At 61.3% G+C, this 57,671-nt stretch carries 51 protein-coding genes (2 of these 51 cut by a window edge); 24 read left to right on the top strand and 27 right to left on the bottom strand.

Translation table 11 applies throughout. From position 1 onward, the window contains the following. A protein-coding gene (hrpA, locus tag F0M18_RS05305; RefSeq protein ID WP_149610365.1) for an ATP-dependent RNA helicase HrpA crosses the window boundary here: on the bottom strand, positions 1–1,475 show its start. It extends 2,260 nt beyond the left edge of the window; only the first 1,475 of its 3,735 coding nucleotides appear in the window; it begins with the start codon at positions 1,473–1,475; its stop codon lies beyond the left edge, outside the window. Between the two features lie 66 nt (positions 1,476–1,541). On the opposite strand from hrpA, the gene F0M18_RS05310 reads away from it, so the two are divergent. Beyond that, positions 1,542–2,009 carry a MaoC family dehydratase gene (locus tag F0M18_RS05310; RefSeq protein WP_149610366.1) on the top strand — a complete coding sequence of 156 codons (468 nt, stop codon included), beginning with the start codon at positions 1,542–1,544 and terminating at the stop codon, positions 2,007–2,009. Between the two features lie 6 nt (positions 2,010–2,015). On the opposite strand, the gene F0M18_RS05315 is transcribed toward F0M18_RS05310, so the two are convergent. Then, positions 2,016–2,519, bottom strand: a complete 504-nt coding sequence (locus F0M18_RS05315; RefSeq protein WP_149610367.1) for a hypothetical protein — start codon at positions 2,517–2,519, stop codon at positions 2,016–2,018. A gap of 300 nt (positions 2,520–2,819) precedes the next feature. Here F0M18_RS05315 and F0M18_RS05320 point away from each other — a divergent pair, with 300 nt between their 5' ends. Genes F0M18_RS05320 through F0M18_RS05335 form a run of 4 tightly spaced genes read left to right on the top strand, consistent with a single transcriptional unit; the run spans position 2,820 to position 9,279 of the window. Then, a complete protein-coding gene (locus F0M18_RS05320; protein ID WP_149610368.1) occupies positions 2,820–3,506 on the top strand; it encodes a hypothetical protein in 687 nt (228 codons plus the stop codon). Continuing rightward, the gene (gene mnmC, locus F0M18_RS05325) at positions 3,503–5,512 is read left to right on the top strand and encodes a bifunctional tRNA (5-methylaminomethyl-2-thiouridine)(34)-methyltransferase MnmD/FAD-dependent 5-carboxymethylaminomethyl-2-thiouridine(34) oxidoreductase MnmC (protein WP_149610369.1); all 2,010 of its coding nucleotides are present in this window, start codon (positions 3,503–3,505) and stop codon (positions 5,510–5,512) included. The genes F0M18_RS05320 and mnmC overlap by 4 nt, the downstream gene beginning before the upstream one ends. Beyond that, positions 5,512–6,291, top strand: coding sequence for a glutaminyl-peptide cyclotransferase (locus tag F0M18_RS05330; RefSeq protein WP_149610370.1), 780 nt, complete (start codon positions 5,512–5,514; stop codon positions 6,289–6,291). The genes mnmC and F0M18_RS05330 overlap by 1 nt, the downstream gene beginning before the upstream one ends. 36 nt (positions 6,292–6,327) lie before the next feature. Next, complete coding sequence (locus F0M18_RS05335; protein WP_149610371.1) at positions 6,328–9,279, top strand: insulinase family protein; 2,952 nt, start codon at positions 6,328–6,330, stop codon at positions 9,277–9,279. Here the strand turns inward: F0M18_RS05335 and F0M18_RS05340 are convergent. Further along, complete coding sequence (locus F0M18_RS05340) at positions 9,276–9,719, bottom strand: Spy/CpxP family protein refolding chaperone (RefSeq protein ID WP_149610372.1); 444 nt, start codon at positions 9,717–9,719, stop codon at positions 9,276–9,278. The two genes, F0M18_RS05335 and F0M18_RS05340, sit on opposite strands and share 4 nt — an antisense overlap. A gap of 156 nt (positions 9,720–9,875) precedes the next feature. Here F0M18_RS05340 and F0M18_RS05345 point away from each other — a divergent pair, with 156 nt between their 5' ends. From F0M18_RS05345 to F0M18_RS05370, 6 genes are all read left to right on the top strand, one after another. Beyond that, positions 9,876–10,577, top strand: coding sequence for a response regulator (locus F0M18_RS05345; protein WP_149610373.1), 702 nt, complete (start codon positions 9,876–9,878; stop codon positions 10,575–10,577). Further along, positions 10,577–11,929, top strand: coding sequence for an ATP-binding protein (locus F0M18_RS05350; RefSeq protein WP_149610374.1), 1,353 nt, complete (start codon positions 10,577–10,579; stop codon positions 11,927–11,929). Before F0M18_RS05345 ends, F0M18_RS05350 begins: the two co-directional genes overlap by 1 nt. A 62-nt stretch (positions 11,930–11,991) precedes the next feature. Next, positions 11,992–12,816, top strand: a complete 825-nt coding sequence (gene tauD, locus F0M18_RS05355; RefSeq protein WP_149610375.1) for a taurine dioxygenase — start codon at positions 11,992–11,994, stop codon at positions 12,814–12,816. 13 nt (positions 12,817–12,829) lie between these two features. Beyond that, complete coding sequence (locus F0M18_RS05360) at positions 12,830–13,858, top strand: amidoligase family protein (protein ID WP_149610376.1); 1,029 nt, start codon at positions 12,830–12,832, stop codon at positions 13,856–13,858. Beyond that, on the top strand, positions 13,855–14,631 hold the full coding sequence (locus F0M18_RS05365) for a gamma-glutamyl-gamma-aminobutyrate hydrolase family protein (RefSeq protein ID WP_149610377.1): 777 nt from the start codon (positions 13,855–13,857) through the stop codon (positions 14,629–14,631). The genes F0M18_RS05360 and F0M18_RS05365 overlap by 4 nt, the downstream gene beginning before the upstream one ends. A 2-nt stretch (positions 14,632–14,633) precedes the next feature. After that, positions 14,634–15,065 (top strand): YqaA family protein, encoded by a 432-nt coding sequence (locus F0M18_RS05370; RefSeq protein WP_149610378.1) that lies wholly within the window; start codon positions 14,634–14,636, stop codon positions 15,063–15,065. Between the two features lie 10 nt (positions 15,066–15,075). Here the strand turns inward: F0M18_RS05370 and F0M18_RS05375 are convergent, their stop codons facing one another. Genes F0M18_RS05375 through F0M18_RS05390 form a run of 4 tightly spaced genes read right to left on the bottom strand, consistent with a single transcriptional unit; the run spans position 15,076 to position 18,451 of the window. After that, positions 15,076–16,248: a lipid-transfer protein gene (locus F0M18_RS05375; RefSeq protein WP_149610379.1), complete on the bottom strand. Its 1,173-nt coding sequence runs from the start codon at positions 16,246–16,248 to the stop codon at positions 15,076–15,078. Next, positions 16,245–16,661 carry a Zn-ribbon domain-containing OB-fold protein gene (locus F0M18_RS05380; protein WP_149610380.1) on the bottom strand — a complete coding sequence of 139 codons (417 nt, stop codon included), beginning with the start codon at positions 16,659–16,661 and terminating at the stop codon, positions 16,245–16,247. The genes F0M18_RS05375 and F0M18_RS05380 overlap by 4 nt, the downstream gene beginning before the upstream one ends. A 3-nt stretch (positions 16,662–16,664) precedes the next feature. After that, positions 16,665–17,813 carry an acyl-CoA dehydrogenase family protein gene (locus tag F0M18_RS05385; protein ID WP_149610381.1) on the bottom strand — a complete coding sequence of 383 codons (1,149 nt, stop codon included), beginning with the start codon at positions 17,811–17,813 and terminating at the stop codon, positions 16,665–16,667. A gap of 11 nt (positions 17,814–17,824) precedes the next feature. After that, the gene (locus F0M18_RS05390; RefSeq protein WP_188109602.1) at positions 17,825–18,451 is read right to left on the bottom strand and encodes a TetR/AcrR family transcriptional regulator; all 627 of its coding nucleotides are present in this window, start codon (positions 18,449–18,451) and stop codon (positions 17,825–17,827) included. Positions 18,452–18,599: 148 nt separating this feature from the next. Here F0M18_RS05390 and F0M18_RS05395 point away from each other — a divergent pair, with 148 nt between their 5' ends. The 5 genes from F0M18_RS05395 (at position 18,600) to F0M18_RS05415 (ending at position 23,781) form a co-directional block, all read left to right on the top strand. Further along, positions 18,600–19,772: an acyl-CoA dehydrogenase family protein gene (locus F0M18_RS05395; RefSeq protein WP_149610383.1), complete on the top strand. Its 1,173-nt coding sequence runs from the start codon at positions 18,600–18,602 to the stop codon at positions 19,770–19,772. Positions 19,773–19,897: 125 nt separating this feature from the next. Further along, on the top strand, positions 19,898–20,869 hold the full coding sequence (locus F0M18_RS05400) for a bifunctional MaoC family dehydratase N-terminal/OB-fold nucleic acid binding domain-containing protein (RefSeq protein ID WP_149610384.1): 972 nt from the start codon (positions 19,898–19,900) through the stop codon (positions 20,867–20,869). A 2-nt stretch (positions 20,870–20,871) separates the two neighbouring features. After that, complete coding sequence (locus F0M18_RS05405; RefSeq protein WP_149610385.1) at positions 20,872–21,321, top strand: MaoC/PaaZ C-terminal domain-containing protein; 450 nt, start codon at positions 20,872–20,874, stop codon at positions 21,319–21,321. Next, on the top strand, positions 21,318–22,493 hold the full coding sequence (locus F0M18_RS05410; protein ID WP_149610386.1) for a thiolase C-terminal domain-containing protein: 1,176 nt from the start codon (positions 21,318–21,320) through the stop codon (positions 22,491–22,493). Before F0M18_RS05405 ends, F0M18_RS05410 begins: the two co-directional genes overlap by 4 nt. Positions 22,494–22,572: 79 nt before the next feature. Beyond that, positions 22,573–23,781 carry an MFS transporter gene (locus F0M18_RS05415; RefSeq protein WP_149610387.1) on the top strand — a complete coding sequence of 403 codons (1,209 nt, stop codon included), beginning with the start codon at positions 22,573–22,575 and terminating at the stop codon, positions 23,779–23,781. 3 nt (positions 23,782–23,784) lie between these two features. Here the strand turns inward: F0M18_RS05415 and F0M18_RS05420 are convergent, their stop codons facing one another. Both F0M18_RS05420 and F0M18_RS05425 read right to left on the bottom strand, forming a co-directional pair. Then, positions 23,785–24,969 carry a DUF1214 domain-containing protein gene (locus tag F0M18_RS05420; RefSeq protein ID WP_149610388.1) on the bottom strand — a complete coding sequence of 395 codons (1,185 nt, stop codon included), beginning with the start codon at positions 24,967–24,969 and terminating at the stop codon, positions 23,785–23,787. 33 nt (positions 24,970–25,002) lie between these two features. Next, entirely contained in the window at positions 25,003–25,470 is a 468-nt protein-coding gene (locus F0M18_RS05425) for a MaoC family dehydratase (RefSeq protein ID WP_149610389.1), read from the bottom strand. A 270-nt stretch (positions 25,471–25,740) separates the two neighbouring features. Between F0M18_RS05425 and F0M18_RS05430 the strand changes: the two genes are divergently transcribed. The 6 genes from F0M18_RS05430 to F0M18_RS05455 all read left to right on the top strand — a co-directional run bounded on the left by F0M18_RS05430 (position 25,741) and on the right by F0M18_RS05455 (position 32,983). Then, complete coding sequence (locus tag F0M18_RS05430; protein WP_149610390.1) at positions 25,741–26,931, top strand: steroid 3-ketoacyl-CoA thiolase; 1,191 nt, start codon at positions 25,741–25,743, stop codon at positions 26,929–26,931. Positions 26,932–26,941: 10 nt separating this feature from the next. Continuing rightward, positions 26,942–27,856 (top strand): SDR family NAD(P)-dependent oxidoreductase, encoded by a 915-nt coding sequence (locus F0M18_RS05435; protein ID WP_149610391.1) that lies wholly within the window; start codon positions 26,942–26,944, stop codon positions 27,854–27,856. 285 nt (positions 27,857–28,141) lie between these two features. Further along, on the top strand, positions 28,142–29,158 hold the full coding sequence (locus tag F0M18_RS05440) for an FAS1-like dehydratase domain-containing protein (protein WP_149610392.1): 1,017 nt from the start codon (positions 28,142–28,144) through the stop codon (positions 29,156–29,158). A 60-nt stretch (positions 29,159–29,218) separates the two neighbouring features. Further along, a complete protein-coding gene (locus F0M18_RS05445) occupies positions 29,219–30,028 on the top strand; it encodes an SDR family NAD(P)-dependent oxidoreductase (RefSeq protein ID WP_149610393.1) in 810 nt (269 codons plus the stop codon). Next, a complete protein-coding gene (locus F0M18_RS05450; protein WP_149610394.1) occupies positions 30,025–32,163 on the top strand; it encodes an outer membrane protein assembly factor BamB family protein in 2,139 nt (712 codons plus the stop codon). The genes F0M18_RS05445 and F0M18_RS05450 overlap by 4 nt, the downstream gene beginning before the upstream one ends. Positions 32,164–32,221: 58 nt before the next feature. Further along, on the top strand, positions 32,222–32,983 hold the full coding sequence (locus tag F0M18_RS05455) for an SDR family oxidoreductase (protein ID WP_149610395.1): 762 nt from the start codon (positions 32,222–32,224) through the stop codon (positions 32,981–32,983). Positions 32,984–33,162: 179 nt separating this feature from the next. Here F0M18_RS05455 and F0M18_RS05460 read toward each other — a convergent pair whose 3' ends face one another. Continuing rightward, positions 33,163–33,570, bottom strand: a complete 408-nt coding sequence (locus F0M18_RS05460) for a hypothetical protein (protein WP_149610396.1) — start codon at positions 33,568–33,570, stop codon at positions 33,163–33,165. Between the two features lie 265 nt (positions 33,571–33,835). After that, entirely contained in the window at positions 33,836–36,181 is a 2,346-nt protein-coding gene (locus F0M18_RS05465; protein WP_149610397.1) for a TonB-dependent receptor, read from the bottom strand. Positions 36,182–36,439: 258 nt separating this feature from the next. On the opposite strand from F0M18_RS05465, the gene F0M18_RS05470 reads away from it, so the two are divergent. After that, positions 36,440–38,581, top strand: coding sequence for an oxidoreductase (locus tag F0M18_RS05470; RefSeq protein WP_149610398.1), 2,142 nt, complete (start codon positions 36,440–36,442; stop codon positions 38,579–38,581). On the opposite strand, the gene F0M18_RS05475 is transcribed toward F0M18_RS05470, so the two are convergent. From F0M18_RS05475 to F0M18_RS05510, 8 genes are all read right to left on the bottom strand, one after another. Continuing rightward, positions 38,569–40,383, bottom strand: a complete 1,815-nt coding sequence (locus F0M18_RS05475) for a DUF885 domain-containing protein (RefSeq protein ID WP_262500834.1) — start codon at positions 40,381–40,383, stop codon at positions 38,569–38,571. The two genes, F0M18_RS05470 and F0M18_RS05475, sit on opposite strands and share 13 nt — an antisense overlap. Positions 40,384–40,458: 75 nt before the next feature. Next, the gene (locus F0M18_RS05480) at positions 40,459–42,213 is read right to left on the bottom strand and encodes a tetratricopeptide repeat protein (protein ID WP_188109603.1); all 1,755 of its coding nucleotides are present in this window, start codon (positions 42,211–42,213) and stop codon (positions 40,459–40,461) included. Beyond that, positions 42,203–42,898, bottom strand: coding sequence for an energy transducer TonB (locus tag F0M18_RS05485; RefSeq protein ID WP_149610400.1), 696 nt, complete (start codon positions 42,896–42,898; stop codon positions 42,203–42,205). The genes F0M18_RS05480 and F0M18_RS05485 overlap by 11 nt, the downstream gene beginning before the upstream one ends. Next, positions 42,895–43,305: an ExbD/TolR family protein gene (locus F0M18_RS05490; RefSeq protein ID WP_149610401.1), complete on the bottom strand. Its 411-nt coding sequence runs from the start codon at positions 43,303–43,305 to the stop codon at positions 42,895–42,897. Before F0M18_RS05490 ends, F0M18_RS05485 begins: the two co-directional genes overlap by 4 nt. Beyond that, positions 43,302–43,832, bottom strand: coding sequence for a MotA/TolQ/ExbB proton channel family protein (locus tag F0M18_RS05495; protein WP_149610402.1), 531 nt, complete (start codon positions 43,830–43,832; stop codon positions 43,302–43,304). The genes F0M18_RS05490 and F0M18_RS05495 overlap by 4 nt, the downstream gene beginning before the upstream one ends. Then, entirely contained in the window at positions 43,829–45,175 is a 1,347-nt protein-coding gene (locus F0M18_RS05500; RefSeq protein WP_149610403.1) for a MotA/TolQ/ExbB proton channel family protein, read from the bottom strand. Before F0M18_RS05500 ends, F0M18_RS05495 begins: the two co-directional genes overlap by 4 nt. Beyond that, positions 45,175–45,948 carry a DUF3450 domain-containing protein gene (locus F0M18_RS05505; protein WP_149610404.1) on the bottom strand — a complete coding sequence of 258 codons (774 nt, stop codon included), beginning with the start codon at positions 45,946–45,948 and terminating at the stop codon, positions 45,175–45,177. Before F0M18_RS05505 ends, F0M18_RS05500 begins: the two co-directional genes overlap by 1 nt. 50 nt (positions 45,949–45,998) lie before the next feature. After that, positions 45,999–46,988, bottom strand: coding sequence for a LysR family transcriptional regulator (locus F0M18_RS05510; protein ID WP_149610405.1), 990 nt, complete (start codon positions 46,986–46,988; stop codon positions 45,999–46,001). A 145-nt stretch (positions 46,989–47,133) separates the two neighbouring features. Here F0M18_RS05510 and F0M18_RS20085 point away from each other — a divergent pair, with 145 nt between their 5' ends. Beyond that, positions 47,134–47,265 (top strand): hypothetical protein, encoded by a 132-nt coding sequence (locus F0M18_RS20085; RefSeq protein ID WP_262500835.1) that lies wholly within the window; start codon positions 47,134–47,136, stop codon positions 47,263–47,265. Between the two features lie 3 nt (positions 47,266–47,268). Here F0M18_RS20085 and F0M18_RS05515 read toward each other — a convergent pair whose 3' ends face one another. The 8 genes from F0M18_RS05515 to F0M18_RS05550 form a co-directional block, all read right to left on the bottom strand. Next, positions 47,269–47,904 (bottom strand): DUF3313 family protein, encoded by a 636-nt coding sequence (locus tag F0M18_RS05515; protein ID WP_188109604.1) that lies wholly within the window; start codon positions 47,902–47,904, stop codon positions 47,269–47,271. 81 nt (positions 47,905–47,985) lie between these two features. Further along, the gene (locus tag F0M18_RS05520; RefSeq protein WP_149610407.1) at positions 47,986–50,394 is read right to left on the bottom strand and encodes an efflux RND transporter permease subunit; all 2,409 of its coding nucleotides are present in this window, start codon (positions 50,392–50,394) and stop codon (positions 47,986–47,988) included. A 23-nt stretch (positions 50,395–50,417) separates the two neighbouring features. Beyond that, entirely contained in the window at positions 50,418–51,500 is a 1,083-nt protein-coding gene (locus F0M18_RS05525; RefSeq protein WP_149610408.1) for a WD40/YVTN/BNR-like repeat-containing protein, read from the bottom strand. 81 nt (positions 51,501–51,581) lie between these two features. After that, positions 51,582–52,943 (bottom strand): DUF1329 domain-containing protein, encoded by a 1,362-nt coding sequence (locus tag F0M18_RS05530; protein ID WP_149610409.1) that lies wholly within the window; start codon positions 52,941–52,943, stop codon positions 51,582–51,584. 55 nt (positions 52,944–52,998) lie between these two features. Continuing rightward, entirely contained in the window at positions 52,999–54,894 is a 1,896-nt protein-coding gene (locus tag F0M18_RS05535) for a DUF1302 domain-containing protein (RefSeq protein WP_149610410.1), read from the bottom strand. A gap of 345 nt (positions 54,895–55,239) precedes the next feature. Further along, a complete protein-coding gene (locus tag F0M18_RS05540; protein ID WP_149610411.1) occupies positions 55,240–56,250 on the bottom strand; it encodes an SDR family NAD(P)-dependent oxidoreductase in 1,011 nt (336 codons plus the stop codon). 8 nt (positions 56,251–56,258) lie between these two features. Beyond that, positions 56,259–57,011: an SDR family NAD(P)-dependent oxidoreductase gene (locus F0M18_RS05545; protein WP_149610412.1), complete on the bottom strand. Its 753-nt coding sequence runs from the start codon at positions 57,009–57,011 to the stop codon at positions 56,259–56,261. A 97-nt stretch (positions 57,012–57,108) separates the two neighbouring features. Then, a protein-coding gene (locus F0M18_RS05550) for an AraC family transcriptional regulator (protein ID WP_149610413.1) crosses the window boundary here: on the bottom strand, positions 57,109–57,671 show its 3' portion. The gene runs 523 nt beyond the window's last position; 563 of the gene's 1,086 nt are visible here — the last part of the coding sequence; the start codon falls outside the window, past its right edge; it ends in the stop codon at positions 57,109–57,111.

Consider the following 57,671-nt stretch of genomic DNA (forward strand, 5'->3'; position numbering starts at 1 on the left):
GCCATGAAATCCGATTTTTCGTGTTTGAAGCGAGCATGCGACTGGTCGGATTGCGAGCGCTGGTCCGCCGGCCGCTCCCGCGGGTCCTGGATTGCCAGTGCACTGGCAATCACCAGCACCTCGGCCAGGCAGTGATGGGTGGCGGCGGCCAGTACCATGCGACCGAGGCGCGGATCGATAGGCAGGCGCGCCAGTTGCCGGCCAACTGCCGTCAGTTGACCCTCTGCGGTGACCGCGCCCAGCTCCTGTAGCAACTTGTAACCATCGCGCACCATGCGCGGGTCGGGAGGATCGATAAAGGGAAAGGCGTCCACTTTACCGAGACCCAGGGTGAGCATTTGCAGCACCACGGATGCCAGGTTGGTGCGCAGGATTTCCGGGTCGGTGAATTCAGGGCGCCCCTGGAAGTCCTGCTCACTGTAGAGGCGCAGGCAAACTCCTGATTCCACTCGGCCGCACCGACCCTGGCGCTGATTGGCACTGGCCTGGGAGATGGGCTCGATCGGCAGGCGCTGCACCTTGGTGCGATAACTGTAGCGACTGATGCGCGCCTCACCGGGGTCGATCACATAGCGGATACCCGGCACGGTGATCGAGGTTTCCGCCACATTGGTTGCCAGTACCACGCGCAGGCCGCGACGTTTTGACAGGTCAAATACCCGGTTCTGTTCGGCCTGGCTCAGCCGGGCATACAGCGGGAGGATATCCAGCTCCGTATCCTGGCGCAGTTGTTTGGCGACTTCGCGAATGTCGCGTTCCCCCGGAAGGAACACCAGTACATCACCGCGCTTACCGTAGTCGCCAGCGTCAATATCCGCGACCAGCCGCGAGATGCGCTCTGCGCTGCTTTCATCTTCCGGGGTGTTTTCCAGGTAGTGTGTCTCCACCGGGAAAGTACGCCCCGACACCTCGATGATCGGGGCATCATCAAAGTGACGGGAGAAGCTCTGCACATCAATGGTCGCGGAGGTGATAATGAGCTTCAGGTCGGGGCGCCTGGGCAGCAGGCGCTTGAGATACCCGAGCAGGAAGTCGATGTTCAGGCTGCGTTCGTGGGCCTCGTCGATGATGAGTGTGTCGTAGCGTTTGAGCAGGCGATCGCGCTGCATCTCCGCGAGCAGGATACCATCGGTCATCAGCTTGATCGCGGTATCCTCGGACACCCGGTCAGTAAAGCGCACCTGGTAACCCACCAGCCCACCCAGTTCGCCGCCGAGTTCCTGGGCGATACGTTGCGCCACGGTGCGCGCGGCCAGTCGTCGCGGCTGGGTGTGGCCGATGAGACCGGCACTGCCGCGACCGGCCTGCAGGCAAATCTTGGGCAGCTGCGTGGTTTTACCCGAGCCGGTCTCTCCGGCGACGATCACCACCTGGTGTTCGGCGATAGCGCGCGCGATTTCGTCCCGGCGGGCGGAGACCGGGAGCTCCTCCGGGTAGTGAATAGTAATGGGGGCGCCAGCCGGGCTGTTCGTCATGATGTCGTTCAAGTATGGGGGAAATCGGCTATGCTTCACGCACGTGAGAACCGGGACCTATCGCCTATGTCGCAACTGACCAACTTCACCTACGACGAAATCACCATAGGGCAAAGCGCTACGTATGCCAAGACCGTGCGCGAACTGGACATTCAGTTGTTCGCCGCCGCCTCCGGGGATATCAACCCATTGCACCTCGATGCAGACTTCGCCAGCCAGACCCGCTTCGGCGAGCGCATCGCCCACGGCATGCTGACAGCGTCCTTTATCTCCGCGGCACTGGCCATGAAACTGCCGGGGCCGGGCTGTATCTTCATGGAACAAACCGTGAAATTCAGGCTTCCGGTCTGTATCGGTGACACGGTGCGCGTGGAACTCAGCGTGATCGAGAAACAGGATCGCCGCAAAACGGTCACCCTGGACTGCAAAGCCTACAACGACAATGACAAGCTGGTGCTGACGGGCACTGCGGTGGTCATGGCGCCAACGGAGAAGCTCGCCCTGCCGATGCCCAAAGCACCGGACTTCGGTTGAAGCGACTCAGGCGTCCTCCTGCCGGGCCTGTTCCTGGTCGTGCAGAAACTGCTGGTAGTCCAGGTACATCAGGCGCAGCATCACCGCCGCATCCCGCCCGGCGGTGTTAGCCGACAACACCATCACCGAGGGTACTTCGCGCTCCACCGTAACGCCGGTGATACCGAAAATTATGTTATCCGGGTTCCCCTCGGCACCGTAGGTGTTGATGTTCTGCTGTTGCTGTACCGCGTTGGCCAGATTAGCGAGCAGTACGCTCAGGCTGGACTTGAAGGCGCCGAAATTCAGCGTGCCCTGGTATTCGCTGTGATCCAGGGACAGGTCAAAGCGCACGGTGGACTTGTCCTCCATTTGCACGTTGGTCAGGGCCACTCGCTTGCCCGAGGCTATGTCCTTGAACAGGTTCTTGGCCTTGGTCCGGTTTTCCTGCATGAAGGCGCGATGCAGCAGGTTTACGGATATGGTCAGGAACTGGTCCCTGGGCAGGGTCTGTGTTTCGATCTCGGCCATGTCTACCTCTGTGCTTGAAAGGTGGCAAGTCTACTGGCAGCGCCCGCCGCAGGCAATCGCCAGGCCCCGCACCGGTCTCCTGGCCGGGGGCGATCACCGCCGCCAACCGCCACAGCCACTCAGGCGGCCTGCCCCGGCGCCAACTATCTGTTGATATTGCCTGTTTACGGTGGCTGCCAGTTGACTGTTTTTGTTATTATTTCCGCCCGAATTCTGACTGGCAAACTGACCATGCGCAAGGGTCCTGCTACAGGACAATACCGCCTCCGCCAGCGCGCACCCAGCCGTGCGGGATGGTTCGTGGCGTTGTGCCTGGGTGCGGCCCATGGCAACGTCGGCGCCGAATCGCAACAGGGTTACGAGAGCAAACCCCTGCGCGAAACAGTGCCCGACTACAGCCAGGAACTGGAAGACGCCCATGTTTCGCGCCTACAGAACCTGCTGCGCTCCTACCACCGCGAACAGCAGGAAGCCGCCCATTCCCAGCCGACCGCCGAGGAACTCGATGCCCGGGTGCAGGCCAGCGAAGCGGCAGCCGGACTGGACCGCATCCCCTACAACGTCAGCAAGGTCTACCTGAGTGGTGTCGAAGGCAGCATGGCGCTGGCTGAAATCACGCGCCGCCTTGCCGATCCGGGCATTCCCGAGAGCCGCCGCGACAACAGCCCGGTATGCGCCATTCGCACCTACCTGTTCGGCAACCTGATAGCCGGCGAAAGCCGCAGCCTGCGCCCCGTGGGCAAGCATCACTACCTACTTAAGCACAACCTGCAGCCGGGCAAAACCACGCTCAGTATCGCCGGCCACAGCTGGGAAGTGCACATACCCGAGGACAGCCACAGCCAGGCCTACCTGATCACGCTGTACAAACCTCCCGGCACTGAACCTCAGTTCCACGTGTTCCCGGTGGCAGACCTGCTGGCGGCAGACGATGCCCACATCCCCGCCTGGCTGCCGAACGACCTGCAGATCAAGCGCCCTGGATGAAGCGTGACAACACCCCTTGGGGGCCAACGCCGGCAGCGGCGCTGGAGTGGCGTGCCAACGGTGAACCTTTTTCCACCCGTTTCGAAGACGTCTACTTCGCCCGGGACCATGGCCTGGAGGAAAGTCGCCACGTCTTCCTCCACGGCAATGACCTGCCTGCTCGCTGGCGGGGCTTCACGGGTGACAGCTTCTGCATCGCCGAAACCGGATTTGGCACCGGGCTGAATTTCCTGCTTACCTGGCAGGCCTGGGATGCGCTGGCGGAGCCGCGCCCGCGCCTGCACTATATTTCCATAGAGAAGTACCCACTGGATGCCCGGCAACTGGCGCGAGCACTGCGCCCCTGGACGGAACTGGCACCGCTGGCGGAGCAACTGTTCGCGGCCTGGCCAGGCCGTCTGCGCGGGCAACACCGGATCTGCCTGGCTGGGGGTGCGCTGACACTCGACCTGTGGTGGGAAGAAGCCAATGCCGCGCTGGCCGATCTCGCGTCCCATGGGCCGCTGGTGGACGCCTGGTATCTCGACGGCTTCGCACCATCACGCAACGGCCAGATGTGGCAACCTGAACTGTTCCTGGACATGTCGAGGCTGTCGCGGCCGCAAGCGACGGTAAGCACCTTTACCGCGGCCGGCGCGGTACGCAGGGGCCTGCAGGCTGCTGGCTTTGGCATGCGCAAGACACCTGGCTACGGCCGCAAGCGCGACTCTCTGACGGGTATTGCAGAAACTGTCGCGCGCCCTGCGGCGCACGTGGAAACACCCTGGGACCTGGCAGCCACCCCCGCATCAAGGCCAGAAACGGCACTGATTATTGGCGCAGGTCTCGCCGGCGCGACGCTTGCCCACGCCCTGGCGGCCCGCGGCGTAAAGGTCACCGTGGCGGACAGTGCCGGCATTGCCGGCGCAGCTTCAGGGAACGCGCAGGGAATCCTCTACACCCGCTTGTCACCGAAGCACTCCCAACTCACCGATTTCGCGCTGCAGAGCTTTCGTCATGCCAGCCACTTCTATCGCCAGTTGTTCGCCAGCGGGGTGCTTGCAGCAGACCGCGATGGCGAACTCTGCGGCAGTTTCCACCTGCATGAAAACCCGGCAGAGCTGGCGCAGATGCACGACCAGTTGCAGGGCCTTGAAGACCTCGCCAGCGTGGTGGACAGGAACCAGGCTACAGAGCTTCTGGGGGCGCAGCCGGCGGCAGCGGGCTACTGGTTCCCGGCGTCCGGCTGGCTGAATCCGCCGGCAGTTTGCCGGGGTCTGCTGCAGTCACCGGGCATCAATGTGCTGGAGCACTGCGGCAGCCTGCAGCTGGCGCGCGGCAGTGACGGCTGGAGAACGCAGGACGTCAACGGGCGTACCCTCGCGACAGCTGATGTCGCCATTGTCTGCACCGGGGTGGCAAGCCAGCTCTTCACCGGCCTGCACTGGCTGCCGATCCAGTCCATACGCGGTCAAACCACACTCATCCCGGCGGTACCGGGGAGCGAGGGCCTGCGCGCCGCAGTCTGTCACCGGGGTTACATCTCGCCACCGCGCCTCGGCACGCACTGCATCGGCGCCAGTTTCAAGCTGCGCGACCCGGACAGCGGCGAACGCGAGGCAGAGCACCGTGAAAACATCGACAAACTGATCGCCGCCCTGCCCCGGCTGGAGGCCGAACTGGGTGCACTGGACGTTCGGCAACTGTCTGGCCGGGTCGGTTTTCGCTGCGCCTCGCCGGACTACCTGCCCATTGCCGGTCCGGTACCGGACCGCACCGGGTTCTTGCAACAGTTCGCGTCTCTGCGTAAGAATGCGCGTCAGCTCGTCAATCAGCGAGGCAGTTACATGCCCGGTCTCTACGTCAGCACCGCCCACGGTTCCCGGGGGCTCACCTCCGCTCCCTTGTGCGCGCAGGTCCTCGCCTCTGCAATCTGCCATGAGGCGCCACCGCTGTCCCGGGAATTGTTACGTGCGCTCTCGCCCGCCCGTTTCCTGATACGCGACCTGTCGCGAAACCGTATCTGATGCGCCGCGCTCCCCTCATACTGCTGTGCCTGCTGTTGTCACTGCCGGCGGCTGCCGTTGAACAATATGGCTACCGTGTACTGGAGCGCAAACCCCACGACCGTGCCAACTTCGTCCAGGGCCTGGAAATCCAGGACGGCAAGCTGTACGTCAGCTCCGGGAACTACGGCCAGTCGCGGCTGATGCGCTACGACTTCGCCAGCGGCGAACTGGAAGTGAGCAAGCGGCTGCATCCCAGACTGTTCGCCGAGGGGCTGACCCTGTTCGGTAATTCTATCTACCAGCTGACCTGGCGCGAGCGCCTGCTGCTGGTGTTCGACCGCGACACCATGGAACCGCTCAGGACCCACCCCTTGCCCGGTGAAGGCTGGGGCCTGACCAACAACGGCGAGCACCTGATCTACAGCGACGGCAGTGACCGCCTGTTTTTCCTGGACCCGGCGACGCAACAGTTCGCGCGCACGGTGACCGTCACCGAGAACGGCCGGCCGCTGCGCCGAATCAATGAGCTGGAGTGGATCGACGGAAAAATCTGGGCCAACGTCTGGCAGACCGAGCGTGTAGTCGTGATTGACCCTGACACCGGCGTGGTTACCGCCAGCATCGATCTCCGTGACCTGCTGGCTACCAGCGACCGGCGGGGCGACACCGACGTACTCAACGGCATCGCCCGTGACCCTGTCGACGGCGCCATCTGGGTAACAGGCAAGCGCTGGCCCTGGCTCTACCGGATTGAACTGGTGAGTAAAAACCGGCCGCCGTCGGCTGAATCGCGCTAGAATAGCCCCCTTCGTTTTTTTCCACAGAGACCACTGATGAGTATGCCACTCCCCGAGGCACATGACGCCTTTGAACCCGTACGCCAACACCGTGTCGACGCACTGAACCTGACGGTACAGGAGTTCCGACACCGCGAAACCGGGGCGATGCACTATCATCTTGCCGCCAGCAGCAGTGAAAACGTGTTCCTGGTGGCGTTGCGCACGGTGCCGGAGGACTCCACCGGGGTCGCCCATATACTTGAGCACACGGCGCTGTGTGGCAGTGAGCGCTACCCGGTCCGCGACCCCTTTTTCATGATGCTGCGCCGCTCACTGAACACGTTTATGAACGCCTTCACCAGCTCGGACTGGACCGCCTACCCCTTTGCCAGCCAGAACCGCAAGGATTTCAGGAACCTGCTCGAGGTCTACCTGGACGCGGTGTTCTTCTCCCGGCTCGACCCGCTCGATTTTGCCCAGGAAGGCCACCGCGTGGAGTTCGCCAGCGCTGACGACCCGCAGAGTGAGCTGGTGTTCAAGGGCGTGGTATTCAATGAAATGAAAGGCGCCATGAGCTCCATACCCAGCGTGCTGTGGGGAAAACTGTGTGAGCACCTGTTTCCCAATACCACCTACCACTACAACAGCGGCGGTGAACCCGAACACATTCCCGACCTGAGTTATGAGCAATTGCTGGCTTTTTACCGCAGCCACTACCATCCCACCAATGCTATTTTCATGACCTTCGGTGACATCAGCGCCGCCGAGCACCAACAGGTATTCGAAGAGCGCGCGCTTCACCGTTTCACGCGACAGGACCTGCGCATCCAGGTTCCCGCGGAGCAACGCCTGCCCAGCCCACAGCGGGTGCACGATCGCTATGCCTTCGACGACGGCGACGACCTCAGCAACCGGACTCACCTGGTAATGGGATGGATGCTCGGGGAAAGCACGGACCTGGAGCAGATGCTGGAAGCACAGCTGCTGTCCAGCGTACTACTGGAGAATAGCGGCTCGCCATTACAGCAGGCGCTGGAAACCACGTCGCTTGGCCAGGCGCCCTCGCCGCTCTGCGGGCTGGAGGACTCCATGCGCGAAATGGTTTTCGTATGCGGGCTCGAAGGCAGCGAAGCCGAACACCGGGATGCTTTCGAAGAAATGGTGCTGGACGTATTGCAGGACCTGGTCGAGAACGGCGTCGGCCACGACAGGCTGCAGGCGATTCTGCATCAACTGGAGTTACACCAGCGCGAGGTCAGCGGCGACGGCTACCCCTATGGGCTGCAGCTTATCCTGCAGGCGCTGGGCTGCGCCACACATTACAGCGACCCGGTGCCGATGCTTGATATCGACCCGGTCATGGCAACGTTGCGCGAACGCATCGAAGACCCGGATTACATCAAGCGACTGGCACGGCAACTGCTGGTAGACAACACGCACCGGGTGACCCTGGTGATGGAACCGGACCAGACACTCTCCAGCGAACGCATGCGTCGCGAGCGCGAGCGTCTCGCCGCGCTGCGCGCCGGGATGAGTCCTGCCGACGAACAGGCCACCATCAAGCTGGCGAAGGACCTGGAAGCACGACAGCAACAGCAGGACGACGACAGCATCCTGCCGCGCGTCGAACTGGCGGACGTGCCGGCGAGCCTGCCCGAACTGGCGTACCGTGAACACGACCTCGGCGGCGTTAACCTGACCACCTACGCACAGGGCACCAATGGCCTGGTGTACCAGCAGGTGGTCAGCCCCCTGCCCGCCATTACCGAATCCCAGCGCAGGGTGCTGCCGCTTTACAGCAGCTTCCTCAGCGAACTGGGCCTGGGCGACAGTGGTTATGCAGAAACCCAGCATCGGCAATCGGCCGAGGTCGGTTCCATCCACGCCTTCACTTCGATGCGCGGCGCCGTGAGCGACGCCCAGTCGCTGCGGGCGAACTTTGTGCTGTCCTCCAAGGCGCTGCTGCGTAACCTCGAGCAGCAATCACAACTCATGTCAGACACCCTGCACAGCGTGCGTTTCGACGAGGTTGCGCGCATGCGCGAACTGGTCAGCCAGCAGCGTGCTCGCCGGGAGCAATCAGTGACCGGCAACGGACACGGCCTGGCCATGGCCGCCTGTTGCGCCGGCATGAGCCCGCTGGCAAAACTCAACCACGAACTCAGTGGACTGGCGGGAATTCGCCAGCTGCGCCAGCTGGACGAATCCCTGGATGCTGCGGATGCAGCGGAGGCGTTTGCGGCGGAACTGGCGTCGTTACACCGCCAGGTGACCGCGATGCCACGTCAGCTGCTGGCGGTGGCGGAAGCGGACGCGATCGATGATGTTGTCAGCACCGCAGCCAACACCTGGAACACGATAGATCCAGTGGACACCGCTACATTCAGCGCAGTGCCGGTGCAGGAATCGCGCGCCGAGTTCTGGGTCGCCAATACGCAGGTGAATTTCTGCGCGCGCGCTTACCCCACCGTGCCTGTAGGCCACCCGGACGCCGCGGCGCTGACGGTATTGGGTGGATTCCTGCGCAACGGCTTCCTGCACCGCGCAGTGCGTGAACAGGGCGGCGCCTATGGCGGCGGCGCCTCCCAGGACTCCAGCATCGCAGCGTTTCGCTTCTACTCCTATCGCGATCCACGGCTCGCAGACACGCTCGCTGACTTTGATGCATCAGTCGCCTGGCTGCTGCGGGAGAAGCATTCCGGCCAGGCGCTCGAAGAAAGCATACTGGGCGTCATCGGTAGTCTCGACAAACCCAGCTCTCCTGCCGGCGAAGCCAAACAGCATTTCCACAACAGGCTGTTCGGCCGCAGCCATGCGCAACGCGAAGCCTTCCGCCAGCAGATCCTTGCGGTGACGCTGGAGGACCTGCGACGCGTGGGCGAAACCTACCTGCGCCCGGAGCGGGCCAGCACTGCGGTGGTCAGCAACACCTCTACACTGGACAACAACGCCACACTGGTGGCTGAGCTGGGCCTGAAAGTAGAGATGTTGCAGCCCGGACGTTAGCGAAAGGGGCGTTTTTTAGCACGCTGTTCGCGGCTGGCCGACAGCCGCTCCATGTCAGCCTGCTGTTCCGGCGTCAGGATGGCATAGATCTCGGCAGTGGCTTCAGTCATGCTGTACGAAGTGCGTGCCGCGATCTGTCCAAGCTCGTCGCTGAGGCGGCGCGCTTCATCGGCGTCGAAGTCTGCGCGCATGTCCCGCAATGCAGTACGGATTTCACCCATACGCTGGTGGTCTGCGCTGGCATCCGCGCGACGCTGCTCCAGTATGGCCTCCACCTGCTGCTGCTGCGTAGCGTTCAGGTCGAGCTTTTCCGTCATGTGCTGCAACATGCGCTCGGGACTGTGTCCGCCGGGCTGGGCCATCGCCAGCGTGGCAGTGGACAGGGACAACACGCCAGTCAGCAACGCGCCGCCAAACAGTGTTTTCATTGATGTTTTCATCTGTGTCTCTCCTCATGGGGCTGTTAACAGGCGCCACCTGTTTGTGAACGCCGTGACGATTACTCTAGCGACGGACCCTGTTAAGCTCTGCACGGCCGCGGTAAAGAATTGTTAACGACGGGTGACATGGGTAAAGGCCGCGTTCACAATTGCGCTATGGAATCACGTGTACTGCTGGTCGATGACGACCAGGAACTCTGTGAACTGCTGGCGGACTATCTGCAACAGCAGGGCTTTCAGGTGCACGCCGTGCACGACGGCGACACAGCACTGCCAGAAATCGAAAGACAAGCTTACGACGCCGTGGTGCTCGACATCATGCTGCCGGGAACACAGGGGCTGGACATACTGCGCAAGCTGCGCGAGTCCAGCCACATCCCGGTAATCATGTTGACTGCGAGGGGCGAAGACACCGATCGCATAGTCGGCCTGGAACTGGGCGCCGATGATTACCTGCCCAAACCCTGCAATCCCCGCGAACTGGTAGCAAGGCTTCGTGCTGTACTCCGGCGCAGTGGCGGCGAAGACAACAGGGGCACATCCGCTGCCGTGGAGATAAGCGCCGGCGACACCCGGCTGAACAGCGCCACCCGCGAAGCCAGCCATGGTCAACACAACCTCGCCCTGACCAGTGCCGAATTCAACCTGCTGCGCCTGCTGGTGTCGCGGGCCGGCAGGGCCGTGGACAAGGAGACGCTCAGCCGCGAGGCCCTGGGCCGGCCGCTTTCGGCCTATGACCGCAGCGTGGACGTGCACATCAGCAAAATCCGCCGCAAGCTCGCTGCCGCTGGCGCCACAGACCTGATTGTCAGCGTTCGGGGCCAGGGCTACCAGTTCGCTGTGGACGCCTCCGCCTGATGCGCGCGTCCCTGTTCCTGAAAATCTTCCTCGGCTTCTGGCTGGTGATCATCGCCGTTCTGGGCAGCTGGCAACTGAGCAGCCAGTACTTCGAATCGCGCGTGTTCAGCGAAGCCCCCGGCGAGCGCGAAAAAGGGCCACCCCAGCGGCAGGTGCTGCGCCTCATATGGGCACTGGAGAACACGCCGTCGGCACAACTGGGGGCGCTGGTGCGACGCGCCAATGACCAGGACCGACGCGCCGAGGTCTGGTTGCTGGACGCACAGGGTCTGGACATCAACGCCCGACCGGTGCCGCAGGAGGTGCAGGCTGTGGCTGAGCGCCTGCTGCACGGCAGCCGCAGGGCATTTGAACCGGGCAAACGGCGGCACGTATTTGCCCATGTCATCAACAGGCCGGGTGCAGAGAACTGGCGCCTGGCCATAGCGCGGCCCGCTCCCCGCTCACGCTTTCTCGGCGCGCTGGGCACCAGCCCCGGGCTGCGCCTGCTACTGGCAGCACTGGTGAGCGGCCTCGCCTGCTGGTGGTTGTCGAGGCTGCTGACCAATCGCCTGCAGGCCCTGCGCGCAGCTTCGGGCCAACTGGCCAGTGGTGACCTCAGCGCGCGCATCAGCGTACGCGAACGCGGTGGCGATGAAACCGACCAACTGGCGCGGGATTTCAACAGCATGGCAGACCAGTTGTCACAGCGGATGCAGGCGCAGAAACAGATGCTCGCGGACGTGTCACACGAATTGCGCTCGCCACTGGCACGCCTGCGGGTAGCGCTGGCGCTGGCCCAGGACGCAGATGGCAAGCGGGATGATTACCTGCAACGCATGGACAAGGAAACGGCCCGGCTGGAGGAACTCATCAGCCAGCTGTTGAGCAGCCAGCAGCGCGACCTGTCGATGGACAGGCATGTGGACCTCGTCCGCCTGTTGCGTGACCTGTGCGCCGACGCCAGCTTTGAGGGGGCCAGCGAGAACAAGCGCGTTGTGCTTGCAACCCAGGCGCAGCAGGCGGTCATTGCCACCCACGAGGACCTGCTGCTGAAAAGCTTCGACAATATCATCCGCAACGCCCTGCAACACACCCCGGCTGGCTCCACGGTGACAGTGGCACTGACGGCGGACAAAAACAGTATCGAGGTCAGCGTCGAGGATCGGGGACCAGGACTGCAGGAGGCAGAACTTCAACGTATTTTTGAGGCCTTCTATCGCGTGGACAAAGCGCGCTCGCCCGGCCAGGGTGGTTACGGGCTGGGGCTGGCTATCGCCAAACGGGGAATTGAGCAGCACGGGGGCACGCTGCGCGCAGCCAATACCCCAGCGGGCCTGCGCGTGACTGCGACGCTGCCGCTGAAGTCCTGAAAACGGTGTCTGTCGCCCGCGCTAGTGCTAAACTTGCGCGTCTTACACGGAGTGAAACCGCAATGCTTGAGATACATCCTGTGGCCGGCGCCCTGGGCGCGGAAATCCATGGCCTGGACCTGTCTGGTGATATCGGACAGGAGGACTTTCTGCGTATTCGTAAACTGCTCAACGAATACCAGGTGATCTTTTTTCGCGACCAGCAGATCAGCCCGGAGAACATGCGCGCGCTGGCCCTGTCTTTTGGGCCGGTGCAGACGCACCCGGCCTATGACACGGTGGCCGGCTTCCCGGAGATCACCATTCTCGAGAGCACGCCGGAAAAGCCGACACGGATCGAGGCATGGCACACAGACATGACCTTTCGCCAGCATCCGCCCATGGCCACCATGCTCAAGGCCGATATCACGCCACCCAAGGGCGGCGACACGCTCTGGTCCAGCATGACCGCGGCCTATGACGCCCTCTCCTACCACATGCAGAAATTCCTCGAGGAGCTCAACGCGATTCACGATTTTTCCTGGGGCTTCAAGGAAAGCCTGGCCGAGCCCGGCGGCAGCGAACGCCTGGCCGACGCGGTAGCCGCCAATCCCCCGGTGCGTCACCCGGTGATTCGCACTCACCCGGAAACCGGCAAGAAGGGCATCTTCGTCAACGCACTGTTTACCACCCATATCGAGGGACTGCGGCCGCGGGAAAGCCAGGCACTGCTTGAATTCCTGTTCCAGCACGTCACCACCGACGAATTTACCTGTCGCTTCCAGTGGCGGCCTAACAGCCTGGCAATCTGGGATAACCGCTGTACGCAGCACAAGCCGGTCAACGACTACTTCCCTGCGCACCGGCGCATGGAACGCATCACCATTGACGGCGACAAGCCCTACTGAGACCAAAGCGCACATGAGCGAAACCTACCTGCTACCACCGCGACTCACCGATGACAGCGGCCAGCCACGACGGGCCGGCTTTGAATTCGAGTTCGGCAACCTGCCGATTACCGCCACCGCCCGCTCCCTGCAGCAAGCGCTGGGTGGCGAGCTGGAAGATATCTCGCCGTTTGAAGCCGTTATTCACGAGTCGCAACTGGGCAGGCTCAAGGTCGAGCGCGACGCCAACCTGCTCAAGTCAACACGCTACCGCAAACTGCTGGAAACCCTCGGTGTGGAGTTCACCCCGGGGTCACTCGCCCACGAAATCGAGACCAATATCGATAGCGCCAGCCGTATCCTGATTCCCTGCGAGGTGGTCACCCAGCCGGTCGCCTTTGCCGACATGGCAATGCTGGACACCCTCGTCGACACCCTCAACCAGCTTGGCGCCGAGGGCACGCAGCATTCCATCATTTACGCCTTTGGCCTGCATATCAACGCATCCATACCTTCCCGGGACAGCCTGGATATCCTGCGCCACCTGCAGGCCTTTCTGCTACTGCATGCCTGGCTGGTGGACATGGCGGGAACAGACCGCACCCGTCGCTACCTGACGCCGTACATTGACCCGTTCCCCCAGCACTACATGGAGCACGTGTTGCAGGTGGACTACCAGCCCGACACGGACCAGTTGATAGACGATTACCTGCACTTCAACCCGACCCGGAACCGGGCCCTGGACATGCTGCCGATCTTCTGCGATCTGGACCGTGAGCGCGTGCTTGCCGGGCTGCCTGCGGATGAGCGCAAGCTGGTGTCAGCACGGCCGGCATTCCACTACCGCCTGCCCGACTGCAAGGTCAACGTGCCGGGCTGGTCTGTGGCCACGCCCTGGAATCACTGGGTATTCATCGAGAAGCTGGCCCATGACAGCGCACTGCTGGAACGGTTGATAGCGCACTGGCAGGAGCACTACGCTGACTTCAAGCTGGCGCAGAATACGCGCTGGGTAAGGCACCTCACCTCACTGATTGCCGAGCAATACCTCACCGATAAATGACCCCGGACACGAAACCCCTTATCGGCGTGACCGGCCCCGTCAACGGCGGCCTCGCGGCCTGGCTGATGACCGCGCTGGCAATTCGTCGCGCTGGCGGCAGGGCCTGCCGCTTAACAGCCGAGCGACCCGGCGATGCCGACCAGCTCGACGGTATCGTCATCGGCGGCGGCACCGACGTCGATCCGTTTCACTACGGCGAGGAACCCCTGCAGGCGGATGCCGATCGCGGTCGCACCAGCATACTGGACTGGACCGTGGGGCTGCTGGTGTCGGCCATGCGTGCCGTATTTGCCCGCCACGATCGCGAAACCCAGAATTTTGACCCCGAGCGCGACAAGCTGGAACAGACACTGATTCGGCATGCCCTGTACGCGGGCAAGCCCCTGCTGGGCATCTGTCGCGGCGCGCAACTGATCAACGTCACCCTCGGTGGCACCCTGTACCAGAGCATCGAGCACTTCTACCAGGAGGGTACATCCAACCCGCGCAGTATCCTGCCGCGCAAGACCGTGGCCCTGGCCCCGGGCAGCCGCCTGCGCACATTGCTGGGCAGTGAACACGCCCGGGTAAATGCCTTGCACGAGCAATCGATCCGCGATCTGGGTGACGGCCTGGTAGTGAGTGCACGCGAGGAAAACGGTGTCATACAGGGTATCGAGCGACAAGGTTCCCAACTGGTCCTGGGCGTGCAGTGGCACCCCGAATACCTGCCGCAGTATCGGCCGCAACAGCGCCTGTTCCAGCAGCTGGTGCACGCGGCAAAGGCGCGTTAGGCGTGGAAGCTTATCTCGGCCTGTTTGCCAGCGCCTTTCTGGCTGCGACCCTGCTGCCCGCCTACTCCGAAATCCTGTTCGCCGGTCTGTTGCAGGCGGGTTATGACCCGCTGTTACTGCTGGCGTGGGCTTCCGCCGGCAACACGCTGGGGGCAGCGGTCAACTGGCTGCTCGGCAGGTACCTGCTTCACTTCCAGGATCGCAAATGGTTTCCGTTCAAGACCGACAGCCTGGGCGCCGCCCAGCGCTGGTTCAACAAGTGGGGAGTATGGTCGCTGCTGCTGGCCTGGATGCCGATCGGCGGTGACGCGCTGACCTTTATCGCCGGCATGATGCGTGTGCGCTTCTGGCTGTTTTTCCTGCTCACAGCGGTGGGCAAGACCGCCCGCTATGCGATATTGCTGGGCGCTTTCGACCTGCTTTACCCGGGCTGAGCGCTGTCGCTCAATCGCGCCCCAGTATCAGCGCGCCCGTCGGCACACCGACACCGCTACTCACCAGCACATGCTCGACAGCCTTGTCGGGCTGGCCGGTGGATTCCCCGCGCACCAGGCGCACGCCTTCGGCAATATTGTTCATACCGTGGATGTAGGCCTCGGAGATCAGGCCGCCGTGGGTGTTATTGGGCAGGCGGCCGTCCCTGTCGAGGGCGCCGTCACGGACCATGTCCTTGCCCTCGCCAGGCCCGCAGAAACCGAAACTCTCCAACTGCATGATGACCTCGGAGGTGAACGCATCGTACAGGCAGGCGGCGTCGATATCGTCGGGGCCCAGTCCCGCCATCGCATAGGCACGCTCTCCCGCCAGTTGCATTTCAGGCAGGGATGTCAGTTCCTCGCGATAGAAACTGGTCATCTCTTCCTGGCCACGGGTGGAAGCCTGGCTGACACCGCGAATGATGGCGGGCTTGCGTTGCAGGCTGCGGGCGCGATCAGCAGAAGTCACCAGGATAGCGCAGCCGCCGTCAGTCTCCTGGCAGAAATCGTACAGGCACAGGGGTGAGGCGATGGGGTCTGACGCCAGGTAAGTCTCCATATCCAGCGGCTTGCCATAGCCATAGGCACGCGGATTCTGCTGCGCGTAATTGCGTTGCGAAATAGCCACCCGCCCCAGGTCCTCCCGGGTTACGCCGTACTCATGCATATACTTGTTGGCGATCATGGCGATCCAGCTGCCTGGTACCAGCATGCCGTAGGCCATATACCAGGAGTAGTGGATGTAGGAAGAGGTAATGATCTGGCCGGAGACGCCCTGCCCCATGCGCTTGCCGGAACGCCCGTTCATGGCGCGGTAGCACACCACGTTTTCCGCCTGCCCGCTGGCAACCGCCATCACCGCCTGCAGGATCGTGCCCACGGCAGCGCCGCCGCCGTAGTGCACGCGGCTGAAAAACGTCAGGTCACGGGCGCCGACGGCACGCGCCACGTCCACCTCCTCGTTGTGATCGAGGGTATAGCTGACCAGGCCGTCTATATCGCCGGGGCTGATACCGGCGTCGTCACAGGCCGCCACCACACATTGCGCGGCCAGGCTGAGCTCGGATACGCCAGAGGATTTGGAGAACGGCGTCACGCCGATTCCGGCAATGGCCGCCTGGTCCTTGAGTGAAAACGTCATGCTGTCGCCCCCGTCAGGCGGAACACGGGCAGTTTGAAGCCATCCGGGTCGGTGTGAATCACCATTTCCACCGGCAGGCCGAAATCAACTTCCTGCGGGTCACACTGCACCAGTTGGGAGGTCACGCGGGTACCCTCTTCCAGATCAACCAGCACGATAACCAGCGGGTAGTCGTAGCCCGGAAACTGCGGGTGGGTCAGTACCGTGAAGCTGCAAATCGTGCCGCGCCCGCTGGCCTCAACCGCATCCCATTCAAGGGAGCGACACTCGCCGCACATGGGCTGCGGCGGGTGACGCAGGGTCTTGCAGCCGCGACAGCGCTGTATCCCCAGCTTGTCCTCGGCGGCCATCTCCCACCACCAGGCATTGTCCGGGCCCAGGGGCGGCTTGATGCGAGAGGGCTGCCCGGCCACGCCTTACACCTCCAGCGCGCGAAAGCCGAGGGAGTCGTCCTGCGCCAGCAGCTGACCGAGTTTTTCCAGCTGCTGCGAGGCGTTACCCAGTGAGTAACTGATCTGCTTGGCCAGCAGGTAAAAACGGTGAATCGGGTATTCCACATCCGCGCCCATGCCGCCGTGCAGATGCTGTGCTGTGCACACCACACGGTGGGCGGCGTCACAGGCCCACCACTTGGCGGCACGCACTTCCGCGCGCGCGTCCAGGCCCTCGCTGAGCCGCCACATCGCCAGCCAGTAGGTTGAGCGGATACCCTCCACGTCGATATAACTGTCGGCCATGCGCATGGCCAGGGCCTGGAAGCTACCCAGGGGCACACCGAACTGCTTGCGCTCGCTGACGTAGGCCGCGGTGCGCTTCATCGCTTCCTCGGTGACGCCGACCTGCATCGCGCAATGACATACGTTGGCGCGCTGCTCCAGCCAGTCGAGAATCTCATCGCCCTGGCCATCGGCGCCCAGCAGGGCATCGCTGGCTATACGCACGCCCGCCAGGGACAGCTGCGCTACGCGCTCGCCGGAAATACCGACGGTCTCCGGCGTCACCGTCACGCCGCTGGCACGGGTGTCGACCACAAACACGCTGTAACCGGACTCGGTCTCCGCCGGCACCAGGATAAAATCGGCCACGCCCCCATCGGGCACGGCCGCCTTGTCGCCGGCAAGCGTCCAGCCGTCTGCATCCCGGGTCGCTTTTACCGTCGTCGCCAGCGCACCGGGCATGCCGATGTCAGCCACCGCGGCGCTGAATTTTGCCTTCCCCGTGGCCATGGGCTCGAGCCACTGCGCCTGCTGCGCCTCGGAGCCAAATTCCGCTATCGGCAGCCCGCCCAGAACCAGTGTTGCGTAAAGCGGCACGGGCGCGACGCGGCGCCCCTGCTCTTCCAGAACCATGCACAACTCAACCAGCCCCAGGCCACTGCCACCAGCCGCTTCCGGAACGGCTATGCCCAGCAGCCCCTGATCCGCGAGGGTCTGCCACAGCTGATCATCGTAGGTCTGATCACCGCGGGAGAAAGCGAGCAGGAACTCGTCTGTCGCCCGGTCAGTAAATATCTGGTAGGCCAGTTCGCGGATCGCGGTCTGGTCTTCGGTGAAATTAAAGTCCATAAGCTTGTGCCTCAGTGTTGCCTGACCATCGTGGCCATATTGCGTGTGTATTCGAGTCTCGATGCATCGGGGTGTTCGAGGAACAGCCCCCGGTAAAACATGGTGGTCAACAGCTCCGCGAACTGCTCAACCGTCAGATCCGCCTTGCGCAGGGAGTCACTGCGGTTGATGAAATACTCCCGCAGCAGCCCTTCGCCGATGCCGGCCAGCGCATACACCACCATCAGCGCCTGTTGCGGCTGGAACTTCACCTCGGGAAACATCCTTGGCATCAGCTCCACCAGCCACATCAACTGGGCCCGGTAGGCATCGCGCAGCATGCGCCCGAACTCCAGGTCCTCGTCTGCCAGCTGCAGCAGGCAGCGCATCACGCCCGGGCGCTGGGCGTAACTGCGCACCACCAGCAGGTTGTGCGCATAGATCCTGCCGTACCAGTCCCCCGGCTCAACGCCTTTCTCGATAGCTTGCGCGTCTTCACTGGCGCGGGCGAAATCCGTGAGCACCTCAACCGTGAGCGACTTGAGGTCCTTGAAGTAATGGTAGAACAGCCCCTGGGCCACACCGGCCTCGCGGGTGACATCAGCAATGCGCATGCGGTGAAAACCGTCGCGCTCCAGCACCGTCAGGGCTGCACGCATCAGCTTGGCGCGCGCCTTCTCCCCGCGGGGACTGAGCGCCCGCTGGTTTGCGTCTGCACTGTGTGTTGCCTTGACCATGACAATAAATTAGTTGAATTTGAATTCAATTTCAATATTATTGTTGGAGATAGATACGAGGAGCAGACACATGTTTGTCGATTACACCGATGCCCAGAGAGAACTCCGCCGTGAGTTCCGGGCTTACTTCAGCAATCTGATCAAGCCTGAGTACCGCGAGGAGTTGCGCAACGCGGAAAGCGGCGACCTGTACAAGGAACTCATTCGCCAGCAGGGTAAAGACGGCATGCTCGCCGTGGGCTGGCCCGAAGAGTACGGCGGCCGTGGCCTGAGCGAGTCAGAGCAATTGATTCGCTACGAGGAGTCGCTGCTGGCCGGGGCACCCACCCCGTTTGTCACCCTGAACACAGTCGGCCCTTCGATTATCAGCCGGGGCACGGAAGAACAGAAAAAACGCTTTCTGCCGGGCATCGCCGCAGGTGAACTGCACTTTTCCATCGGCTACAGCGAGCCCAGCGCGGGCACTGACCTCGCGGCACTGACGACCTCAGCGGTGAGGCAGGATGACCACTACCTGGTCAATGGCAGCAAGGTTTATACCAGTGGCGCGGAAGGCGCCGACTACATCTGGCTAGCCGCGCGAACCAACCCCGATGTTCCCAAGCACAAGGGCATATCCATCCTCGTGGTAGACACCAAGGACCCGGGGTTTTCCCGCGGTGATATCAACACCATGGGCGGTGTGCACACCAACGTCACCTATTACGAAAATATCAAAGTGCCGCTGGATATGATTATCGGCGAGGAGAATGGCGGCTGGCGCCTGATCACCGAGCAGCTCAACCACGAACGTGTGGGCCTGGCTGCCTGGGGTATACAGGGCTGGAAGCTGTTCCATGATGCCCTGGCCTGGGCGCGCAACACCCGTGGCGCCGACGGCAAGCGCGTGATCGATGAGCCTATCGCCCAGCGCAACCTGGCCGAGGTGTACGCGCACCTTGAGGCCATGCGGGTAATGAATGCCCGCATGTCCTGGTCACTGGACCAGCAGGAAATGGATGCGGTATTCCCCTCCGCCATCAAGGTTTACTCTACAGAGATCATGCTCGAGATCTGTCGCCTGCTGATGGACGTCGTGGGACCTCACGCATTGATTGCCGCGGGCAGCGAGGGCGCGGTACTGCATGGCAACCTGGAGCACGAACACCGCCGGGCCACAATCAATACCTTTGGCGGCGGCGTGGTGGAAGTGCTCCGCGGTCTCGTGGCGACCCATGGCCTGGGCATGCCGCAGCATCGATAGGAAAACTGTTTGGCCACAGTCGCCCGACCAGGGCCTGCGGCACCAAAAGATAACGACACGGTGATTTCCTTGACGGCCCGCTATAGCGGGCCCGTTACCGGGAACAATAAAAGGGATCTCAGGATATGACACCAGAAGAGCAGAAAGCCTTCGAGGACAAACTCTACGCCTACGTGGGCGTTGAAGTGTGTTCTCGAAAACCGGCAAAGGACGCGGTCAACGAGACCATGATCCGCCACTGGACTGAGGTAATGGGTGACAACAACCCCGCCTACACGGATGCACAGTGGGCGGCCCAGAGTCGCCGCGGCAAGACCATCGCGCCGCCGGCGATGATGTATGTATGGAACCAGGAAGGCTACTCCGTCGCCAGCACCGGTCGTGCTTCAGACCCGCAGACGGACATGGTAGAGATGTTGACCGAGCACGGCTTCACCGGCGTGCTCGGCACCAACGTCAAGCAGGAATATTTCAAGGAGGCCAGCCCCGGCGACACCGTGTACGTGGAAATGGTTATTGACAACATTTCCGAACGCAAGGCGACCGCAAGGGGTGCCGGCTACTTCTTCGAAACCCTGGCCACCTTCAGTGACCAGAACGGCGATAAACTCGGTACCCAGCGTTTCCGGGTGCTCAAGTTCATTCCGCAGGAACAGCCTGCCGCCGCCGCAGCGGACGACAAGCTCGAAGTCCCGACTCGCATCCCCTCCCCTCGCGGCCACGACAACGGCTGGTGGTGGAATGCCGTGGATGAAGGCAAGGTACTGATACAGCGCTGCACGGACTGCCAGACCTTGCGCCATCCGCCGAGACCGATGTGCGGGGAATGCCAGTCCATGGCCTGGGACTCGATTGAGTCCACCCTTGATGGCGAAGTCATGAGCTTCACCTGCCTGCGCCATCCAAAGATACCGGGCTACCCGGCAGACCCCATCTGCGCAGTAATCAAACTGGCTGAGGGCACCAACATCGTCTCCAACGTGGTCGGCTGCGACTTCGAGGACGTGCACATCGGCATGAAGGTTACCGGCAAGGTGGAACAGGTCGATGAAAAGACCATGCTGCCGCAGTTTTACCCGGCGCAGGCAGGAGCATAACAATGAGTGCAGCAGTGACAGAGTACAAGACATTGCATGTCGCCGACGTCAGCGTGGGCGACAAACTTCCATCCCTCGACATCGATGTGACCAGCGGTCTCATTGTGGGCGGTGCACTGGCCACGCGGGACTTTGAACCCGTGCATCACGACAAGTCTGTGGCCCAGGCCGCCGGATTGCCGGATATCTTCATGAACATTCTCACCAGCCAGGGGCTGATGAGCCGCTTCGTCACCGACTGGAGCGGCCCGGAAGCCGTGATCAAGTCTCTCGACGTGAAACTGGGTGCGCCCAACCTGCCCGGGATGGTGATGACCATCAACGGGGAAGTCACCGCATGCGATGCCGCCACCGGCGTGGTCGAGGTCGCGGTAACGGGTGAAAACAATATCTGGGGTATGCACATGCAGGGCAGCGTGCAAGTGGCGCTGCCACGGGGGGATCAGGCATGACGGCAAATATCAGGAACAAGTCTGTCATAGTCGGGGTTGGCAACACCGCGTTTTCCAAGGATTCCGGTGTATCGGAACTCAGCCTCGCGGTGCAGGCCATCAAGGCGGCATTGGACGATGCCGGCCTGAGTCCTGCTGATTTGGACGGGTTCGCCACCTTCACCCTGGACCACAACGACGAGATTGAGGTGGCCCGAACGCTGGGCTGCGGCGACCTGACCTTCTGGGGGCGGTCACACTACGGCGGCGGCGCCGCTACCGGCAGCCTGCACCAGGCGGTGATGGCTGTCGCAACCGGTATGGCCGAGTGTGTGGCGGTGTTCCGCGCACTCAACGGACGCTCAGGCCAACGCTACTCCCAGGGTGTGTCCGGCAATATCCTTACTGCAGACGCCATCCACTGGGGCTGGTACATGCCCTACGGCTTGCTGACCCCGGCCTCCTGGACCGCGATGCTGACCCAGCGCTGGATGCACCAGACCGGCGTGACCAAGGAGGCGATGTTCGAGGTGGCCAGCACCACGCGCAATTATGCCGTCAACAATCCCGCGGCGTTTTTCTACCAGCAACCGCTGTCGCGTGACGATTACTTCAACGCGCGCATGATCGCCGATCCCCTGCAGCTGTTCGACTGTTGCCAGGAAAGCGATGGCGGCTCCTGTGTCATTGTCACCACACCAGAGCGTGCCCGCGACCTGAAACAGCCCGGCGTTGCCGTACGTGGGGTGGCCCAGGCCGCAGGGGAAGAACAAGAGCAGATGACCTCGTTCTACCGGGAGGAGCTGGCGGCTATTACCGAGCACCGTATCGCCGCGAAGAATTGTTATGCGATGGCCGACCTGACCCCGGCGGACATCGATGCCGCCGTGCTGTATGACGCCTTCAGCTCCAATGTGCTGCTGCAGTTGGAGGCCTGGCAGTTTTGCGACTATGGCGAGGCCGGGGAGTTTGTTCTGGGCGGTGCCCTGCGACCCGATGGCCGCTTGCCCACCAACACCCATGGCGGACAGCTCTCCGAGGCCTACATTCACGGCGTCAATGGGCTGGTAGAGGCAACCAGACTGGTCCGCGGCCAGTCCGTGAACCAACCGGACAAGCAGGTTGACCACGTCCTGGTCACCTCCGGTGTCGGCATTCCCACCGGCGGCGCGCTATTGGGCAGGCTGGACTGAGCACAGGTCAGGCGCGCTGTCGGCAACGGCACGCGCCGCAAGGTCATTAACGGCCCGGCCAATATAACAGGTAAACGCTATGTATTATGGTTGGCGCATCGTTGGCAGCGCGTTCACGGCGCAACTGTTTGTTATCGGTTTCTTCACCTATGCAGTAAGCCTGTTGGTGGAACCGGTGCGTACGGAATTCGGTGTATCGCTGGAACAGGTGATGTACAGCCTGACGGCGGCGACATTTCTGGGCCTGTTTTTGCAGCCGCTGGGCGGCGTACTGATTGATCGCTATTCGATGCGCGTGTTGATGTCGGCAGGCGCCCTGCTCTATGCAGCAGGGCTGTATGCCATCAGCGCCAGCACCAGCATCTGGCAATACATCGCCTTCTTTGCCCTCACCATGGCACTGGCCAATACGCTGACCGGCGCGATGTCGGCATCGGCCGTCATCTCCCGGTGGTTCACCGCCAGTCGCGGCCGCGCCCTGGGCATTGCCGCCATCGGCACCTCTGTCGGCGGCGTGGTGATTCCCGCCCTGATCAGCCACTGGCTCGACAGCCACAGCTGGCGCGGCGCACTGGAGAACCTGTCACTACTGGTGCTGGTGGTCATGTTGCCCGTGGTCATACTTGGCATTCGCAGTGCACCTGCCGACGTGGGCCTGCAGGCAGAGCTGGATCCACACGCCGCGACCGGCGCCGCGGACCAGGACATGGGCATGGGCGCAATCCTGCGTATCCCGGCGTTCTGGTACATCGGCCTGAGCCTGGGCCTGCTGTTCAGCGCCTACACCTCGGTGCTATCAAACCTGACGCCCTATGCGATCGACCTGGGGAGTAGCAAGGAACAGGCGTCCACCCTGATTATGGCAGTGGCCATTACCGGTTTTATCGGCAAGATTCTGTTCGGCCTGGCCGCCGACAAACTCAGCCTGCGCTCGGCGCTCTGGCTGGCGCAGGCGCTGGTGGCTGGCGCTTTCCTGCTGCTGGCGCAGGCTTCTTCGCACCCGCTGATGCTGCTGGGAGCATCCATCCTGGGGCTCGCCGCCGGGGGCATGCTGCCGGTCTGGGGCGCGCTCATGGCACAGGTTTTCGGTTTACTCAGCTACGGTCGCGCGATGGGCCTGATGGGCCCATTGATTACCCTGTGTGTCATGCCGGGTTTCACTATCATTGGACGCCTGTACGACAACCTGGGCAGCTACACACCTGGCCTGTACCTGTTCACCGGTTTCTGTGTCGCGGCGGCGCTGATGATCCTGCCACTGCGCCTCGATCACGCCCGCCGCAGCTGAGACTCACAAGGCATCAAGCTTAACGACGCGCAGCTGCGGGGGTTCGCTGTCCGCAGCCAGCTGATAGCGAATGGCCAGCAGGCCCTGTTCACGCCCGCCCGTATCCAGCCAGTTTTCACCGGGAGGCCGAACGTGCGACACGACCAAACGGTAGCGGCCATTGGCGGTCACTATCTGTTGGTCGTTAAGGGCACTCTGCTGAGCGCTGCCACCGAGAGACTGCAGCCACCGATTCTGCAAAGAAACCGACCAGTACGGGGCGTCGGGCACCTCACCCTCTATCACCAGCGCTTCATCCGCGGCCAGCTTGAACCAACCACCAAAGTACTGGTTGTCGAAGGTCGGGTAAAACACGCCACCGAAATCGGCGCTGTAGCGTGCTGGTGGTTCAGTCGTATTTGGCGCGTCTGCCAACATGTCCGCCAATGCGACGGCACCGTCCACCGTGGCATTAAAGAAACCGGTGGCGGCGCGCAGGCGCTCGGCAACAACCGCGTCGGTCATCGGCGCAGGCACAGCAGCGGCATCGAGATTCCGGATGCTGAAGCGCGCAGTCTCGCTGTCTTTGCGCTCATGGTAGTACTGGCGCACCATGACCATGTGCACGTCCTCTTCCAGTTGCAGCCAATCCTGCCCGTCCGCGGGGGGCTCCGCACTGAGCAGAATACTGAAGTCTCCCTGCTCATCGAAGCGTAACGAGGCGCTGGACAGGTTTGCCGCCGCCCTGTTCCAGCCGTTAAGCTGCCGGCCGTAAAGCATGAACCCGAGGTAACGCGCAGCGCCGCGATTACCGCTGATCCGGTAGCGATATTCATGGGAGATTTCCGCGGTGTGGTAGATCGCATCGGGACTGTCACCGAGGAAGCGTCGATAGTCACTCATCCAGTCGGTGAATTGCGGGACCTCGCGGTCCCCCCTGGCCAGTTTCATTTCCAGGGATGCGGCGGCGAGTTGCGAAAGATACTGCAGGCCCTCGGTTTGTTCCGGCGCCGGCACCTCGCCCTGGTAGATGCGCGCGGCAGCCGCCTCCAGGCTGACGGTAAATTCGCGCCACGCCTGCGCCGCATCGCTGTGCTGCGCCCACTCTACCGGAGGCAGCTCGATCACCTTGCGGGCATTGAGTGAACCGAGCCCGTAGGCACCCAGGCACAACAGTGCCGCCAACAACAACAATCCCGCGTTCTTCATCTTTGACCTCGCTGCCACGCGTCCCCGCGCTGACTACATGTAGATAAAAATCAACTCATAGATCACCGCGGGACGCTCGTCCTGCCCGACCACGTGGATATGTTGCTCCATCACCATCTTGGTGCCCTTGGCGGTGGCACTGACTTCCTTGATGCGGCTGCGACTGCGTATGCTGCAGCCGACCGGCACGACGCCGGTGAAGCGCAACTTGTCGGAACCGTAGTTGAGCATATTATTGAAACCAGTGACCTCATAGGTGGTCTCGCCGCGCATTTTCGGCATCAGCACCAGGGTAAGGAAACCGTGGGCCACGGTGCAACCGAACGGGCTGTCGGTTTTGGCCTTTTCCGGATCCGTATGCAGCCAGTAGTCGTCACCGGTGAGCTCGGCAAACTGGTTCACCATCTCCTGGGTAATCTCCACCTCGCTGCTCCATGGCCCGAATTCCTCCGCCACCAGTTCCTGCATGCCCTCGATATCGTCATATCGGTATGTTTTCATCGCCATCTCTCCCGTGCTGTTAAAGGCCCTGTATTCTACGTGGACCAGTATCGCCCGCGAGCCTGTACCGGCACACGCGGCGCCCTGGGCTAACCAGCTAAACCGTTGTCCCGTATCGGTTTTCCGCGCTGTAGCCAGAATGCTGAAAGCGGCACAATACGCCCACGTTTATGGCGCAATCTGTCATTGCTCGCTGCGGGAGCTGGAGTAGACTGTGCGCCTTGTCATTTTCCCTTTGGCGCCCCGGCGCCCAGTCAACGAGGTTTGATCATGCCCCAAGCACTACGCGAAGCCGTCATAGTAGAAGCCGTCCGCACGCCCATCGCCCGTGGTAAACCCGGTGTAGGTGACCTGCACGGATTTCACGCGGTTGAACTGCTGGGCCTGTCGCTCGCTGAACTCATCAAACGCAGCGGGCTGGAATACAGTGACGTGGATTACATCGCCGGCGGCTGTGTCACCCAGGCGGGTGAACAGGCCGGTAACATCGTACGTAATGCCTGGCTCAACCTGGGCAAGGATTACACCGCTGGCGGCACCACGCTGGACAACCAGTGTGGTTCTGCGCAAACGGCCAACCACATGATTTCATCCATGATCGGCAGTGGCTCCATCAATATAGGCATCGCCTGCGGGGTGGAGGCCATGAGCCGGGTCGGGCTGGGCATGAACGTCTACAACGGTCCGGGCTACTTCGTGCCGGAAAGCTGGCCCTGGGATTCAACACCGGACCAGTTTTCCAGTGCCCAGCGCATCGCCGACAACCGCGGCATCACCCGTGAAGAAGCAGACGACCTGGGCTTCCAGTCCCAGCAGCGGGCCGCGCAGGCCTGGGCCGAGGGTCGCTTTGATCGGGAAGTATTCTCGGTGGAGGCCCCGATTCTCGGCGAGGATGGCAAGCCCACAGGCGACACACGCACAGTTAGTCGCGACCAGGGCCTGCGCGAGACCACGCGCGAGGGGCTTGCCGAACTGAAACCCGTGGGCAACGAGAACTTCATCCATACGGCCGGCAATTCCTCGCAAATTTCTGACGGTTCCGCCGCCCTGCTGTGGATGACAGCGGAAGAGGCCAGGGCCCGCGGCCTGAAGCCCCGCGCACGTATTATTTCCGACGTGGTAGTCGGCACCGACCCATACTACCTGCTGGATGGCCCGGTGGATGCCACCGCGAAGCTGTTCGCAAAAACGGGTATGAACATGGGCGACATCGACCTGGTTGAAATCAACGAGGCCTTTGCCGCCGTGGTACTGTCCTGGGCCAAGGTGTACGACGCTGACCTGGACAAGGTCAATGTGAATGGCGGCGCCATCGCCCTTGGCCACCCCGTTGGCTCAACCGGCGCACGACTCATTACCACTGCGCTGCATGAACTGGAACGCGCCGACAAGAATACAGCACTGATTGCCATGTGCTGCGGATCATCCGTTGGCACCGGAACCATCATCGAGAGAATCTAAGGAGAGTTTCATGGGAGACCTGAACGGAAAAGTCGCCGTCATCACTGGTGCCGGTCGCGGCCTGGGGCGCGAGGAAGCGATCCAGCTGGCCAGGCAAGGCGCACGCGTGGTGATAAACGATATCGGCCTGCCCGATGCGCAGGAAGCGGCAGAGTCGGCTGTTGAGGAAATCAAGGCCTTCGGCGGCGAGGCGATTGCGGTATACGGTGATTGCGCAGACAGCACCGACGCTGAAAATCTGATGAAGCAGACCCTGGAAACCTTTGGTGACATCAACATCATGGTCAACAATGCAGGCTTTTGCCGCGACAAGACCATCTTCGGCATGTCGGATGAGGAGTTCGACTCGGTAGTGCGCGTCCACCTGCGCGGACACTTCGTCAATATGCGCAATGTCACCGCCTACTGGCGCGAGAAAGCGAAACAGGGCGACGAGGTCTACGGGCGCCTGATCAGCACCTCATCCGAGGCGGCTTTTTATGGCTCCGCCGGGCAACCGAACTATGCCGCCGCCAAGGCTGGCATCATCGCCATGACCATGGGTGCGGCGCAACTGTTGATCAAGTACGGCATCACTGCCAACGTGATCATGCCCCGCGCACTGACCGACATGACCGCCGGGGGCCAGACTGCAGACCTGTTCGCACCACCCGAGGGCGGGGGCTTCCATGCGTTTGACCCGGCCAATGTCGCGCCACTCGTCGGCTACCTGGCATCGCCTGAGGCCGGCAAGATTTCCGGTGAAGTTTTTGTGGTCTGGGGCAACCAGGTACAGGTTGCGCAGCGCCCTACCCTGCGCGATGCCTTCGTCAACCCCAAGGGCGAAACCAGGTGGGAACTGGAAGACCTGCACGAGACCATGGCCAGCCACTACGACGACAATTACATGCCGGTGTGGGGAGGTTTTTCCGTACCGCCGGTTTAGGCGACTACCCGGGAGCCATCATAACAAGCTCACGCATCGCGGCCATCCACTGTGAGACCGGCATAACATTAATAAAACAGGCTCCATCCCTGCCCGGGGGGGGGAGCCTGCATTGTCACCGAAAATCAATTGCGGCCCGGCGTGCCCATTCAGCTGCAGCACCGTGATTGGTTATTCGCACAATGATCAGTGAAGGCTTGTGCACATGAATTCGAACCCTGCGGTGCTGGCCGTGGTGCCGTCGACGTCCTATGCTGCAATGAATTATCAGCAAGAGGCCGTGTTATGAATCATGCCGCCACCGCGCAAACGGAGCTGGATCTGCAGGCCCTGACGGGGCAACGGCTGGGCCCCTACAACAGTTTCAACCCGGTAAGTCGCGTGCAGATATGGCAGTGGTGCAGCGCCATGGGAGACCGCAATCCGCTGTATCTCAATGAGCGTTATCACGCCGAAGCCGGCATCGACGGCCCGCTGGCACCGCCAGCGATGATGCAGATGTGGACCATGCGCGATGTGAATATGCAGTATGCGCCGGGCTCGACTGACGCCGCCCCTTACCAGGTATTTGATACGCTGAGCGATCACGGCTTCCCGGCCAACGTGGCGGTGAGCTATGACATCAGCTTCCATCGCTACCTGCGTGAGGGCGAGCGCGCCCACCACTACACCACAGTGGTGAATATCAGTGACCTGAAAACCACGGCTCTCGGCGAAGGCCATTTTGTGACCGAGCGTGTGGAGTACCTCGACCAGGATGAGCAACTGTTCGCTGAAGCCCTGATCACCTATCTGCAGTATCGGCCAGCGGCGACTGACCAGGAGCAGCCGGAACCGCAAAGCCGGAATACGGAAACTACGGCCAGCGAAGTTACGCCGGCATCGTCATGGACGCCGGATTTCAATGACCTCGACCGCACGCTGCTCACCGAGGGCAAGGCCCTGCCCAGCCTGTGTATCCCCATCACCCACAAGCTGATTGTCAGCGGTGCGGTGGCGACACAGGACTTCATCGATGTGCACCATAACGCCCCGGCCGCGCGGGCAGCAGCGATGCCCGACATCTTCATGAATATACTGACTACCTGCGGGCTCTGTGCGCGCTACCTGAGTGACTGGGCTGGTCCGGCCAGCAGGCTGCAAAAGCTGAGCCTGAAACTGATGGCACCCAACGTACCCGGGGACACCATGGAGATGCAGGGTCAGGTGAGCGCCATCCACGAGGGCAGCGTCGAGGTGCAGTTTGCCGGGCGCAACGGCCGCGGGTTCCATGTAACAGGCGCCGCCACGCTAATCATGTAATTATGCCCGGCCGCCTCGCAACGGGGCCGGGTGCAACAACCACACCAGGAATAAAACACTATGACAACGCATCGATTTGACGGAAAAGTCGCTATCGTCACCGGAGGCAGCATGGGCATAGGGCGCGCTACCGCGCTGCAACTCGCCCGGGAGGGCGCGCAGGTAGTGGCCTGTGCCCGCCGCATGCCGCGTCTCGACAGCCTTGCCGACGAGATTTCCGCATTCGGTGGCAAGTTCAAGGGCGTGGAACTGGATATCGGCGACATCGATGCCTTTGCCGCAATGATCGCCGATACAGCCGAGGAGTTCGGGCGCCTCGATGTACTGGTCAACAACGCACCGTCAGTGATTGGCGGCATGATCCTCGACCAGAGCATCGAGGACTGGCGCGCCAACTTCGGCGTCTCGGTCGAGAGCGTGTTTATCGGTGTACAGGCAGCGCTGAAAGTGATGCAGCCCCAGGGCAGCGGTTCCATCATTAACATATCATCGGTCAGCAGCCTTCGCGCCGGCCTCGCCGCGGGCGCCTACTCCGCAGCCAAAGCGGCGGTGAACCAGTTCAGCATGTGCGCCGCCATGGAAGCGGCACCCCACGGGGTCCGCGTTAACGTGATCGCCCCGGGAGCGGTGGAAACACCGGGACTCGACGCCTCGGTGATGAAGAACGAGGCCATGAAGCAACTGATGGCCAGTTCCATCCCCATGGAGCGCCTGGGTACCCCCGAGGACCTGGCCCACAGCATCTGTTTCCTGGCCTCGGACGATGCGGCCTTTATCACCGGTGTGGTACTGCCGGTTGACGGAGGCAAAACGCCGCAACTGCATGTCCCAGACTGGGAACTGACCCTGGACAACCGGGACGTCAAGTGACACCCCGCAAGCTCAGTGCCCTTGCCCTCCTGTTCAGTCTGCTGAGCGGCCTGGCCGGGGCCGGCGATTTTGCGGGCTGGCAGACCTACGGCGGTGACGAGGGCAATACCCACTACTCCGAACTGACGCAGATCAACCGCGAGAATGTGGATCAACTGCGCCTGGCATGGCGCTATGACAGCGCGCGCGGGGCACCGTTGCCGGCCACGTCGGAACTGCAACTCAACCCGATCGTTGTTGACGGCATACTCTACGGACGCAACCCGCTGTACAACGTATTCGCGCTGAATGCGGCAACGGGCGCACCACGCTGGACCTATGACCCGCCGCTGTCGCACGTGGGGCTGTCCAATATGCGCGGCCTCAGCCTGTGGCAGGGCGAACGCGACAAGCGCCTGTTCTTCACTACCGGGCACTTTCTCATGGCGCTCGACGCCGAGACTGGCAAACCAATCACGGCATTCGGCGACAAGGGACGCGTGGATCTCCGCCAGGGCCTGGGTCGTGACCCCGAAGTGGTCAGCATTAACGCCCCCTCCCCCGGCGTCATTTTCGAGGACCTGATCATCATGGGCTCGGCGGTGACCGAGACGGCGGGGGCTGCCCCGGGGGATATTCGCGCTTACAGCGTGATCGATGGCTCCCTGGTCTGGCAGTTCCATACCATCCCCAGACCCGGTGAAACGGGACATGAGACCTGGCCTGCCGACGCCTGGAAGACAGCGGGCGGCGCCAACGCCTGGGCCGGGATGAGCCTGGATTCGGCGCGCGGTGTGGTCTATGTACCCACCGGCTCACCGACACCGGACTTCGACGGTTCCCAGCGCCACGGCGCCAACCTGTTCGGCAATACCCTGCTCGCCCTCGACGCGCGCACGGGTAAACGCATCTGGCACTTCCAGGCCGTGCGCCACGACCTCTGGGATCGCGACCTGAGCTCTGCCCCTACCCTGGCCACGGTGACGATGCAGGGCAAGCAACGCGACGTGGTGGCCCAGGCTTCCAAGCAGGGCGTGCTCTACCTGCTGGATCGTGACAGCGGCAAGCCGGTATTTCCCATTGAAGAAGTGGCTGTACCCGCTTCCGATGTACCGGGCGAGAGGGCCTTTCCAACGCAGCTGCGCGTTACGCTGCCAGAGCCCTTTACCCGGCAGTCGTTTTCCGCCGCGGACCTCAGTGACATCAACCCGCGCACTCACGCCTATGTGAAGCAACAGCTGGAAGATACCGAGCCCTTCGCCTACATGCGCCCGCCCGGCCTCAGGAAATCGGTATTGTTTCCCGGGTTTTACGGCGGCGCCAACTGGGGCGGCGGCGCTTATGACCCGGCCACCAACCAGTATTACATCAACGCGATTGAAGCCCCGCACATCGTGCAGGTGCAGGCGGTTGAAGTGGACAAGGGTAGCAGCTTCGGTCGCGGCGCCTTCCTGTTTCGCCAGCAGTGTAGCGGCTGTCACGGCCTGGAACTGCAGGGCTTCTACCCTTATGCCCCTGCCCTCACCGGCATCGCAGAGCGCACCAGCAAGGCCGAGGCCATGCGGATCATCCGCGCCGGCAAGGGCCGCATGATGCCTTTTGCGCAACTGCCCCGTCACGACCTGGAAGCACTGGTGGACTACCTGTTCGCCTTTGATGCCGGGGAAAAACCCGCCGCCGGTGGTGAGACCGAGACCGCATACGTCTTCGCCGGTTATAACGACTTCGTCGACGAGCGTTACTATCCCGCCGTAAAACCGCCGTGGGGCACGCTCACTGCCATTGATCTGGCGACGGGTAAACGCAGCTGGCAGATACCACTCGGGGAGTACGAGGAGTTGACCCGCGAGGGCGTGCCGCCCACCGGGACGCGGAATTACGGCGGGCCGCTGGTCACCGCGGGTGACCTGCTGGTGATCGCCGCTACCTCTGACGAAATGCTGCGCATTTTCGACAAGCACAACGGCGAATTATTGTGGCAGTACAAGCTACCGGCGGCGGGCTATGCCACACCGGCCACCTACGCCATAGCAGGCCGCCAGTACCTGGTAATTACCTGCAGCGGCGGCAAACTCGGTACCGCCACCGGAGACAGCTACCTGGCCTTCGCGCTGCCCGCGCGCAGCGCACCGACGGAACATAACGAAGACCGCTGATGCACACTGTAGAGGGCACAGCTGCGAATACACGCGATCAACGAGCAGGAGACTACTGATGGGAACTTTTGTTATTACCGGCGGTGCCAGCGGTATCGGCAAGGCCATAGCCGACAAACTGCGCGACGACGGTCACAACTGTCTCAGCCTCGACCTGCAGACGGCTGACATCGTTGCCGACCTGTCCTCGCCTGCGGGGCGCCAGCAGGCGGCAAAGGATATCGAAGCCGCCACCGCTGGCGAACTGAGCGGGCTGGTTACCAGCGCGGGCGTCGGCTCACACCTACCCGACATGGGGCTGATCACCGAGGTCAATTACTTTGGCACCGTGGAACTCGTCGAAGCACTGCGCCCGTTACTTGCACGCAACAGGGCGAGCGTGCTGCTGGTCTCATCCAATTCCGCACCCATGCCGACCAATGACGACTTCGTCGACAGGCTGCTCGATGGCGACCGGGAGGCAGCCAGGGCACTCGCCGAGTCAATGCATGGCCAGCAGGTCTATTCCGGGACCAAGCAGGCGGTGACGCGCTGGATGCGCAGGCACACCGTCGCCTGTGCCGAGGCAGGTATTCGCATTAATGCGATCGGGCCGGGTTACACCCGTACACCACTGAGTCTGGCTGCCGAAGACCACCCCCAGTATGGCGAGGCGATCAAACAGTTCATCGCCACTATCCCTATCGGCAGGCCCGGGCAACCGGAGGACATGGCCGAGGCGGCCAGCTTCCTGCTCAGCGAGCGCGCCAGTTTTATCTGCGGCGCCATGCTCTATGTTGACGGCGGGCACGACGCGATGATGCGACCCGACGCACTGTAACAGGGCGTCGACCCGCAGCCACTGCCCCGGGTCTGCCCGGGAAGGAGACGGGAGACGGGCGATCGCGAAACACGGGGGCAACGCCGTGACCTCGCGACAGCGCCGTAGCCGGTCAGCTGATCAGGGCAACGGCTACCGCTGCTTTCCTGTTGCCGTATGCAGGCAACCCAGGTGAGCTGTCACTCTGAGCCGACAGCTTCCTTGGTGGCATCCCAGGCTTTTTCACTGCCTTCCTTGGTCGCGTCCCAGGCCTTTTCACTGCCTTCCTTGGTCGCGTCCCAGGCCTTTTCACTGCCTTCCTTGGTGGCGTCCCAGGCTTTTTCAGTGCCGTCCTTGGTGGCGTCCCACGCTTTTTCACTGCCTTCCTTGGTAGCGTCCCAGGCTTTTTCAGTGCCCTCCTTGGTCGCATCCCAGGCTTTTTCACTGCCTTCCTTGGTTGCTTCCCAGGTTTCACTGGATGCTTCCTTGGTGCTCTCCCACGCATCGCCCGTCGCTTCCTTGGCATTGTCCATGTGGCTTTCATCCTCCGCGAACACGGGCACAGAGAGACAGAGTGAAGACAGTATTACCGCTATGGCTTTTTTCATGATTACCTCGAGGTTGTTTGGTTATCGGACGAATCGTCACCGACAAAAGTATAGACGCCCGTTCCAGCCCGGCAAACTTGTTGCTGGCCGTATCTTTCGTGTCGAGAACGGCTTAGCCCCTGGCATTGAATAGCGCCTTCCGGGGTGCTTCCTGTGGCTGCAACGCCGCAGGTCGCAACCAACAGCAAAAACAGGCACAAAAAAGCCGCGCCGGTGATAGCGGCGCGGCAATAGAGGCCCTCATGGGCACCACACTACACAGGGATCAGAACTCGTAGCCTACTGAAACGGCCCAGGTACGCGGCATGTTGTAGCCGGCGGTCTGGAACAGGGTCAGGTCGAAGGTATTGGTAATCACCCGCTTGTCTTCCAGGTTCTTACCCTCCAGCGCTACACGCCAGTGCCCGTTGGCACTGCGGAAAGCTGCGATGGCGTTCCATATGGCGTGCTCTTCCTGGATCTGCGCATCAGCTGCCGGGCTGGTCAGGTCGATAGGCGAGTTGGTGTAGGACTCGGTGCGGTAAGACACATCGGTACCCACCATCATGCTGCCCCAGTCTGACAGGTCGAAGTCATAGCTGACCCGGCCCTGCACCGTCCACTCAGGCGAGAAACCGATTGCGGTGGTGTCGGCGAGATCACCCTCGGCGGAGTCAAATTTCTTCACATCCACATCCAGGTAACCCACGTTCAGGCCGAGGGTCAGGCCGCTGATAGCCGGCAGCCAGGTCAGCTCGATTTCAGCACCGCTGGTTTCCAGCTCACCAACGTTGTCCACGAACTCCTCCAGGTTCCCGTCGCGCAGGCCGATAGTAGCCAGCTGCTTGTCCTGGTAGTCGTTGAAGAAGATCTCACCGTTGGCGCGCAGGCTGCCGTCCAGCCAGGTCGTCTTCATGCCCAGGGTGTAGGAATCGACTGTTTCAGGGTCGTAAGCCGTGCTCTTGCCGCTCTGGTTCTGGAAACCACCGGACTTGAAGCCGCTGGAGAAGCCGGCGTAGACCATCACGTCATCCGTAGTGAACCAGGTCAGACGGGCGCTGGGAGAGAACTCGGTCCAGTCGTCCTTGGCATAGGTAGGCTCGGGGAAGGAAATGTTGATGGCATCAGTGAACGGTGTGGCCCAGCCAGCAAAGTTCGGGCTGGCGGCAGCAGCGTCACCCTGCCCCGGCGCAATAGCCAGCGGTACGATGCCGAAGGGTGCGTTCGCGAGAGCCACCGCATAGATTTGCTGGTTGACCGTGGCTTCCTGGCGCTCTTCTTTTTCGTCCTTGGTGTAACGGCCACCCAGGGACAACTGCCAGCTTTCCGCGAAATCCCAGTCCACGTTCGCGTAGACCGACATGGATTCAATATCGCGGTCGTCAACGAAGGTATCCTTGACCTGCAGGGTCGAACCGAGCAGACGCGGGTACTGGGTGGTGGAACCGCTTATCGCGGCGCTGCCATCAAGGTAGTAAACACCCATGACCGCGGCCAGGGAATCCCCGGTGTAGTTCAACTGGAATTCCTGGCTGAAATCCTCGAACTCACGATCATTGATAGTGTGGATGAAGCGCTGCTCACTGCCGTCAAAGTCAAAGGGCTGCACGTGATCAGTGTCGCGCTGTGCAGTGATGGACTTCAGTGCCCAGCGATCACCGATATCCCAGTCGATGGTCAGCGACAGCGTGGTCGACTCGATCTCGTACTGGTTCAGCAGGGCGCCCTGCTCCGTGGAGATTTCATCCGGATCGGAAGGCAGGGACACATCATTAGGCGTCTGCAGCAGTCCGGTACCCGGGGCCAGGAAGAAATTGGCGCCATTGGTGAAGAAGTCCAGCTGCGCCATGATGTCCGCCGCCACACCACTGCGATTGGGAACACGTGGAGCCGACTCATCCTTGTTGTAGTCGCCAGCCAGCTTGAAGCGCAGGTTATCTGTCGCATTCCAGACCAGGGCACCGCGGTAGGCCGACACGTCCTGGTCCCAGTACTCTTCACCATCAAGGGTGTTTTCCTGTATGCCATCGCGCTCACGATACAGGGCACCAAAGTTGCCCAGCAGGGTATCGCCGATGATGGGGCCAGAAATATTGCCCTTGACCTGCATCAGGTCAAATTCACCGGTTTTGAACTCGATGTCACCGGTGAGTTCGTCGGTCGGCTCACGAGAGACGTACTTGATGGCGCCGCCGATGGTGTTGCGCCCGTACAGGTTACCCTGGGGGCCCTTGAGCATTTCGATGCGCTCAACGTCATAGACTTCCAGCAGCGAGCCGGTAGCGCGGTTCATGTACACGTCATCAACGTAAATACCCACACCCTGGGCAAACTGCGGGTCGTTACCGATACCGCGCATGAACACCACCACAGAACCTGCCTGCAGGCCACCGGTCTCTGTGAGCGTGATATTCGGGGTCATGCGTTCCAGGTCTTCTATGCGGTCGACCTGCGCGTCCTGGAGCTGTGCAGTATTAAACGCAGAGACAGCCATGGGCACGTCCTGCAGGCTCTCCGAGCGCTTCCGGGCGGTGACCACGACCTCTTCGAGCTGGGCGGCGGCGTAATCGGTTGCGCCCACGGCAGCGATCACGGCCAAGCTCAGGAATGTTTGTTTGAATGGCTTGTGCATTGTGTAGTGCTCCTCATTATTTGTTATCACATGCGCTACCGGGAAAGCCTCTTGCGGTGCAGAACGGTATTCGCATGCAGCTATTATGGGAAGCCAGCTCGACCTGTGACAGAACCAGCGCCTTCAACTTTATGTGCATTTCCGCTCACCTGCGCAGGCAAGACCGCAGATGTCTATAAGACTGGTTTCAGCAGTCCTGTGACGCAGGCCGCGACTGGGCCATAGTGGGCGCCAGAATAACCACAAGGAGCGGGCCAGATGGCACAGTCTTTCCCCCACCTACTCTCCCCGGGCCAGATAGGCTCCATGCAGCTGCGCAACCGTGTGGTGTTGGCCGCCATGGGCTCGAATTTTGCCGAGGCCAGCGGTCACTGCTCCGAGCGCCTGATTAGCTATTACGAGGCCCGTGCCAGGGGTGGTGCCGGCCTGCTGGTGCTGGAGACCTCGGCGGCCTGCTTTCCCAGCGGCTCGACCATGCCCAATACCGTGGCGTTCTCCGCCGATGAGTTCCTGCCGGGGCTGACCGAACTCGCCCAGCGGGTGCACCAGCACGGTGCCAGCATCGTGGCCCAGCTAAATCACGGCGGCAAAATGGCCCAGGAAGACACAGCGGCCGGCAGGCCAATACCCCTGCCCTCGCTTATGAAACCATCTCCCAGTGATATGTTTCACGTTCTGACGCGCCAGGAAGTAAGGCACTTTATCAAGGCGGCGGGACCGGATGGCAAGGGCCCCCAGTACTACGAGATGACCGAGGCCGACATCGCCGATGTGGTGCAGGGTTTCGCCAGTGCGGCGGCCCGTGCGCAGCGCGCCGGTTTTGATGGCGTCGAGATTCACGCCGGTCACGGCTACATGCTGGCCAGTTTTCTCTCGCCCTATACCAACCGGCGGACTGACCGCTACGGCGGCAGTCGCGAAAATCGCGCCCGTTTCCTGACTGAGGTCATCACGGCGACCCGAGAGGCCACTGGCGGCGGCTTTCCTGTCCTGGTCCGGCTGGACGCCAGGGAGTACCGCATCGAGGGCGGCATCACGCCGGCAGACTGTGTGACGACAGCGCAACTGTGTGAGCAGGCTGGTGCCGATGCCATCGACGTTAGCGCCTATGGCAATGTGGCCCATGCCATTGCCTTCACGGAAGCGCCGCTGGTGCACGAGCCCGGCGGCTTCGTCGACTTTGCCATGCAGGTCAAGCGCGCCGTGAACATACCCGTGATCGGGGTCGGCCGTATTGAGCCTGAGGTCGCCGAGAACCACCTGGCTGCCGGCGACTTCGACTTTCTCGCCATGGGCCGCAAACTGCTGGCGGACCCGGACCTCCCCAACAAACTGGCTGGGCAGGACCCCGCTGCTGTGCGCCCCTGTATCTACTGTTATATCTGTGTCAGCCAGATATTCATCAACCAGGCCATGATGTGCGCCGTCAACAGCGAGATGGGCCGCGAATGGGAACAAGAGCAGGATGTCATTGCCAGCACCCGGGGGGCACGCAGGGTACTGGTCGTGGGTGGCGGCCCGGGTGGCATGGAGGCGGCCCGCTTGCTGGCTTCACAGGGGCACCAGGTAACGCTATGGGAAGGCAGCAAGGATCTGGGAGGCACCGCGCGCATCGCCGCCCTAGCCTACCAGCCAAACGAGCGCCTGATCGACTACCTGGCAGCGGAAATACACCGCCTGCCGATTGACCTGCACATGGGCAAGCGCGCCGACGCGGACGCCATTCGCAAGCAGCAGGCTGATCACGTGATCCTCGCCACGGGGGCGTTGCGCCGCGCACCCGAGATTCCCGGCAAGGAATTGCGCCATGTATTCGACGGTGAGCAACTGCGCGGTGTGCTCTTCGGCACCGACAAACAGGCCGCTGCGAAACTGTCCGTTTTCGCCAGGCTGGCGATCCGGGTGGGAAGGCTTACCGGCGCACTGCGCAGTATTTCTCTGCTGCGTTTTGCCTCACGCTACTGGATGCCTATCGCGGATGAGGTAGTGATCATCGGCGGCGGCCTTGTCGGCCTGGAACTGGCTGAATACCTGGTGGAGCGCAAGCGCAAAGTCACGGTACTTGAACCCGGACCTGCACTGGGCGCTGAACTCGCCATCGTGCGTCGCGCGCGCGTGCTGCATCTCCTGCGCGAGCACGGCGCGACTATCCACAAGAATGCGCCGGTACATCAAATCACGGCACAGGCTGTCGTCTGTGAATTGGATGGCGAAACACATTCCATACCGGCGAAACAGGTCATTATCGCCCTCGGCGCAGAGGCCGATGACAGCCTCGCCAGCCAGCTTGCAGGCACGGAGGCCGAGGTGCACCGCATCGGCGACTGCCGCGAAGTGTCCTACATCGACGGTGCCATTCACTCGGCCCGCGAGGTGGTCAACGCGATTCAGCGCGCCTGACGCACGCTTTCCACCCAGTCAGTGACAGCCTGTTCCAGGATCGGCAGTGGCAGCGATCCGCCGCCCAGCACGACGTCATGGAAGCCACGGATATCGAAATCATCCCCCAGCTCAGCCTCGGCCCGGGCGCGCAATGACTGTATCTTCAACATCCCCACCTTGTAGGAGGTAGCCTGTCCCGGCGCGACCAGGTAGCGGCGGATCTCGGAGCGCACGGCCGCTTCCGGAATGGCGGAGTTGTCCAGCATGTACTGCACAGCCTGCTCTTCCGTCCACCCTTTGGCATGCAGCCCCGTGTCCACTACCAGGCGAATCGCGCGCCAGATTTCCGCCACCAGGCGGCCAAAATCGTTGTAGGGATCCTCAAACGCGCCCATCTCCCTGGCCAGGTATTCCGAGTACAGTGCCCAACCCTCGGTATAGGCGGAATACGTCACATTGGTGCGGAACCGCGGTACGCCGGTCAGCTCCTTGGCAATAGACAATTGCATATGGTGGCCGGGACTGCCCTCGTGGTAGGCGGTGGTTTCCAGGTCAGTCTTGTTGTAGGCACCGATATCAGACAGATGCACATAGTAGACCCCCGGGCGAGAGCCATCGGCGGTACCGACCTCGTAGAATTGCACCGCGCCGTCACGCTCCCGATAAGCTTCGACCCGCTTTACAACGAGACTGGATCGGGGCAGCAGGCCGAAATACTCGGGTAGCATGCCGTCCATTTTCGTGAGCAGCGCCCGGGTCCGGGCCAGGTAAGCCTCACGCCCGGCATCCGTATCGGGGTAATAGAAGCGTGGGTCATCACGCACGAAGGCGAAAAAGGACTGCAAGCTGCCTTCATAACCTAGCGAACGCATGATGACCTGCATTTCGCGCTGGATGCGTGCCACCTCATCAAGACCCAGTTTATGGATGGCCTCCGCGCTCAGGTCGGAATGCGTGTAATGACGCAGGCGTTCCTCGTAGTACGCATCACCCTGGGGCAAGCTGGCGGCACCGCGCGCCTGCGCGCGAGCGTTGCCGATATCTTCACTGTGCCAGGCAATGAGATCGTTATAGGCAGGCATCAAGTCATTTAGCAGAGCCTCTTGCAAGGACAGGCGCAGCCGCGCGGCCTGCTCGTCATCTGTCAGGCCGCGTTGTTTGAGGTCAGCAATCTTGGCGCTACCGTCGGCCCACAGCGCCGAGTCGGTCTCGGCATCGTCAAAGGGCTTGCCAGCGATAACGCCGCGAGACTGCTGCAGCACCACTTCATAGGCAAAACGCGGGGGCCGGATGCCCAGGTCCGCAGCTTTCTTCGTTGTCGCCAGCCATTGCCCGATGGCGCGCGAAAAACCGCGTACACGTGCCACGTAAGCCTCCATGTCGGCGACCGTGTCAACAACATGGTAATTGAGCAAAAACCTTACAGGGTAAGTCTGGGTCGAACCGAACTGGTCGAACACATAGTCGTGGTAGAGATAGGGCCGCGATGCCGCTTCACTGCGAGCGCGAAACAACCAGAAGTCGTAGGAAAGCCGGGCCTGGGGCGAAAGCTTTGCGTAGTCGAACTGCGTCTGCATTGCCGCGGCGCTGGCGGCAAGCCAGTCGAGCCAGTCAAGTTCAGCCGCAACGCTGAAATCATCGACCTTGTCGTATTGCTCCTTGCGGCCATGAACCGCAAGCGTCAATGGGCTACGCTGCAGTTCCAGTTCGTATTGTTCATCCAGCCAGCGGTTGAGGCGCTCGCTTTCATCAGCGGCAAGTGATACTGCGGCCATGGTTGAAACCAGCACGATGGCCAGCACTTTTTGCATCCAATGCATGTTATGTTCCCTGTCTGCCAGTCAATGTCTTATAACGAACAAGGCCAGCAGACCCGCATCAAGGATGGTAGTGGCCTAGCGCACGCCCAACTGAACCTCCACCCCGGGCTCACCATCGTTGAGGAAGAGCAAGCGGTACTCCCCGGTCAGTTCATACCCCGCTGCTATAACCCGTTCCCGCAGCCCGGACACCACCTGTAACGGCTGCTGTTCAGCCTGAGGTATACGGATCCAGGCGCATTTGAAGGCCGGAGCGTTATACAGGTCGTAACGTCCCCGTGCATGCGGCGCGCCGCGCACCGGCATCGCCAGCCGCAGTGCATTCTCTTCGGGCAGCGACAACACCGACAGGGGACCATTTGCTGTGCCGCCGGCTTTGACCAGGCTGACGTTCATACCCACTGCAAGTGAACGCACACGCGGCAGCAGCTGCTCCAGTGTTTCCTCTTGTGTAGACGTGTAGAAGCGCAATGCCTCCACGGTTTTCAGCGCCACCTCAGCGACGGGCGCTGTGCTCGCTGGCGCGACCTCCTCGCCGTCGACCGGGGCCGGCGTGGCCGCTGTTGTAGACAGGGCAGCAAGCGACACCTTCTTGCCAGGGCTGTCATAACAGGGCCCGACCACCCGCCTCAATTCCTCTTCCGTCGCCGGTGCCGCCTCCATGAATTGCAGCCACTGTGCCGCCTGCGCGTTGGCGCCGCCAACGAGTGTGGCGTTGATGAAAAGCCGCCGGGCCGCCTCGAGGCGATCCCGCTTCAGCTGGCTCAATCCCAGCAACAGGTTGGCGCGGCTGACATAACGGTCCGCCAGGGGCGCGGCACAGGCCGACAGCACCGTTTCCTCCACTTGCTGCCACTGCCTGTCCTCCGCCTGTAACTGCGCCAGGTAAAGGTAGAGTTCGGTGTCGCCGCTACTGCGCGCGGCGCTGCGCAGGGCCGTAATGGCCCGCTTGCGTTCACGTGCCTGCAACCACAGTTCAAACAGTTTACGCTGGTGCATACTGGTAGCGGGCACGCCGTCATCTGCCATGGCTTGCTGCAGGGTGGTCGCCGCGCCGTAGGGATTGCCCGTCGCGGCTTGCAGATCGACCAGCAACAGCAGTTGTTCGGCAGTGAACGGGATCCGCTTTTCCTGCGCCAGCGTCAGCGTATCCAGCGCAAGACGTTGCTTGTTCTGCTGCAGATAAACAGCAGCCAGGTGATGCCAGTGCTCGGCGTGATCCGGCTCAAGCTGCAACAGCTGGCGCAGAATCGCCGCAGACTGCTCAAACGCGCCGGCACGGTAATACAGCGCCAGTGCCTGGCGCAACTGACCGGTATCCAGCTTCAGGTCGTGCGCCGCGATACCATCCAGCGCGGCAACCACCGCCACGTAGTTGCCCAGGCGGTACTGTGCCTGTGCCAGCAACAGGAAGTCCGTGGCTTCCGGCACCAGGTCGATATCCAGGGCTCGCTGCAGGGTGCGCGCTGCCTGCTGGTAATCCTCCTTGAGCAGGTACACCTGTGCAAGTTCACGCAGCATCTCTCGATTGGCAACGTCGGCAAGCCCGCGCGCTGCCAGCGCTTGCCGGTAATACGCCACGGCGCTGTCATAGTCACCCTGCTGGACATAGTGCCGCGCGAGAAAGCGGCCCGCGCTGGAGCGGGCATAGGGTTGCTCGATGCTGTCAATCTGCGCCTCGAGTTCCGCCACGGACATTTCCGAACCCTTGCCCATCTCACCGAGGGGGTCGAGGAGTATTTTGCTGCGATACTGACCCTGCTCCTGTGCCTGTGACGAGGCGGCGAGCAGTAGTGAACAGAGGAAAAGAGAACGTAAGCTAGTCGACATTGGGCAAATTTTTGGGGTAATCCTGCCAGCTAACATTGACGCGCTGGGTCAGCACCACGTCGGCGACGGTGCGGCCGGTAAAGTTGACCGAATAGCGCCAGTCCTCCACAGCGGCAATCACCTTTTCTTCAAAGACACCCCTGGGCCTGGCATCCAGCACCCTGACGTTGCGCGTGGTCCCCTGTGGTGTCACTGAGAATGCCACCAGCACCCAGCCGCTGATCTTGTTTTGCCAGGCCACCTCCGGCACGTTGGGCTTGCGCGTGTTGTAGGGCACGACCTCGACAAAGCCCTGGGCATCCTGCCCGCCCCCGGCAATATTGACACCACCTACACCCACCGGCGCCTTGAAGCTGTCACCCACGGACTGTATGGAAATCTCCCCGGTGGCGAGATCCAGAGTGGGCATGGACAGCGCCTGCGACGGTTGCGGTGAGGGCGGTGCCACTTGCAGGGTATCGAGTTGCGGCTCCTCAGGGGCCTCATCCGGCTTCGCCTCGCGCTCCTCCGGCTCCGGCTGCTCGGGCTTTGGCCGCAGTATCTCTACCTGCTCGTAGACCACCAGTTCGACCTGCTCGCCCTGCCCGCGCTGGATCAGCCCCTGCATAAACAGGAACACCGCAACCGTAATGCACAGGGCGCCCAGGAAGGCGGGGACCACGCGCGGCGGCGGCAGTCGCATCATTGCACGCCCTTCTCCGCGGCAATGGCGATACCTTCGACACCGGCGAGCCTGACCTGGTCCATGACGTCCACCAACATGCGTGTAGAGGCCTCTTCATCGGACTGGATGATCACCGAGCCCTCGGGGTTGTCGGCGTGCAGGCGCGCGACAATGGCGCGTACGCTGCGTGGATCGACGGGACGACGATCAATCCACACTTCCCCCTCTGCTGTGATCGCAATGAAAATATTTGCATTATCCTGCGGCGATGCGGATTCGGCCCTGGGTGTGGCCACGGTCACACCCGACTCCTTGACGAAGGACGTGGTGACGATGAAAAAGATGAGCATGATGAACACGATGTCCAACATCGGCGTCATATCCAGCTCTGTCTCGTCAGACTCCGGCAGGTGGCGGCGCGCGCTCATGACAGCTCCGCCCCACTCTCAAGCGGCATCGCGTCGCGCAGCGCGCTGCGCCGGCGCAACGCCAGCTGCCTGAGGCGCACGGTGAAATAGAGACCGGTGAGCGCCACCACCAGGCCGGCCATGGTGGGTATGGTGGCGCGATACACGCCCCGCGCCATGGCCTGGGCGTCGTCATTGCCGGAGATGGCGATCACCTCAAACACACTGATCATGCCCAGGACGGTGCCCAGCAGCCCCAGCAGTGGGCACAGCGCCACCAGCACTTTTACCAGTGGCAGGTTGGCGTGCAGGGTCAGGGAGGCGTCGCAAAGCAGCGATTCGCGAATCTTGCGCGCGCGCCAGGAGTGTCGATCTGCTCGCCTGCCCCATGCTGCAACGAGGTTCTGGGCCCGTCGCGGCCAGGTCACGCGCAGAAACCATGCGCGCTCGAGAATCAGCATCCACAGCAACAGGCAGGTCGCGAACAGCACCCAGAGTACGTTCCCTCCCTGGGCCACCAGATCACCCACGGCATACCACCAGGTCATACCTGCTCACCTTCCGCAAGACGTGCCAGCACTCCTGCACACTGTTCATCCAGGCGCTGCACCGTCGACCTCGCGAGATAGGCCACCACACTGTGGCCAAACAGGAGGGGGATTGCCACCACCAGCCCCAGCACGGTGGTGACCAGCGCCTGGGATATCCCACCGGCCATCAGCTTGGGGTCGCCGGTGCCATACAGGCTAATAGCCTGGAAGGTCAGTATCATGCCGGTTACCGTGCCCAGCAGCCCCAGCAGCGGCGAAGTGGCCGCCAACAGCTTGATCAGGCCATTGCCTCGTTCCAGTGCGGGCATCTCCGCCAGCACCGCCTCATCCAGTTTGAACTGCAGTGTCTCTTCCTGCTCGATCGGGATACCGCGCACCGCCAGCAACACCCGCCCCAGCGGGTTGTTCGCGCGCGGATTATCCGCAGCGGACAGCTGCGCCCTGATACGCCCGGCAACCCAGAGCAGGTATAGAAGCCGCCAGGCAGTCAACAGCAGGCCGAATATGCCCAGGGCAATAATGATCAGTCCTATGGTGCCGCCCTGCTCTATCCGCTCGCGCAGGTCAGGCGTAAAACTGAGCATGCCGAGCAGGCTGCCGCGAGTGGGGTCAACAGCCAGCGTGTGCAAGCCACCGTCGCCGCTGCGGAAAGCAAGCACGGCATCGCGGAAGCGTTGTGGCGGTTGGCGGCTCAGGGTCAGCAACTCGCCTGTTTCCGGGACGTAGCGCAGGTAGTCGCGCTCGTGCCAGGCATTGAATGCGCCCAGGCGCAGCACTTCGGCGGGCTGGGCCACGCCCGCCGTACTGATGACCGGGGCAGTGAACGTGCGCACTTTCCCCGCCTCGGTCATGTCTTCCTGCAGCATCAGCCACAGGGACTGGATCTCTTCTATAATGACCTGGGCATTCTCGTCTGCCAGTGACTTTATCGCCTCTGTGCGCTCTGGCAACTGTGCACTGAGCATGGACTGCTGGAAAACCGCGGCGAAGTCGCCAGCGAATTCCCGGAAGGTGCTGGACAGGTCCCCCATGTCCTCCACCACCGACTGCAACTCCTGCTCCAGCCGGGCAATCTCCTGCTGGTTGCGCTCGGTAACGGCAAGTAGTGGCTGGTTGCGCTGTTGCTGTGCCGCGAAATCCCTGCGCGCGGACTCCAACAGGCGCTGCTGCTCGCGCTTGTCGGCCAGGAACTGTTGTTCGCGCTGGCGGTTGATATCCCGTTGCCGGGCCTGCTCCGCCTTTACCGCCTGCAATAACTGGTCGAGGTTTTGCGGCTCGGGTGTCTGTGCCTGCCCATGGAGGGAGAGTAGTAACAGCAAGCCGCTTACCAGGTAGCGCATCACGAGCCCCTCCCCGGAAATGGCAACTCCAGTAGTGCGGGCGCCGCTTCGCTGCGGGCAACGCGCATGGCCGCCGCCAGTGAGCGATTGTACTCTGAGGCCAATGGCTGCCAGCGCTGTTCGTTGTTGTCCCAGTAGGCACTCTGCTCGCGATCAAGCGTCTGGTAGTACAGCGCCACCCTGCCCAGGCGCAGGAATTCTACCGACAACTGGTCCTGTTCCCGCTGCAGCGGCCCGCGCCATGCCTCTACCGTCTGGCTATAGTTCTGTTCGATCTGGAAGCCTTCCAGCAGCAGACGAAAACGCGCCGACACACTCAGGTCCGGTCGATCCAGCCGCTGCCTGAGTTGCATGACGGCGGCGATACGATCCTCATGATGAAACGGCAGGTCCAGCACCACAAACTGCTCCAGGGCATCAACCATGGAGCGCATCAGCGGCAGGATCCGCTGGCGGGTGATGCGCGCCTGCGCGATCTCTCGATTGAGCGACTCAATGCGCGCCTGCTGGCTGGCATCGAGCAGTTCCAGCTCGCGCTGGTAGGCGTCCTGGTACTCGCTGCTCTCTTTGAGGCTGCGGTATTCCTCGAGCATGATGCGGGTTTCCCGCGACAGCGCATCGATCTTCTGTTGTGAACGCTCGGCGCTGCGGTTGGTTGCCTCAACCACATCGAGGCTCTTTTGCAAATCGTCGGCAGTGCTTGTTGTCACAGGCATTAACGATACCGCGGCGGCACCGATAACGGCGATAAGCCGGGAGCGATATGAGTTCAAGTGCTGGATTCCCCCATTTTCGTTTCAGTACTGGCTGCGGACTGCGCGCTTCAGTAGGCCAGCTGGCGCTTGCGCCGCAGCTCGGGCAGGCTCGGCAGATCCAGTCGCGCACGGAATTCCTCTGTCAGCTCCAGTATCTGCTGGTAGAAAAAATCATGCGCGGGCGAACCGATGACCCGCTGAGGGCGCACCACCACATACTTGATACTGACGTCGCCGAGGTCCGGCAAGGGCAGCGCGGCGATATAGCGCGACAGGTTAAATTGTTCAATAAACATGGGCGGCGCCGGAAACAGGCAATCGGTGGTGCGCACGATCTGCAGAGCTGTTTGCAGATCGTCCGTTTCGTAGTGTGGCTCGGTGCGCCGCTGGTACTCTCTCACCGCCTCCGCATCGCCCTCGTGAAACTTCAGTTCGGAAAGATCGGTAGACAACAGCGCCAGCTGCGGATAACGGGTCACATCTTCCAGGTCAAAGCTCTCGAGTTTGTGCAGCGGATGGCTCTTGCGCGCGAGCAAAACGGGCCGCGCGAACGCCAGGGTGGTCAGCTCGAGGTCGGGCGGATAATACTCACGCTCGATCTGCAGCGCGAAATCCAGCTTGCCATTAGCCAGCTGTTCAAAGGCTTCGTCCGCCCTTGAATACGCCCGCACCCGCATATTGGGCGCACTGTCCCGTAGCCGCGCCATCAGCGGCGGCAGGAACCAGACCCCCATGTGCCCCTGAATGAGGATATTCAGCTGGCCATCATAAGTGAGGGGATCGAAGTCGAGCGGGCGGACCATGGCCTGAACCGCTTGTAGGACCTGCGGCAAACTGGCCTCGAGCTGCTCTGCGCGGGGCGTCGGCACCATGGCAGCGCCTTTGCGCACAAACAGGGGGTCATTGAACAGCTCACGCAGGCGCCCGAGGGTTTTGCTCATGGCAGACTGGGTAATGAACAGGCGCTCGGCGGCACGGGACACGCTGCGCTCCTCCAGCATCGCCTCCAGCGCTACCAGCAGATTGAGGTCAAGACGACCGAGGTCGCGAATCTCCATCCGATCACCACTCTTTATTTCTCATTATTATGAATTACATTCATCTTACTTATGACGCGATGCCATTTGAAGAATAGTTGTCCCGCCCATACATTTACTGACGAGGCCGGAGCAACTGCCCGGCGACTTTGAAAAGGTGAACATCATGGCTTATATCATCGGCATCTTTACCGCAATACTGGCTTTGGCTGTATGGCAGGAAAACACCGGTTCCGCCCACGACGAAATGGGTCTGGGCGCTGGCGACGCGGACTGCCCTGAATGCGGCCAAAACTGAGTACTACCTGCCCGTTACGCGGGTGTGGAGCAAACTGGCCCAGCTGTTAAACAGATTGACCAGATCCGCACCCGCAGCCCTGCCCCATTGCAAGGAGGCAATCTGCCTCTTATCCCGAACCACGGACAATAACTGCCCGCTGGATGCGTCGAAGATGTGAATTTCCACCGACACTTCCACTACATCACCGGTACCGGCGATCATGCCCCCGGAAGCCGTCGTAGCAGTACTGGCGGCGCGGCGCGGCTCGACTTTGGTCAGTTCCGCCGCTATGCGCAGCTTGCCTTCACCGGCAACCGGGTAGTCAGCGAAAGCGCGCGCAGTGGCCTGCCCCCAGATAGCATCCAGGCGTTGTTCTTTTTCCGCCGTCATTTGCCAGTCACTGCGGGTCGTGCCCGAGACCGTTGTCTGGGTAACCTGCACCGCTGCAGAACTGAAGCGCGCAAACTCGATCTCGGCATAACCTGGCAGGTTGGCATCCCTGGCGACATAGGCTTCTTCAAAGCCGCTGTTGCGCACGATATACAGTTCCTCAGCAGCGAACTCTGCGGCCGGGCTTTCAGTGAGTTCGGGCGTGGTGCAGCCGGCCACTGAAAACAGCAGCAACAGGCAAGCCCATCTGTACAAGCATAGTTTCACGATATTCTCCGGAGACAAAAAAACGGCCAGCGGGAAACCCCGGTGGCCGTCAGTTACAGCTACGTCAGGCTACCGGGGCGACTATGCCGCGGTGGCATCCTGGGTTGCCGGCTTTTTCGGCTTGATCAGGAAGCAGGCCAGTGCGGGCATCAGTATCAGCGCACCGAACATATTCCAGATAAACATGAAGGTCAGCAGGATACCCATATCGGCCTGGAACTTGATCGGCGACGCAACCCAGGTGATTACACCTGCGGCCAGCGTGACCCCGATCAGCGCCACAACGCGACCGGTAAAGTTCAGGGTTTCATAGTAGGCCTGGGTGAGAGGCATTCCCTGTTTCTCTTTTGCCAGTATCACCGTCAACACGTATAGCGCATAGTCGACACCGATACCCACACCGAGCGCGATAACAGGCAGCGTCGCCACCTTCACACCGATACCCAGCCACACCATCAGTGCTTCACACAAGATCGAGGTGAGCATGAGGGGCAGCACGGCGCAGATTACGCCGGGGATAGAGCGGAAGGTCAACAGACACAGCAGGGTCACCGCGCCGTATACATAGAACAACATCTCGCGGTTGGCCTTCTTGACCACAATGTTGGTGGCCGCTTCAAAGCCGGAACTGCCTGCGGCGCCCAGGAACTCGGCCTTGGGATTCTCGCCCCAGTCCACGTTGAACTGGTCGAGCGTATCCACCACCCGGTTCAGCGTCGCCGCCTTGTGATCCGCCAGGTAGATCAGCATTGGCCATATGGAACAGCCCGGGTCGACATACTCAAGCGTTACCAGTTCGCTGACCGCGTAATTGACCGTATCCTGGTTGCGGAACAGGGACTGCCACTTGGGGAAGCCCTCGTTGATACCCATCATGATCTCGCGGGTCCGCACGTTCAGTCCGCGCACATCTTCCACGCCTTTCACCTGGCGCAGCCGCCATTCCAGTTCGTTGGCCAGGCTCAGGCTCTCGTGGTCGATACAACCGTCCGCCGGTGTCTTGACGATGACCGCGAACACGTCTGTGCTGACCGAGTAGTTCTGGATCATGAAACGCACATCGTTGTTATAGCGCGAGTTCGCGCGTAACTCAGGAGCACCCTCATCGAGGTCACCGATTTGCAGATCCTGTGCAACCCATAAGCCGACCCCGGCCAGTACCACCCCGGTGGCAATCGCTGCCGCAGCCGGTCCGGGCTTGGTAAAGGCCAGCAGGAAACGCCACAACCAGTGCATTTCCTCCATGCTCTTGGGCGGCCGCGAGGCACGCTCTGCGCTCGTCCTGCCTACACCGGTATAGGACAGCACGATAGGAATGAGAATCAGGTTGGTGAAGATAAGGACCACCACGCCGATACTGGCGGTTATGGCAAGGTCCTGGATCACCTGAATCTGGATGATCATGAGTACCGCAAAGCCCACGCCATCTGAAAGCAGTGCCGTCACGCCGGCGAGGAACAGCCGGCGGAATGTATAGCGGGCCGCAATGTAACGGTGCGTACCGCGGCCAATATCCTGCATCACGCCGTTGAGTTTCTGCGCGCCGTGGCTCACGCCAATGGCGAATACCAGGAACGGCACCAGGATAGAGAAAGGATCCAGTTCATAGCCGAGGATAGAGAGAATACCCAGCTGCCACATCACCGCAATCAAGGTACAAGCGATAACCATCACCGTAGAGCGTAAACAGCGCGTGTACCAGAACAACAGCAAAGTGGCGATGACCACGGCTACCGCGAAGAAGGTCATGACTGCGAACAGGCCGTCGATGAGATCAGCAATCAGCTTGGCGAAGCCGATAATGTGAATCGAACGATCGGGATTGTCCTTGGTGTATTTGTCGCGGATTTCCTCGAGCTTCTTGCCCAGGTCGGAGTAGTCGAGTCTCTCCCCGGTCTCGGGGTGCCGGTCCATCAGCGGGATGATGATAGCCGCCGATTTCTCATCGTTGGCCACCAGGTCGCCCATAATGCCCGCGCGCAGGATATTGCGCTTGACCTCGGCGATGGAACGTTCCGATCCGTCGAAGTCGCCCGGAATCACCGGCCCGCCCTCGAAGCCCTGTTCGGTCACCACGCGCCAGCGTGTATTGGGCGTAAACAGCGACTTCATCCCGTTGCGGTTAACGCCGGGGATGAAGAAGATCTCGTCGTTTACCTCCTCGAAGAACTTCAGGTTTTCCTTGGTGAATATGGTGCCGTCTTTCACGGCTACCACCACCCGTAGATTATTTCCCAGCCCCTTCAACTCGTTCCGGTTGGCCTGGTAGTTGATCACGTACTCGTGTGCCTTGGGCAGGGTCTTTTCGAAGCCTGCCTGCAACTTGATCTGCACGGCATAGTATCCAAGCACTACCGTCACCAGCGCACAAAGCGCCATGACTGTAGCGCGGTGGTTGAACACCAGCTTCTCCAGGAAAGTCCCGGAGTTATGGTCAAATTCATTCAGATCCGAAATTACCGGCAGGTCTGACTGTTCCGCATGCGCCATGTTTTATCTCCGATAATTTTTGTTTATTTAGGAAGCCCGAGCTTCTGGATACCTGCAGGGCCAGCAACGAGCAGGCTGCCGTCCGGCCCCTCCTCTACCGCATAGATACGGTTGCCACTGGTCACCGGCAGCATGGCAAAGGTCCTGCCGTCGTCATTGCTGGCGAGAATCTCGCCGGCAATACCGACGAAAATCAGGGTACCGTTCTCCAGCAGGGTTGAATCGACGATGGAACTGGTTGGACGCTTCTTGACCTCCTCCCAGCTCTGGCCCTCGTCATCGCTGCGGAACATACGGCCGCGCAGGCCACCCAGCACCACCGCGCCGTCCGGGGTTGCCGAAGCGGTGAAGAAACTACCTTCCCAGGGCACCGTTTCCACCAGGGTGGCGGTCTCGGCCTCGGCGTCACCGATCATGAACAGCCCGGCTTCACCGCTCATGAAGAAGCGGTTTTTACCCGCCAGGTTGGCCACGTCGAAGACGTGATAGAACGAATCGTTCTCTGTGGTTTCCAGCACATGAACCCAGTTCTTGCCCCCATCCTCGGTCTTGAGGATCATGCCATAGGCCCCCAGAACGTGCCCGTAGCTCTCGTCGTGAAAATCGACGGCAAACAAGGGCTTGTCCGCACCCTGGGAGATGGCGAAGTCCATCTCCTCAACCAGGAAGGGGTACATTTCATTGTCGGGATTTTCTTTCGCGAGTTTACTGTAGTAGGCCCGACCTTCCTCGCCGTAGCGCAGGCCGTCGTACTGCTTGACCCAGGTCTTGCCACCGTCGGAGGAGTGCAGGATGACGCCCTCATGGCCCACCGCCCAGCCGAGCTGGGGTGACGCGAAGTAAATGTCGAGGAGACTGCTACGCACGGGTACTTCGGCCTGTGACCAGTTCTCGCCATCTGTCGAGTACAGGATATGACCGTGGTGGCCGGTTGCGTACCAGGTGTCGTAAAACTTACTGATGCTGAAAATCAGCGACTTTGCAGCGAGCTCGCTTGGCACCGCGGGCAGTTCGAGTACGTCATAGGTTTTCGCGTACAGGCTTGCCGAGGCCGGCATCAGTGCGGCGGCGAGACAGACTCCGATCAGCGCTCTTCTTATTCCCATGGGGCTGTTTCCCGTTGTTATCCGTTGTTTGAAACAAAAAAAGGGGCGCCGTTAACACAGCGCCCCCGGTTCCAGACTCACTTAGCGAACACCGCTACGTGCCATGCCTTTGGGCGTGAACCAGCGATCATCCTCTGCAACGCCATTCTTGAACCCACCGGGAGCGGGCTTGGTGTTGATGTTGTAGAGGCCCTGGATCAGGTCATAGGCGCCGTACGCGAAGTGGTAGTTGGACTTGATGTCGTACAGGTTCGCGCCGTAGGCGTACTGCACGCGCCACATGTTGCCCTGGCCGTCATAGTTCTCGGCCGCGAGCCCCTGCCAGCTGTCCTCGTCGATGTAGAAACGACGCTTGCTGTACAGGTGACGGCTACCCTCTTTCAGGTTCGCCTCAACAATCCACACGCGGTGCTTCTCCCAGCGAATCACATCCGGGTTGATGAACTTCTCACCCAGGGTGTCCTTGACGTCCTGGTGGAAGACGAAGTCATAGCAGGAATAGGGAATAATCATTTCCTTCTTGCCGACCAGTTTCCAGTCAAAACGCTCAGGCGAGCCGTTGAAGATGAAGGAGTCATCGTAAGTAGAGGTACCGGCAACACCGGGGTTGGGCGTATCGAATGACACGGCGGGTGCAAGGCGCACGCGACGCTGGCCGGTCAGGTACTGCCAGGCTTTACGGCCCTTACCGGCGGTGAAGTCCGCGCCGGGCTCGTGTACCAGCAGGATTTCACCCGCGCGGCGAGCCGGTGCCTTGTAGTTGATACGCAGTTTTACCCAGGGAATGTCGCCTATCACCTGGTCCTGTTCCTTGTACATCGGCAGGACATTGGTCATGTAGCCGGTAGTAGAAAGAATGGGCTTACCATTGGAGCTGACATAGTACGTGTCATAGGTAATGGTGTGGTCGGTGAGGTAGCGCGTGAGGTGATTCCACAGCACCTCGAGGCCGTTTTGCGGTAGCGGGAAAGGCACGCCGGGCAAGGCATTGGCAACACGCTGGCCACCGTCTTCCAGGGTAGCACCGGTGGCGTTCTTCATGGTGTTCGCGTAAATCCAGTCGGGCACCACGAAGTCACGCTTGGTGGGGTAGACATGCATCTTGAAACCGTCTGCACCCATCTTTTCGAAAATGGCCTTGGAGCCTTCGGTCAGTACGTCGGCATAGTCCTTGTAGTTGTTCACATCGATCGTGTAAAGGGGCTTCTCGCCCGCATAGGGATCGACGTAATTATCGGAACCGGCCACGAAGTTGGCCGGTATGGGGGTGCCGCTGGCATTCCACGCGGGGATGCTGCCGTCGGCGTTACCGGCGGCCTCGGCGCCCATGGGCGTCAGGTCCTGCCCCAGGCGCGCTGCTTCCTCGGGGGAAATCGCGGCCAGGGCACTGCCGGCAACAAGGCTGCCGAGACAGAGGGCAGCGAGGGTTTTCTTGTACATCATAGTTATTTCCTCTTATACGATCTTGGTATCGTTATTCCAGTAGACTAGACCATTCCTAGAAGGTTCGCTTGACCGTCAGGGAGACATTGTCCCGATCCTTCAGCAGACCGCCGATGCCGGCGTTGACCGGACCGAAGTACGCGTTGTACCGCGCCGTGACTGTCCAGGTCTGGTCGATGGACAACTCAGCTCCGATACTGCCGCTGCCGCGTTCCTCGTCGCCGCCAAAGGTGAAGGGGCTCTTCTCGCCATCGATGGTGTAGGACACGGCCATCGGCAGGGTCAAATCCCAGCCCGGGCGGACCTGGTACCAGGTCGGGCGGAATACCGCTGCTATTGTTGATACAACGCGGTCTTCGTAAACGCGATAGTCCTCTAGAGGTCTTTCGCCACGGGCCCACTCTTTAGTTAACTCTCCATTCTTGTCGAACTGTTTGGTGTTACAGTTAGTTCCGCAATCTGTAAGCATCTGAAATGTCGCTTCGACAATATAGGAACCACCATCCCAGAAACGGCCGCTTTGTAACAAGCCCACGCCATTAACAACTACAGAAAGAACGTCACCCACGGGGCCTAAGTAATTGTCGGAATCGTAGTCATCATAGTTACCTTGTATTGGGAAAAGTCCTAAAGCGCCTTCAACAGTATCTTGGAAAGCCTCCGGAGCCCCGTAAAAGCGTTGCAATCCAATTGCAAGATCTGGTGCTAGTCCAGTATCTACCCGGTAGACAATGTCGGCACCGACACTGATGCCGCCGATTTCCTTGGCAAGGGAGATGGCGTAGAGGTCGATATCATCCTTGAACAACCAGCCGCCCTGGCCGTAGATGATGGTGCCATCGCCCGGGTTAACAATGGGATCATTGGGCGGACAGGGCTCCAGTGCGCCCGCGGCACAACCTGCGTTCCAGGCCCCCAGCAATACACCGGCGAGCGGGTTGCCCGCTTGTGCCTGAACGGCCGCCAGCTGACCGGTGTCAAAACCGGCGTGCAGGCCGTGCAGGTTTTTATCCACGTAATTCATATAGATAAAGCTGGTTTCCAGGGACCAGGCATCAACCCAGTACTGCAGGTTAAAACCCCAATCACCACTGTCGTGCTTGTCTTTGTTTCCACTAATACCAGTGCGGAAAGGCGCATCGGGCGAACCGGGCGGCAAGGTGATGAATTCAGTGTCTTCGGTCAGGCCTTCGGCCGGGCTGAAGTAGGTGCCGGTTTCGGGCAGGCGATAACGCCGGTGCTCGAAATTGTAGAAGGCGTTCAGGGTCAGGTTGTCGCTGGGCTGGAACACGGCGGAGATCTTCGCCGTGGGCATGAACAGTTCCTTGGCTTCTGAACCGGGAACAGACAGCGCCTTGGAGAAGTCCAGCGGCGCCATGGCGCCACCTACACCGGCTATCGCACCGGTAGCCAGCAGGCTGTTACCCCAGTAGATGGTGTGGCGACCGGCGCGCACACCCAGAGAGGTATCACCAATGGTCCAGTTACCGAAGACAAACGCGTCGAGGATTTCACCGCCGAAGTAATGCAGGTCATCTGCAGCGTCGGTGTACTCGCCCGGGTCCACGCTGGGCGAGGCCCAGGTATAGATACGGTCACCGGGGTGATCCGAATCCTTGTAGGCGTGGTCGTACCAGCCGGAGGCACTGATGCGGAAGCCGAAATCCTGCTTCCAGATCACATCGAACTCGGAGAGTACGTCGATGCGGGTACTGATCAGGCCGCCACCGCTGCGGTCTACCGAGAGGTCGGCATCGTCAGCGAGAAAGAATGCGGCCCCGCGCTGGGCGGTCACCACATCGTCATCCTGTGCTTCGACGCGGGAGGCGATGTTGAGTTTAACGGTGTTGTCCCAGCGAACTTCCCAGTCTGGCGACGTGTCAAATTGAAACGCATTAGCTTGCGTGCTGATGGCGGCGAGAACCGACACGGCTAGCAGCTTCTTCTTCATAGTGCTTCCCTCTGCGAGTGTTGTAGTGCGTTTTGTCTTCAAGGGGTATGCCCCCTGTATTGGTATTGTTTTACATTGGCCAACGGTGCCCGTCGGGTACCGGGTGCTAACACTGGCAGTTGCCAGCAATCATGCCGCGCAAAGTCTGTCGCCTGTGTCGGCGAAAGCTTTCTCCCCTGGACAACCTTTATATGTTGTATGGTCGCCACGGAACGCGAATGCACAGCCCACGATATTACATCAGTCGATAGGATGCCACGTATTCGTTCGGGACATGCTTTTGTGAGTTTAGGCCATTTTTCACAAGATCGAAAGTCGCGACAGGAATATTTGTGCTGCGCCGGACTAGTAAGCGAGCTTTCCCGCCTGCCTGGCCGAAATATAACCGGCGCGGTAAAGCCAGTTGATCGAGTCCGCCAGCGATTGCTCCACCGGCATAAACTCGAAACCAAAGCGTGAGATGATGCGTGAATTATCCATCTGCACCCAGCGCGTGGCATAGGTCAGGCCCTCCCGGGTCAGCGGCAGGTCGAGCTTCAGCAGCGGCGCGACACGCTCGGCCAGGCCACCGGCAAAGCGCATCGCGGCGCCGTTCAGGGGGACTTCGAGAATGCGCCGTCCGGTCAGTTTGCGCAAAATGGGGCCCAGTTCGCGCCAGGGAATATAGTGCCCTCCCAGTATGTAGCGCTGGCTGCCGGTATCCTCCCGCAATATCTGCAAATGCGCGCGAGCGATGTCCCGGGCGTCCACATACTGGTTACCCGACGTCATCTGCGGCACAAACTGGCCGAGGTAGGTCTGCAGGCCGACGTGCGGCTCGGTGAGTTCCGGCGCATCGGGACCCAACACCGAGGCCGGGTAGACAATCGTCACCGGAGCCCCCTGGTCCTGCAGGGCCCGCGCGTACTTTTCGCAGGCCACCTTGGAACGGCCGTAGCCACGCGCATCGGGCGACGGCGGGCTCTCTTCAGTGAGTATCTCTGCTTTCGGGTCATAAAGCGCGGTGACGCTGGAGACATGCACCACCCGGCCTACGCCGGCGTCGACGGCGCCGCCGAGCACATTGCGGGTACCTTCAAGGTTGATGCGATACACGCGCTCGGCGTCGGCTGCACGGGTGGATACCAAAGCGGCGACATGGATGACGGCGTCACAGCCCTGCATTGCGCGCTGCACTGAATCCGGGTCGGCAATATCGCCACAGGTGAAGTGACGGATTACGCCTTCACCGTAAACCTTGTTCAGCTTTTCCTCGCTGCGTACCAGCAGGCTGACCTCAAGCCCGGCAGCAAGCAGGGCCTGCACCGTGTGATAGCCGATAAACCCGGTTCCGCCTGTCACCATGACCCGTTTCATACTCTTCCCTACCCCACCAGGGCCTGTCCGCCATCCAGGGCAATGGTCTGCCCATTCACATAACCCGAACCCTCGCTACACAGCAAGGCCACAAAGCGACCGATATCCTGTTCGCAGTCACCGACTCGGCGCTGGGGAATCGTGGCGATGAATGCCTCGGCTTCCTCTGGTTGGTTTTCGATCCACCACTTCAGCCCGGGCGACGTTGCATGGGGCATGATCACGTTAGTGCGGATGCCCTCGCCTCCCCACTCGCAGGCAGCGGCACGGGTGAGCGAGCGAATCGCTTCCTTGGTGGCGGCATAGGCGCCATAGCCACTCATATCCCAGCGCTTGCCTGCGGCACTGGCGAGATTGATGATGCAGCCGTCGCCCTTCAGGTGCGGGTAGCAGAGTTTCATCATGCGCATGGTGGCCAGGGGGCCGGATTCAAAACCGGCTGTAAACGCCTCGTCACTGACCTCGTGCAAGGTACCCAGGGGCACTTCCTGTGCGTTGTTGACCAGTATCTGCAGGCCGCCGTAATGCTGCAGGACTGAGTCCACACACGCACTCAGCGAATCCAGCGATTTGACCTCGCATTGCACCGGCAGCGCATCACCGCCGCGCTGCCGGATCAGTTCACAGGTAGCCTGCAACTTCTCCAGCGTGCGCCCGGTCACCGCAACCCGGGCGCCCTCTGCAGCCAATGCCAGGGCAATGCCCTGCCCTACACCCTGCCCGGCGCCCGTTACCAGTGCCACCTTGTCTTTAAGCATCATAGCCGTACACCTTTCTGTTTAAGACTTGCCGGCCAGTATCACCCGAGCATTCGATAGCCGGGTAAACCCGGCTGGCCTTTTCTGCTGACATTTGCGTTCAGCCGTCCTGGTTTCGCAGCGCCAGAATCTTGTCGCGGTAGCTACGCGGCGTCTCCCCGGTCCAGTTCTTGAACGAGCGCACAAAGGAACTGGGCTCGGTAAAGCCGAGGAAATCAGACAACTCGGCAACCTTGGAATTTTCGTGCAGCAGCTTATCAATTGCCACCTGGCAGCGAACCTCGTCCTTTAACTGTTGGTAGGTGGTCTCCTCGTGCTGCAGGCGCCGGCGCAGGCTGGATTCAGACATGTGCAGTTGTCGCGCCACCTCGGTAAACGAGGGCAAACCGGTGGGCAGGTCTATGCTGATCAGCGACTTGATCGCTGCACTGGTACTGGTGGGCTCTCGCTCAATGAGGATCAACTGGTAAATCGTATTGTCCAGGAACTCGCGCAGGGACTCCGTGGTATGCACCACGCGCCGCTCTAGCTGTGCCGCCGGAAAACGGAAACGATTGTGGGTTGCGTCGAACGCGACCGGGCAGCGGAAGCTCGCCGCCAGGCGGTCGCGGTAGGCATCGTTGAGGTAGGGGGCGGAGACTTCCACACTGGAGATATCCAGGG

Origin of the sequence: Pseudohalioglobus sediminis (assembly GCF_008370495.1) — a bacterium.
In the GTDB taxonomy this organism is placed as follows: domain Bacteria; phylum Pseudomonadota; class Gammaproteobacteria; order Pseudomonadales; family Halieaceae; genus Halioglobus.

Bases quoted from the DNA above. Each gene is read 5' to 3' on its own strand.
- F0M18_RS05310 (WP_149610366.1), top strand. From the start codon at position 1,542: ATGTCGCAACTGACCAACTTCACCTACGACGAAATCACCATAGGGCAA.
- F0M18_RS05315 (WP_149610367.1), bottom strand. From the start codon at position 2,519: ATGGCCGAGATCGAAACACAGACCCTGCCCAGGGACCAGTTCCTGACC.
- mnmC (WP_149610369.1), top strand. From the start codon at position 3,503: ATGAAGCGTGACAACACCCCTTGGGGGCCAACGCCGGCAGCGGCGCTG.
- F0M18_RS05330 (WP_149610370.1), top strand. From the start codon at position 5,512: ATGCGCCGCGCTCCCCTCATACTGCTGTGCCTGCTGTTGTCACTGCCG.
- F0M18_RS05335 (WP_149610371.1), top strand. From the start codon at position 6,328: ATGAGTATGCCACTCCCCGAGGCACATGACGCCTTTGAACCCGTACGC.
- F0M18_RS05340 (WP_149610372.1), bottom strand. From the start codon at position 9,719: ATGAAAACATCAATGAAAACACTGTTTGGCGGCGCGTTGCTGACTGGC.
- F0M18_RS05345 (WP_149610373.1), top strand. From the start codon at position 9,876: ATGGAATCACGTGTACTGCTGGTCGATGACGACCAGGAACTCTGTGAA.
- F0M18_RS05350 (WP_149610374.1), top strand. From the start codon at position 10,577: ATGCGCGCGTCCCTGTTCCTGAAAATCTTCCTCGGCTTCTGGCTGGTG.
- tauD (WP_149610375.1), top strand. From the start codon at position 11,992: ATGCTTGAGATACATCCTGTGGCCGGCGCCCTGGGCGCGGAAATCCAT.
- F0M18_RS05360 (WP_149610376.1), top strand. From the start codon at position 12,830: ATGAGCGAAACCTACCTGCTACCACCGCGACTCACCGATGACAGCGGC.
- F0M18_RS05365 (WP_149610377.1), top strand. From the start codon at position 13,855: ATGACCCCGGACACGAAACCCCTTATCGGCGTGACCGGCCCCGTCAAC.
- F0M18_RS05375 (WP_149610379.1), bottom strand. From the start codon at position 16,248: ATGACGTTTTCACTCAAGGACCAGGCGGCCATTGCCGGAATCGGCGTG.
- F0M18_RS05385 (WP_149610381.1), bottom strand. From the start codon at position 17,813: ATGGACTTTAATTTCACCGAAGACCAGACCGCGATCCGCGAACTGGCC.
- F0M18_RS05390 (WP_188109602.1), bottom strand. From the start codon at position 18,451: ATGCGTGCAGCCCTGACGGTGCTGGAGCGCGACGGTTTTCACCGCATG.
- F0M18_RS05395 (WP_149610383.1), top strand. From the start codon at position 18,600: ATGTTTGTCGATTACACCGATGCCCAGAGAGAACTCCGCCGTGAGTTC.
- F0M18_RS05400 (WP_149610384.1), top strand. From the start codon at position 19,898: ATGACACCAGAAGAGCAGAAAGCCTTCGAGGACAAACTCTACGCCTAC.
- F0M18_RS05405 (WP_149610385.1), top strand. From the start codon at position 20,872: ATGAGTGCAGCAGTGACAGAGTACAAGACATTGCATGTCGCCGACGTC.
- F0M18_RS05410 (WP_149610386.1), top strand. From the start codon at position 21,318: ATGACGGCAAATATCAGGAACAAGTCTGTCATAGTCGGGGTTGGCAAC.
- F0M18_RS05415 (WP_149610387.1), top strand. From the start codon at position 22,573: ATGTATTATGGTTGGCGCATCGTTGGCAGCGCGTTCACGGCGCAACTG.
- F0M18_RS05420 (WP_149610388.1), bottom strand. From the start codon at position 24,969: ATGAAGAACGCGGGATTGTTGTTGTTGGCGGCACTGTTGTGCCTGGGT.
- F0M18_RS05425 (WP_149610389.1), bottom strand. From the start codon at position 25,470: ATGAAAACATACCGATATGACGATATCGAGGGCATGCAGGAACTGGTG.
- F0M18_RS05430 (WP_149610390.1), top strand. From the start codon at position 25,741: ATGCCCCAAGCACTACGCGAAGCCGTCATAGTAGAAGCCGTCCGCACG.
- F0M18_RS05435 (WP_149610391.1), top strand. From the start codon at position 26,942: ATGGGAGACCTGAACGGAAAAGTCGCCGTCATCACTGGTGCCGGTCGC.
- F0M18_RS05440 (WP_149610392.1), top strand. From the start codon at position 28,142: ATGAATCATGCCGCCACCGCGCAAACGGAGCTGGATCTGCAGGCCCTG.
- F0M18_RS05445 (WP_149610393.1), top strand. From the start codon at position 29,219: ATGACAACGCATCGATTTGACGGAAAAGTCGCTATCGTCACCGGAGGC.
- F0M18_RS05455 (WP_149610395.1), top strand. From the start codon at position 32,222: ATGGGAACTTTTGTTATTACCGGCGGTGCCAGCGGTATCGGCAAGGCC.
- F0M18_RS05460 (WP_149610396.1), bottom strand. From the start codon at position 33,570: ATGAAAAAAGCCATAGCGGTAATACTGTCTTCACTCTGTCTCTCTGTG.
- F0M18_RS05465 (WP_149610397.1), bottom strand. From the start codon at position 36,181: ATGCACAAGCCATTCAAACAAACATTCCTGAGCTTGGCCGTGATCGCT.
- F0M18_RS05470 (WP_149610398.1), top strand. From the start codon at position 36,440: ATGGCACAGTCTTTCCCCCACCTACTCTCCCCGGGCCAGATAGGCTCC.
- F0M18_RS05475 (WP_262500834.1), bottom strand. From the start codon at position 40,383: ATGCATTGGATGCAAAAAGTGCTGGCCATCGTGCTGGTTTCAACCATG.
- F0M18_RS05480 (WP_188109603.1), bottom strand. From the start codon at position 42,213: ATGTCGACTAGCTTACGTTCTCTTTTCCTCTGTTCACTACTGCTCGCC.
- F0M18_RS05485 (WP_149610400.1), bottom strand. From the start codon at position 42,898: ATGATGCGACTGCCGCCGCCGCGCGTGGTCCCCGCCTTCCTGGGCGCC.
- F0M18_RS05490 (WP_149610401.1), bottom strand. From the start codon at position 43,305: ATGAGCGCGCGCCGCCACCTGCCGGAGTCTGACGAGACAGAGCTGGAT.
- F0M18_RS05495 (WP_149610402.1), bottom strand. From the start codon at position 43,832: ATGACCTGGTGGTATGCCGTGGGTGATCTGGTGGCCCAGGGAGGGAAC.
- F0M18_RS05500 (WP_149610403.1), bottom strand. From the start codon at position 45,175: ATGCGCTACCTGGTAAGCGGCTTGCTGTTACTACTCTCCCTCCATGGG.
- F0M18_RS05510 (WP_149610405.1), bottom strand. From the start codon at position 46,988: ATGGAGATTCGCGACCTCGGTCGTCTTGACCTCAATCTGCTGGTAGCG.
- F0M18_RS20085 (WP_262500835.1), top strand. From the start codon at position 47,134: ATGGCTTATATCATCGGCATCTTTACCGCAATACTGGCTTTGGCTGTA.
- F0M18_RS05520 (WP_149610407.1), bottom strand. From the start codon at position 50,394: ATGGCGCATGCGGAACAGTCAGACCTGCCGGTAATTTCGGATCTGAAT.
- F0M18_RS05525 (WP_149610408.1), bottom strand. From the start codon at position 51,500: ATGGGAATAAGAAGAGCGCTGATCGGAGTCTGTCTCGCCGCCGCACTG.
- F0M18_RS05530 (WP_149610409.1), bottom strand. From the start codon at position 52,943: ATGATGTACAAGAAAACCCTCGCTGCCCTCTGTCTCGGCAGCCTTGTT.
- F0M18_RS05535 (WP_149610410.1), bottom strand. From the start codon at position 54,894: ATGAAGAAGAAGCTGCTAGCCGTGTCGGTTCTCGCCGCCATCAGCACG.
- F0M18_RS05540 (WP_149610411.1), bottom strand. From the start codon at position 56,250: ATGAAACGGGTCATGGTGACAGGCGGAACCGGGTTTATCGGCTATCAC.
- F0M18_RS05545 (WP_149610412.1), bottom strand. From the start codon at position 57,011: ATGATGCTTAAAGACAAGGTGGCACTGGTAACGGGCGCCGGGCAGGGT.